General features: G+C 70.6%; 57 protein-coding genes and 2 pseudogenes (1 of these 59 only partly in view). 17 read left to right on the top strand and 42 right to left on the bottom strand.

Features of this window, described 5'->3' with window-relative positions:
• Positions 1–378 carry the 5' portion of a Bug family tripartite tricarboxylate transporter substrate binding protein gene (locus AOK23_RS00645; protein ID WP_055710789.1) on the bottom strand. 621 nt of this gene lie to the left of the window's left edge, so 378 of the gene's 999 nt are visible here — the first part of the coding sequence; the start codon lies at positions 376–378; its stop codon lies beyond the left edge, outside the window.
• A 257-nt stretch (positions 379–635) separates the two neighbouring features.
• Between AOK23_RS00645 and AOK23_RS00640 the strand changes: the two genes are divergently transcribed.
• Positions 636–2,288, top strand: coding sequence for a sensor histidine kinase (locus AOK23_RS00640; RefSeq protein ID WP_055710775.1), 1,653 nt, complete (start codon positions 636–638; stop codon positions 2,286–2,288).
• A complete protein-coding gene (locus AOK23_RS00635; RefSeq protein WP_055710774.1) occupies positions 2,285–2,977 on the top strand; it encodes a response regulator in 693 nt (230 codons plus the stop codon). Before AOK23_RS00640 ends, AOK23_RS00635 begins: the two co-directional genes overlap by 4 nt.
• A 24-nt stretch (positions 2,978–3,001) precedes the next feature.
• Here the strand turns inward: AOK23_RS00635 and AOK23_RS00630 are convergent, their stop codons facing one another.
• Positions 3,002–5,212, bottom strand: a complete 2,211-nt coding sequence (locus AOK23_RS00630; protein WP_157877905.1) for a hypothetical protein — start codon at positions 5,210–5,212, stop codon at positions 3,002–3,004.
• A gap of 204 nt (positions 5,213–5,416) precedes the next feature.
• On the opposite strand from AOK23_RS00630, the gene AOK23_RS00625 reads away from it, so the two are divergent.
• Positions 5,417–5,728, top strand: coding sequence for a hypothetical protein (locus tag AOK23_RS00625; protein ID WP_055710772.1), 312 nt, complete (start codon positions 5,417–5,419; stop codon positions 5,726–5,728).
• Here AOK23_RS00625 and AOK23_RS00620 read toward each other — a convergent pair.
• The 5 genes from AOK23_RS00620 to AOK23_RS00600 form a co-directional block, all read right to left on the bottom strand.
• The gene (locus tag AOK23_RS00620) at positions 5,706–6,590 is read right to left on the bottom strand and encodes an STM4011 family radical SAM protein (protein WP_055710788.1); all 885 of its coding nucleotides are present in this window, start codon (positions 6,588–6,590) and stop codon (positions 5,706–5,708) included. The genes AOK23_RS00625 and AOK23_RS00620 overlap by 23 nt on opposite strands.
• 8 nt (positions 6,591–6,598) lie before the next feature.
• Positions 6,599–7,939: an STM4012 family radical SAM protein gene (locus tag AOK23_RS00615; protein WP_055710771.1), complete on the bottom strand. Its 1,341-nt coding sequence runs from the start codon at positions 7,937–7,939 to the stop codon at positions 6,599–6,601.
• A complete protein-coding gene (locus AOK23_RS00610) occupies positions 7,936–8,742 on the bottom strand; it encodes an STM4013/SEN3800 family hydrolase (protein ID WP_055710787.1) in 807 nt (268 codons plus the stop codon). Before AOK23_RS00610 ends, AOK23_RS00615 begins: the two co-directional genes overlap by 4 nt.
• Before the next feature lie 82 nt (positions 8,743–8,824).
• Positions 8,825–9,991, bottom strand: coding sequence for an STM4014 family protein (locus AOK23_RS00605; protein ID WP_107102694.1), 1,167 nt, complete (start codon positions 9,989–9,991; stop codon positions 8,825–8,827).
• A gap of 47 nt (positions 9,992–10,038) precedes the next feature.
• Complete coding sequence (locus AOK23_RS00600; RefSeq protein WP_055710769.1) at positions 10,039–11,007, bottom strand: STM4015 family protein; 969 nt, start codon at positions 11,005–11,007, stop codon at positions 10,039–10,041.
• Positions 11,008–11,273: 266 nt separating this feature from the next.
• Here AOK23_RS00600 and AOK23_RS00595 point away from each other — a divergent pair, with 266 nt between their 5' ends.
• Positions 11,274–11,600, top strand: coding sequence for a hypothetical protein (locus tag AOK23_RS00595; protein WP_055710768.1), 327 nt, complete (start codon positions 11,274–11,276; stop codon positions 11,598–11,600).
• A gap of 45 nt (positions 11,601–11,645) precedes the next feature.
• Entirely contained in the window at positions 11,646–12,755 is a 1,110-nt protein-coding gene (locus tag AOK23_RS00590) for a DUF6745 domain-containing protein (protein WP_055710767.1), read from the top strand.
• A gap of 34 nt (positions 12,756–12,789) precedes the next feature.
• Here the strand turns inward: AOK23_RS00590 and AOK23_RS00585 are convergent, their stop codons facing one another.
• From AOK23_RS00585 to AOK23_RS00575, 3 genes are all read right to left on the bottom strand, one after another.
• Positions 12,790–13,410, bottom strand: a complete 621-nt coding sequence (locus tag AOK23_RS00585; protein ID WP_055710766.1) for an L-threonylcarbamoyladenylate synthase — start codon at positions 13,408–13,410, stop codon at positions 12,790–12,792.
• A gap of 29 nt (positions 13,411–13,439) precedes the next feature.
• Positions 13,440–13,970: a GNAT family N-acetyltransferase gene (locus AOK23_RS00580; RefSeq protein ID WP_055710765.1), complete on the bottom strand. Its 531-nt coding sequence runs from the start codon at positions 13,968–13,970 to the stop codon at positions 13,440–13,442.
• 158 nt (positions 13,971–14,128) lie between these two features.
• Positions 14,129–15,493, bottom strand: a complete 1,365-nt coding sequence (locus tag AOK23_RS00575) for an FAD-dependent oxidoreductase (RefSeq protein WP_055710764.1) — start codon at positions 15,491–15,493, stop codon at positions 14,129–14,131.
• Between the two features lie 179 nt (positions 15,494–15,672).
• On the opposite strand from AOK23_RS00575, the gene AOK23_RS00570 reads away from it, so the two are divergent.
• Positions 15,673–16,137 (top strand): hypothetical protein, encoded by a 465-nt coding sequence (locus AOK23_RS00570; RefSeq protein ID WP_055710763.1) that lies wholly within the window; start codon positions 15,673–15,675, stop codon positions 16,135–16,137.
• A 169-nt stretch (positions 16,138–16,306) separates the two neighbouring features.
• Here the strand turns inward: AOK23_RS00570 and AOK23_RS00565 are convergent, their stop codons facing one another.
• Both AOK23_RS00565 and AOK23_RS00560 read right to left on the bottom strand, forming a co-directional pair.
• Entirely contained in the window at positions 16,307–17,290 is a 984-nt protein-coding gene (locus tag AOK23_RS00565; RefSeq protein WP_055710762.1) for an aldo/keto reductase, read from the bottom strand.
• A 29-nt stretch (positions 17,291–17,319) separates the two neighbouring features.
• Positions 17,320–18,285, bottom strand: a complete 966-nt coding sequence (locus tag AOK23_RS00560) for a DUF1152 domain-containing protein (protein WP_055710761.1) — start codon at positions 18,283–18,285, stop codon at positions 17,320–17,322.
• 186 nt (positions 18,286–18,471) lie between these two features.
• On the opposite strand from AOK23_RS00560, the gene AOK23_RS00555 reads away from it, so the two are divergent.
• Complete coding sequence (locus AOK23_RS00555) at positions 18,472–19,254, top strand: alpha/beta fold hydrolase (RefSeq protein WP_055710760.1); 783 nt, start codon at positions 18,472–18,474, stop codon at positions 19,252–19,254.
• A 58-nt stretch (positions 19,255–19,312) separates the two neighbouring features.
• Here AOK23_RS00555 and AOK23_RS00550 read toward each other — a convergent pair whose 3' ends face one another.
• The 3 genes from AOK23_RS00550 to AOK23_RS00540 form a co-directional block, all read right to left on the bottom strand.
• The gene (locus tag AOK23_RS00550; RefSeq protein WP_055710759.1) at positions 19,313–20,101 is read right to left on the bottom strand and encodes a hypothetical protein; all 789 of its coding nucleotides are present in this window, start codon (positions 20,099–20,101) and stop codon (positions 19,313–19,315) included.
• 131 nt (positions 20,102–20,232) lie between these two features.
• Positions 20,233–21,120 carry a Gfo/Idh/MocA family protein gene (locus AOK23_RS00545; RefSeq protein ID WP_055710758.1) on the bottom strand — a complete coding sequence of 296 codons (888 nt, stop codon included), beginning with the start codon at positions 21,118–21,120 and terminating at the stop codon, positions 20,233–20,235.
• 61 nt (positions 21,121–21,181) lie between these two features.
• Positions 21,182–23,947, bottom strand: a complete 2,766-nt coding sequence (locus tag AOK23_RS00540; protein WP_206336090.1) for a SpoIIE family protein phosphatase — start codon at positions 23,945–23,947, stop codon at positions 21,182–21,184.
• A gap of 326 nt (positions 23,948–24,273) precedes the next feature.
• Here AOK23_RS00540 and AOK23_RS00535 point away from each other — a divergent pair, with 326 nt between their 5' ends.
• The gene (locus AOK23_RS00535) at positions 24,274–26,331 is read left to right on the top strand and encodes a DUF1996 domain-containing protein (protein ID WP_055710757.1); all 2,058 of its coding nucleotides are present in this window, start codon (positions 24,274–24,276) and stop codon (positions 26,329–26,331) included.
• A 499-nt stretch (positions 26,332–26,830) separates the two neighbouring features.
• Positions 26,831–27,605: pseudogene (locus tag AOK23_RS00530) on the top strand (alpha-hydroxy-acid oxidizing protein); the annotation flags it as partial.
• Between the two features lie 638 nt (positions 27,606–28,243).
• Here the strand turns inward: AOK23_RS00530 and AOK23_RS00520 are convergent.
• Positions 28,244–29,071, bottom strand: a complete 828-nt coding sequence (locus AOK23_RS00520) for an SDR family NAD(P)-dependent oxidoreductase (protein ID WP_055710755.1) — start codon at positions 29,069–29,071, stop codon at positions 28,244–28,246.
• Between the two features lie 194 nt (positions 29,072–29,265).
• Between AOK23_RS00520 and AOK23_RS00515 the strand changes: the two genes are divergently transcribed.
• The gene (locus AOK23_RS00515) at positions 29,266–30,471 is read left to right on the top strand and encodes a serine hydrolase domain-containing protein (protein WP_055710754.1); all 1,206 of its coding nucleotides are present in this window, start codon (positions 29,266–29,268) and stop codon (positions 30,469–30,471) included.
• Positions 30,472–30,496: 25 nt separating this feature from the next.
• The gene (locus AOK23_RS00510) at positions 30,497–31,240 is read left to right on the top strand and encodes a TetR/AcrR family transcriptional regulator (RefSeq protein WP_063791271.1); all 744 of its coding nucleotides are present in this window, start codon (positions 30,497–30,499) and stop codon (positions 31,238–31,240) included.
• A gap of 43 nt (positions 31,241–31,283) precedes the next feature.
• Here the strand turns inward: AOK23_RS00510 and AOK23_RS00505 are convergent.
• Positions 31,284–31,556 (bottom strand): annotated as a pseudogene (locus tag AOK23_RS00505) (IS5 family transposase); the annotation flags it as partial.
• A gap of 518 nt (positions 31,557–32,074) precedes the next feature.
• On the opposite strand from AOK23_RS00505, the gene AOK23_RS00500 reads away from it, so the two are divergent.
• The gene (locus AOK23_RS00500) at positions 32,075–33,664 is read left to right on the top strand and encodes a hypothetical protein (protein WP_420823676.1); all 1,590 of its coding nucleotides are present in this window, start codon (positions 32,075–32,077) and stop codon (positions 33,662–33,664) included.
• Between the two features lie 49 nt (positions 33,665–33,713).
• On the opposite strand, the gene AOK23_RS46430 is transcribed toward AOK23_RS00500, so the two are convergent.
• From AOK23_RS46430 to rpsJ, 24 genes are all read right to left on the bottom strand, one after another.
• Complete coding sequence (locus AOK23_RS46430; protein WP_420823677.1) at positions 33,714–33,872, bottom strand: hypothetical protein; 159 nt, start codon at positions 33,870–33,872, stop codon at positions 33,714–33,716.
• Between the two features lie 153 nt (positions 33,873–34,025).
• The gene (locus AOK23_RS00495; protein ID WP_055710752.1) at positions 34,026–34,688 is read right to left on the bottom strand and encodes an adenylate kinase; all 663 of its coding nucleotides are present in this window, start codon (positions 34,686–34,688) and stop codon (positions 34,026–34,028) included.
• Positions 34,688–36,001, bottom strand: coding sequence for a preprotein translocase subunit SecY (gene secY, locus AOK23_RS00490; RefSeq protein ID WP_055710751.1), 1,314 nt, complete (start codon positions 35,999–36,001; stop codon positions 34,688–34,690). The genes AOK23_RS00495 and secY overlap by 1 nt, the downstream gene beginning before the upstream one ends.
• 526 nt (positions 36,002–36,527) lie before the next feature.
• Positions 36,528–36,983 carry a 50S ribosomal protein L15 gene (gene rplO / locus AOK23_RS00485; RefSeq protein WP_055517269.1) on the bottom strand — a complete coding sequence of 152 codons (456 nt, stop codon included), beginning with the start codon at positions 36,981–36,983 and terminating at the stop codon, positions 36,528–36,530.
• Positions 36,984–36,985: 2 nt separating this feature from the next.
• The gene (rpmD, locus tag AOK23_RS00480; RefSeq protein ID WP_003974250.1) at positions 36,986–37,168 is read right to left on the bottom strand and encodes a 50S ribosomal protein L30; all 183 of its coding nucleotides are present in this window, start codon (positions 37,166–37,168) and stop codon (positions 36,986–36,988) included.
• Between the two features lie 2 nt (positions 37,169–37,170).
• Positions 37,171–37,776 (bottom strand): 30S ribosomal protein S5, encoded by a 606-nt coding sequence (rpsE, locus tag AOK23_RS00475; RefSeq protein WP_004984517.1) that lies wholly within the window; start codon positions 37,774–37,776, stop codon positions 37,171–37,173.
• A 39-nt stretch (positions 37,777–37,815) separates the two neighbouring features.
• Positions 37,816–38,199: a 50S ribosomal protein L18 gene (gene rplR / locus AOK23_RS00470; protein ID WP_055517271.1), complete on the bottom strand. Its 384-nt coding sequence runs from the start codon at positions 38,197–38,199 to the stop codon at positions 37,816–37,818.
• A 3-nt stretch (positions 38,200–38,202) separates the two neighbouring features.
• Positions 38,203–38,742, bottom strand: a complete 540-nt coding sequence (rplF, locus tag AOK23_RS00465) for a 50S ribosomal protein L6 (protein ID WP_055517273.1) — start codon at positions 38,740–38,742, stop codon at positions 38,203–38,205.
• A gap of 24 nt (positions 38,743–38,766) precedes the next feature.
• Positions 38,767–39,165 carry a 30S ribosomal protein S8 gene (gene rpsH / locus AOK23_RS00460; RefSeq protein WP_007384075.1) on the bottom strand — a complete coding sequence of 133 codons (399 nt, stop codon included), beginning with the start codon at positions 39,163–39,165 and terminating at the stop codon, positions 38,767–38,769.
• A gap of 213 nt (positions 39,166–39,378) precedes the next feature.
• Positions 39,379–39,564 carry a type Z 30S ribosomal protein S14 gene (locus AOK23_RS00455; protein WP_049567381.1) on the bottom strand — a complete coding sequence of 62 codons (186 nt, stop codon included), beginning with the start codon at positions 39,562–39,564 and terminating at the stop codon, positions 39,379–39,381.
• Positions 39,565–39,569: 5 nt separating this feature from the next.
• Entirely contained in the window at positions 39,570–40,127 is a 558-nt protein-coding gene (gene rplE, locus AOK23_RS00450) for a 50S ribosomal protein L5 (RefSeq protein ID WP_055710750.1), read from the bottom strand.
• A complete protein-coding gene (rplX, locus tag AOK23_RS00445; protein WP_003992365.1) occupies positions 40,127–40,450 on the bottom strand; it encodes a 50S ribosomal protein L24 in 324 nt (107 codons plus the stop codon). Before rplX ends, rplE begins: the two co-directional genes overlap by 1 nt.
• Positions 40,451–40,452: 2 nt before the next feature.
• The gene (rplN, locus tag AOK23_RS00440; protein ID WP_003998823.1) at positions 40,453–40,821 is read right to left on the bottom strand and encodes a 50S ribosomal protein L14; all 369 of its coding nucleotides are present in this window, start codon (positions 40,819–40,821) and stop codon (positions 40,453–40,455) included.
• A 173-nt stretch (positions 40,822–40,994) separates the two neighbouring features.
• Complete coding sequence (rpsQ, locus tag AOK23_RS00435; RefSeq protein ID WP_006130775.1) at positions 40,995–41,282, bottom strand: 30S ribosomal protein S17; 288 nt, start codon at positions 41,280–41,282, stop codon at positions 40,995–40,997.
• The gene (gene rpmC / locus AOK23_RS00430; RefSeq protein WP_007494763.1) at positions 41,282–41,506 is read right to left on the bottom strand and encodes a 50S ribosomal protein L29; all 225 of its coding nucleotides are present in this window, start codon (positions 41,504–41,506) and stop codon (positions 41,282–41,284) included. The genes rpsQ and rpmC overlap by 1 nt, the downstream gene beginning before the upstream one ends.
• Positions 41,506–41,925, bottom strand: a complete 420-nt coding sequence (gene rplP, locus AOK23_RS00425) for a 50S ribosomal protein L16 (RefSeq protein ID WP_055710749.1) — start codon at positions 41,923–41,925, stop codon at positions 41,506–41,508. The genes rpmC and rplP overlap by 1 nt, the downstream gene beginning before the upstream one ends.
• 5 nt (positions 41,926–41,930) lie before the next feature.
• On the bottom strand, positions 41,931–42,752 hold the full coding sequence (gene rpsC, locus AOK23_RS00420; RefSeq protein ID WP_055710748.1) for a 30S ribosomal protein S3: 822 nt from the start codon (positions 42,750–42,752) through the stop codon (positions 41,931–41,933).
• Positions 42,752–43,099, bottom strand: coding sequence for a 50S ribosomal protein L22 (rplV, locus tag AOK23_RS00415; protein ID WP_055517281.1), 348 nt, complete (start codon positions 43,097–43,099; stop codon positions 42,752–42,754). The genes rpsC and rplV overlap by 1 nt, the downstream gene beginning before the upstream one ends.
• A gap of 43 nt (positions 43,100–43,142) precedes the next feature.
• Positions 43,143–43,424, bottom strand: coding sequence for a 30S ribosomal protein S19 (gene rpsS, locus AOK23_RS00410; protein ID WP_004984529.1), 282 nt, complete (start codon positions 43,422–43,424; stop codon positions 43,143–43,145).
• 12 nt (positions 43,425–43,436) lie between these two features.
• Positions 43,437–44,273, bottom strand: coding sequence for a 50S ribosomal protein L2 (gene rplB, locus AOK23_RS00405; RefSeq protein ID WP_055517283.1), 837 nt, complete (start codon positions 44,271–44,273; stop codon positions 43,437–43,439).
• Positions 44,274–44,311: 38 nt separating this feature from the next.
• The gene (gene rplW, locus AOK23_RS00400) at positions 44,312–44,731 is read right to left on the bottom strand and encodes a 50S ribosomal protein L23 (protein ID WP_055517285.1); all 420 of its coding nucleotides are present in this window, start codon (positions 44,729–44,731) and stop codon (positions 44,312–44,314) included.
• Positions 44,731–45,387, bottom strand: a complete 657-nt coding sequence (gene rplD / locus AOK23_RS00395; protein WP_055517287.1) for a 50S ribosomal protein L4 — start codon at positions 45,385–45,387, stop codon at positions 44,731–44,733. Before rplD ends, rplW begins: the two co-directional genes overlap by 1 nt.
• 7 nt (positions 45,388–45,394) lie before the next feature.
• On the bottom strand, positions 45,395–46,039 hold the full coding sequence (gene rplC, locus AOK23_RS00390) for a 50S ribosomal protein L3 (RefSeq protein ID WP_014674369.1): 645 nt from the start codon (positions 46,037–46,039) through the stop codon (positions 45,395–45,397).
• Positions 46,040–46,055: 16 nt separating this feature from the next.
• Complete coding sequence (gene rpsJ / locus AOK23_RS00385) at positions 46,056–46,364, bottom strand: 30S ribosomal protein S10 (protein ID WP_003948644.1); 309 nt, start codon at positions 46,362–46,364, stop codon at positions 46,056–46,058.
• Positions 46,365–47,391: 1,027 nt separating this feature from the next.
• On the opposite strand from rpsJ, the gene AOK23_RS00380 reads away from it, so the two are divergent.
• The 3 genes from AOK23_RS00380 (at position 47,392) to AOK23_RS00370 (ending at position 49,974) form a co-directional block, all read left to right on the top strand.
• Positions 47,392–47,820, top strand: a complete 429-nt coding sequence (locus tag AOK23_RS00380; RefSeq protein ID WP_157877904.1) for a hypothetical protein — start codon at positions 47,392–47,394, stop codon at positions 47,818–47,820.
• 407 nt (positions 47,821–48,227) lie between these two features.
• A complete protein-coding gene (locus tag AOK23_RS00375; protein WP_055710746.1) occupies positions 48,228–48,785 on the top strand; it encodes a DUF5819 family protein in 558 nt (185 codons plus the stop codon).
• 1 nt (position 48,786) lies between these two features.
• Complete coding sequence (locus AOK23_RS00370) at positions 48,787–49,974, top strand: HTTM domain-containing protein (RefSeq protein ID WP_157877903.1); 1,188 nt, start codon at positions 48,787–48,789, stop codon at positions 49,972–49,974.
• A gap of 535 nt (positions 49,975–50,509) precedes the next feature.
• Here the strand turns inward: AOK23_RS00370 and AOK23_RS00360 are convergent.
• Positions 50,510–51,079 (bottom strand): DUF1275 family protein, encoded by a 570-nt coding sequence (locus AOK23_RS00360; protein WP_055710743.1) that lies wholly within the window; start codon positions 51,077–51,079, stop codon positions 50,510–50,512.
• Positions 51,080–51,191: 112 nt separating this feature from the next.
• Between AOK23_RS00360 and AOK23_RS00355 the strand changes: the two genes are divergently transcribed.
• Positions 51,192–52,907 carry an RNA ligase family protein gene (locus AOK23_RS00355; RefSeq protein ID WP_055710742.1) on the top strand — a complete coding sequence of 572 codons (1,716 nt, stop codon included), beginning with the start codon at positions 51,192–51,194 and terminating at the stop codon, positions 52,905–52,907.
• Positions 52,908–52,911: 4 nt separating this feature from the next.
• Positions 52,912–55,491 (top strand): RNA repair domain-containing protein (locus AOK23_RS00350; protein WP_055710741.1); only part of this gene is annotated, 2,580 nt, incomplete at its 3' end.

The following is a 55,491-nucleotide window of genomic DNA, read 5'->3' as shown; positions in this document are numbered from 1 at the left end:
AGTGGTGTCGGCGAGGGTCTTCGGCGCGTCGTTGGAACGGACGGCACCGACGACGCCGAGCCCCATCGACATCGCGAGCCTGCCGTTGCCGTGCTCGCCGACCAGCCGGCTCAGCCCGACCGTGCCGCCGGCGCCCGGCAGGTTGAACACCTCGATGTTGTGGGTGAGCCCCGCGTCCTCGGCGTTCTTCGCTGCCGTGCGGGCCGTGATGTCGTACCCGCCGCCCGGCGTGTTCGGCACCATGAAGCGCAGGCCCGGTATCTGCGTGCCCGTGTCACCGCCGCCGCCGGTCGTCAGCAGCGGCGGCCCCACGAACACGAGCACGGCGGCACCGAACAGGGCGAGGGCGTGTCGCCCCCGGGGGATGCGCAGACGCACGAGTGTCACCACCTGTCGTGGACGTCGATGAAGGAGAGTGACCCGCGACACAGCGTGCCCACCCGAAGGGGTGTGTACAGGTTGCGGAGGCAACGGACGTTGTGGTCTTTGTGGTCGCGGCCTCTGTCACCTTATGGGCACTCTCCCCCCACCTCTCTTCTCCTGACCCCACACGAGCGCCATCATTGTGCGACCCACCGCACCCGCCGACGTCCGAGCCGCCCGGGCGTCGCCTCCGCACGAGAGATGAGTCCGTCGTGGCCGCCGAGTTCCGCCGCCATACCCTCGCGGGCGAGATGCTGGTCCTCCAGCTCGCCATCGTCGTGGTGGTGCTGCTGGCGGTCGCCGGGGTCTCCCTCACCCAGTCCGCGGCCACCTTCAACCGCGTCGAGGGCCGCCGCGTCACCGCCCTCGCCGAGCAACTGGCCGCCAACCCCCTGGTCCGCGACGGACTCGCCCGCGCCCTGCCCCAGGAGGCCCTGGCCCCCCTGGTGAACTCCACTCAGACCCAGTCGGGCGTCACCTCGGTCACCGTCGCCGACGCCGGCGGCAGAATCGTCAGCTCCACCGACCCCACCGTCCTCGGCGACCGGCTCCCGCGCGGCGAGGGCGCGGCCCGGGGCCGCGGCTGGTCCGGCCCGCTCACCCTCGACGACAGCCGCGAGCTGGTCGCCCAGGTACCCGTCCTCGGCGCCACCGACGACCACCTCGGCGTGCTCCTCGGCACCGTCATGGTCGGTGAGGCCTCCCCGACCGTGTGGCAGCGCCTCAGCGGCGCCTCCTCGTACCTCCTCGCCTACCTGGGCGTCGCCAGCGGCCTCGGCCTCGCCGGATCCTGGCTGCTGGCCCGCCGCGTCAAACGCCAGACCCTCGGCCTGGAACCCCGCGAGATCGCCGGCCTCGCCGAACACCGCGAGGCCATGCTGTACGGCATCGCCGAGGGCGTCGTCGCCCTGGACCCGCAGGCCCGCGTCACCCTCGTCAACGAGGTGGGGCTGCGTCTGCTCGACCTGCCCGTGGACTGCGTCGGCAAGAGCCTCAGCGAGCTGGGCGTGAAGGGGCGACTGCGCGACGTCCTCACCGGGGCGCAGGAGATCCCCGGCCACAAGGGCGACGAGGTCGTCATCCGCCGGGGCCGTGTCCTCGTCATGAACCGGATGACCGTCACCAAGGACGGCCGCCACCTCGGCTCGGTCACCACCCTGCGCGACCGCACCGAACTCGCCCGCCTGGAACGGGAGATGGGCTCCTTCCGCAGCTCCTCCGAGCTGCTGCGCGCCCAGGCCCACGAGTTCGCCAACCAGCTGCACACCATCTCGGGACTCATCCAGATCGGTGAGCAGGACGAAGTGGTCCGCTACATCCGTGCGCTCAGCCGCCACCGGCAGTCCCTCGACATGACCCTCAGCCGCCGGGTCCGGGACACCGCGGTCGCCGCGCTCCTCATGGCGAAGGCGTCACTGGCCGCCGAACGCAAGGTCAGTCTGCGGATCTCCGAGAGCACCGCGCTCGACCGGCTCGCCCCGGAGGACGCCGCCGACGTCGCCACCGTCGTCGGCAACCTCGTCGACAACGCGGTGGACGCCGCGGCCGCCCCCGGCGAACCCGGCGACCGCGAGGCATGGGTCGAGGTGGAACTGCGCCAGGACGCCTCCAGCGTGGAGATCGTCGTCCGCGACTCGGGTCCTGGCGTCGCCCCCGAACTCGCCCGCGAGGTGTTCTCCCACGGCTTCACCACCAAGGCCGCCCAGGAGGGCGAACGCGGCATCGGTCTCGCCCTCACCCGCCTGGTCTGCGAACGCCACGGCGGCGAGATCTCGGTGACCAACACCCCCGACGGGGCCATGTTCACCGCCCGCATGACCGTCAGCCACCTCGCCGACGCGGTGGCGGAAGGAGCGACACCATGAGTCCTGGTCCGGCCGCGATCGACGTGCTCGTCGTCGACGACGACTTCATGGTGGCCAGGGTCCACCGCACCTTCGTCGAACGGGTCGAGCCGTTCCGGGTCGTCGGGGTCGCCAGCACCGGGGAGCAGGCGGCCGCCGCTGTCGACGAACTGCGCCCCGATCTCGTCCTGCTCGACCTGTACCTGCCGGACGTCTTCGGCCTCGACGTCATACCCCGACTGCGCACGGCCGGCCACGACTGCGACGTCATGGTCATCAGCGCCGCGCGGGAGGCCGACACCGTGCGGGGCGCGGTCCGCCACGGTGTCGTCGACTACCTCCTCAAGCCGTTCGAGTTCGAGGAACTGCGCTCCCGGCTCCAGCGGTACGCCGCCCAGCGGGGCCGGCTGCTCACCGCGGTCGTGCAGAGCCAGGCCGACGTCGACCGGGTCCTCGCCGGGGCGTCGGCGCCGCCGGCGGCCGGCGCCCTGCCCAAGGGCATGAGCGTCGAGACCGCCGACCTCGTCGAACGCACCCTCCGCGCCGCCGACGGCACCCTGTCCGCCACCGAGTGCGCGACCCTCGCCGGGATCTCCCGCGTCAGCGCCCGCCGCTACCTGGAGTACTTCCACGCCACCGGCACCGCGGACGTCTCCCTCCGCTACGGCGTGGCGGGCCGCCCGGAGCGGCGGTACACCTGGCGGGTGTGAAGGGACGCGGAGCGCTCTCGCGCGCTACTTCCCGTCGGCCGCCCCGTTCCCGTTCTGCCCGTTCCCGTTCTCCCCGTTCTTCACGTCCGTCGGGCTGGGCATCAGGCTCAGCTCGGCGAAGGCGTCCGCGACGCGGGAGCGGTCGGTGTCGGTGGCGCCGGCCACGGAGGGGGCGCCGGCGGCGTCCAGGGTGCGCAGCCGGTCGACCGCCTCGGGGAGGTGGTAGGCGCCGCCGCCCAGGACGACCCACTTGCCGACCTCGGGATGCATGACGAGGGCGGCGTCGCGGTTCTCCGCGTCGGTCGTCGGCCGGTCCACCCACACCTCGCAGCTGCCGGTCACCCCGACCGGCACCCCGCCCGCCGACCAGGCGACGGTCACCGTCAGCGTGTGCCGTCCCGGCCGCTCCAACGGGAACCCGTCGGAGCTCCAGAACACCCGGTACTCGGCGCTCAGCGACTCGCCCGGCGCCAGCGGGGCCAGCTTCGCCGACTCGCAGGTGATGACGAACGGCCGCACCGGCCGCTCCTCCCCGCTCTCGTCGAGGCACGACATGCTGGCGAACAGCGCCTCCATCCGCAGATCGGTGGGCACCACCAGCTCGCCCTGCGAGGTGTTCGTCAGCCGCCAGGACACGGTGACCGGCGCGCCCAGCGGGACGCGCCCGGCCTCCGCCCACACCTCGAAGTCCAGCTCGTCCGAACGGAACAGGTTGCGGTCGGACGCCTGCGGGGCCCCCGCGGGGAACCAGCTCGCGAACGGCCAGCCGCCGGGGCGCACCACCGGGTCCGGCATGTGGGCCAGATGGTTGCGCACGGTGGGGTTGAAGCCGAGATTGATCTGGTCCGGGAACACACCGGGCGCGCCGGTGGCGGGCCCACCGAGGACGTCGGCCACGCTCGGCGTCGTCGTCATGATCGAGTTGTCGGCGGCGGTCTCCGACTCCTGGTGGATCTGGTTGAACGCGTGCGTCACCTCGTGCGTCGCCGACCGGAGATAGGCGCGCGGGAAGTCGCGCTGCCGCTGGTTCTCCGCGAGGCCGAAGTTCGACGAGTCCGAGCTCGGGTAGCCGTCGTCGCTGAAGCTCGCCGACCCCTCGCGCGGGACCCCGATCTGGTCGTACATCACACCGCGCGAGCAGCCCAGGGCGGCGGGCACCACCACGAGGTGGGTGCGCCACTCGGCGTCGAGGTCGGTGCTCGACTTGCGTACGCCCGACATCAGCGCGTGCAGGTTCGCCGCCGACCAGCAGGCGGTCGGGTTCACCCCGACCGGCACCGGGATGTCGACCTGCGCCTCGACCCGGTCGATCGCCAGGTCCCACCCGGCGGTGGCGTACACCGTGTCGAAGAACTCCGTCCCGCTGCCGGACGCGGCGGGCACCGGCTGGGGGCCGACCGCGCCGCGCAGGGTGTCGATCTCCAGGACGGCGCGGCGCAGGAAGCTCGACACCCAGGTCAGGGTGACCGTCCCGCGCAGCACGTCGCCCTCGAACACCCGGCCCTCGAAGCGGGGCCCGCCGAGACCGGGCAGGGGCAGGGGGGAGCCCGGCACGCGGGTCAGGACGAACCGCAGGGACCTGCTGGGGGAGGAGGGGAACGACCCCTTGAACGAACCGGCCGGCGGCTGGGTGTAGTCGAACTCGTCGACGTCGAGGGTCACCTGGCACGGCCGGCCCGGCAGCCCGACGAGGGGCACGACCAGGCGCGTCGCCTTCAGGTACGAGTGGTACCGGTCCCGCGGGAAGACCGGGATGCGCGGCAGCAGGGGCGAGGGCGCGCCGGGGCGGCTCGCCGCGGCCGCGACGGACTCCCCGCCGCCGGTGAGGGCGGCCCGGCCGGGCCCGGCGGCGCCGTCGCCCGACCCCGGGTCGGGGACCAGGGACGGCGGCTGCCGGTACAGGTCCCCGCTGACGATCACCCCGTCCGGGCCGGCGGCCGGCGCCTTGCGGTCGACGCGCAGCGTGCCGACGAGGTGCGGCAGGGACGCCTGGGCGGGCCGGAACGTCACCCGGTAGCAGCCGTCACGGAAGTCCGGGCGGCACGGCCGCAGCGGCGGTGGCGGCAGCGGGACGGGCCGGTCGCCCAGCTCGGCGGCGCCCTCGGCCGGCGAGGCGTCCTCGACGGCGATCGGGGCCGCGACCGGCACCGCGGACGGGGTCACGTTCACGGCGTTCGGCGCGAGCCGTGGGTCGGCGGCGTACATCTGTGGTGCCTGTGGTGCTTCGTTGCGCATGGTCGCCCTCCTGGGGCCGAGACATGGGTGACAGGAGCCCCCCTGATCGACCGATTCCGTCTCCGCGCCCCGGGCGTGGGCTGCACGCGACAGTTTCGAGTACCTGCTCAACTTCGTCCGGAAGCAGAAGTGCCGCAATAGTCCGGTCGGGTAATGCTTGGCCGTAATGCGCCGGTTGACGTACGTGCATAGAATCGAACAGTTATGGCCGATCCGAGTGCGTCCGAGCCGCGGCCCCTGACGGGCCGTTGGCGCCGTGTGTCCGACTCCGACTGCGCTCGCGCCTATCCCGCCGGACTCGTCATCGGTCCGGGATCCCGCTACCGGGCGGTGGGCGGCGGCGACCAGGGCCTGCCGGTGTGGGACGTGGGCACGGCCCGGATGCCCGACGGGACGACGCTGACCATGAGCACGTCCAGCGACGAGCTGGTCAGCTACCGGCTGGACGCCACCGCCGACCGTTTCACGGTCACCACCCCGGACGGCTGCACGCTCACCTACGAGCGCGAGGACTGAGCGGCATCCCGAGGCGGGCCTGCGCCGTGGGTATCCGTTCGAGGACGCCGCCCGCGAACACGTCGTACAGCGGCAGGGTCTCCAGATGGACGTACCCGATGTGGCAGTCGCAGACGGCCAGCGGGCAGACGCGGGGCGCGAGCGCCGTACGGAAGGAGTCGTCGTAGAGGTTGCCGAGTTCGTCCCGGACGAAGTGGCACCGTCTGACGGTGCCGTCACCGTCGACGGACACCACCGTCGAGCCGGTGCGGCACGCGCGGCCCGCCGACCGGTGCGGGTGGCGGCTGAACGGGAACAGCGGATCCAACGCCGTCCACGCCGCCGCCTCCTCGTCGGTGTAGGTGTGCCCCTCGGCGGCGTTCACCCACAGGTACACCTCCTCGGGCAGCTCCCCTCGCAGCCGGCGGGCCTCCTCCAGGTGCTCCGGCAGGCCCACGACGCCCACGCTGAAGCGGACCCCCGTCGCGGCGAGCCGTCGAGTCTTGCCGAGGAACCGCTCGTACGGGGTCTGGCCCGGGTGGTACGTGCACCACAGCGCCACCGTGTCCCGGTCGGCCTCAGCCAGCCACTCCGTACGGCAGCTGAGGTTCGTCTGGATCGCCACCCGGTCGATGTGCGGCTCGTGCGACAGCTCGACCAGCGCCCGCCGGTACCAGGACCGCGTCAGCCCCTCGCCCCACGGGGTGAACAGCACCGACAGCCGGTCGTCGGTCGACGACCGCGCCCAGCCGGTGAACCGGTCCAGCGCCGCCCGGTCGGCCCGCAACTGCTCCGTCGAGTCGCGGCGCTTGGCGAACGGGCAGTAGGGGCAGTCGTAGTCGCACGACGCCAGCGGGCCGCGGTACAGGAGCGTCAGGTCCATGGCGGCCGTCACTTCAGCTCGTAGTCGGCCATAGCGGCCCGAACGGCGGGGGAGAAGAAGTCGGGCCCGATGGCGTCCGAGTGCGCCAGCCCCTCGTCGGACAGCCTCAGCACCTCCCCGCCCGCCCCGGCGAGCCAGCCGCGCGCGGCCAGCCGCTCCAGCTCCGCCGGGAAGTCGTCGTACGGATCGGCGCCGAACCGCCGCCGGTAGTCGGCCACCGGCAACCCCTGCGCCTGGAGCAGCGACTGCAGCAGATGACGGCGGCGCGCCTCGTCCCCGTCGACCTCGCGGCCGTGCACGGCCCGCCCGAAGTCCTCGGTGGCGGTGTAGTCGTCGATGATGCCCCGGATCTCCCGCATGGCCACCGCGTAGTCGAAGGAGTAGTGCAGCCTCGACGTGTACGAACGGGCGCCGCAGCCCAGGCCGATCATGCCGTCGGTCTGGCAGGCGTAGTCGTCCGGGCCCTGCGGCGGCGCGTCCGCGCGGCGGAACATCCGCATGGACACCTGCTTGTAGCCCCGGGCGAGGAGATGGTCGCGGCCCTCCCGGTAGCGGCGCAGCCGGGCCCCGTCCCAGTCGCGGTCCGCCGTCGCGGGATCGGCGTGCCGGCCCAGACCCGTCAACGGCCTTACGTACAGCGGGTACAGGTAGATCTCCTCGGGCCGCCAGGCGAGGGCCGCGTCCAGGGAGAGCCGCCAACTGGCCGCCGTCTGCCCGTCGATGCCGTAGATCAGGTCGATGTTGAGGACGGGGATGCCGGTGTCGCGGATGCGAGACAGTGCCGCCTCCACATCGGCACGCCGCTGCGGTCGTACGGCCGCCCGTGCCTCCTCCTCCACGAAGCTCTGCACACCGAGGCTCAGCCGTGTCGTGCCCCGCGCGGCCAACACGGACAGCCGGTCGGCGGTCGCCGTGGCGGGGGACGCCTCCACCGACAGCGGGATCGCCCGCAGGTCCGCGCCCATGTGCCGCTCCGCGATGTCGCAGAGCCGCTCCAGCTCGGCGGCCTCCAGAAACGTCGGGGTGCCACCGCCGAACGCGGCGTTCGCGAACCGCACCGGCTCCGTGTCGCCGAGCGCCTCCCGGACGGCGATCGCCTGCCGCTCCAGGGCGTCGAGGTAGCGCCCGGTCAGCCCGTCCGGGGCGCCGATCCGCGTGAACAGGTTGCAGAACCCGCAGCGCACCTCGCAGAACGGTATGTGCGCGTACAGCGACAGGGCCGCCTTCGACTCGCCCGCCCACAGGTCGGCGAGGCGCGGCCGCTCCGCCAGCCTGCGGTACGCCGTCTTGTGCGGATAGGCGTACACGTAGTGCTGGTACGGGCGAACGGGGGGCGCGGTCACGGTCATGCGGACGGCTCCAGGAAGAAGTGGCTGTAGGGGACGGTCCACACGGCCTCGTGGCCCAGCCGGTGCCCGGTGTAGCCGTCGTCGCCGTAGGTCGTCCCGTGGTCGGAGCAGACGACGGCGAAGCAGCGGCGCCGCGCGCTCATCGCGGCGAACAGCCGCCCGATGTGCCGGTCGATGTACTCCAGGGCCGCCGCGTGCGTGGTGAGGCTGTCGCCCGCCTCACGGGTGGCGCCCGGCAGATGGAACCAGTTCGGCTGGTGCAGCGCCGAGGCGTTGAGGAACAGGAACAGCCGCTGCTCGGCGGGCAGTGCGGCCACCAACTCCTCGGCGCGGGCCACCTGCGCCTCGAACGACGTCGGGGACGCGACGGAGAACTCCGGCTCCCAGTGGCTCTCCTGGAACAGGCCCGGCAGGACGCTGCCGAGCGCGCCCTGCTTGTTGAAGAACCCGACACCGCCGACGCACACCGTGCGGTAGCCACGCTCGGCGAGCGCCGACACCAGGTCGGGGGTGTCGAAGACGAAGGTGCGGCCCGCGGTCGTCTCGCTGCCGGCGAACCGGCTCGCGAACAGCCGGGGGTGCGGCCCCGGGGCCGCCGGGGTCGGCAGGAAGCCCGCGAACATCGCCTGGTGCGAGGCGTAGGTGAAGCTGCCGGGCGCGTGCCGCTTCTCCCAGACGCCGCCGGGCAGACGGGCCGCCAGGTTCGGCAGCCGCCCGGACGCGGCCAGCTCCACCGCCACGTCGTACCGCAGGGTGTCGAGGGTGAGCAGCAACAGGTCGTCCCGGCCCACCACTTCGTTCATGTCGGGCGCGGGCGCGGGCGCGGGCGCGGGCGCGGGCGCGGGCACGGGCTCGGCGTCGGCCGCGGGCGGCCGGAGGGCCGTGTCAGAAGGGTGCATGGTCTTTCCTTGCCTGGGGGCGGTGCGAGAGCGCCGACGGCAACCGGTCCCGTACGGCCGCGATCTGCGCCGTGTAGGTGTCCAGGCCCTCCGCGGGGCCGCCGGGCAGGCCGGTCAGCCGGGGCAGCAGATCGCCGAAGGCGTTGACCTCGCCGACGGCGAACCGGCGCCAGCCGATGGCGGGGAGCAGATCCACCCCGACGCTCAGGGTGTCCGGGAAGCACGCGGCGGCCCGCTCACAGATGTCGAGGGCCTGGCGCCAGCGGTCGCCCGCCGCGTCGACGACCGACGTCAGATCGCCCCGCGCGCCGCCGAGATGGAGATTGGTCATCGGGAAGCGGCTGGTGCGGACCACGGCGTGGGTGGCCCGGCCCGCCACGACCAGCACCCGCAGATCCGCGGACCTGCCCTGGGCGGATGCCTTCGGCAGCCACCGCTCGAGGTGCAGCCCGTCCGGTGCGAGGGCGTCGACGATGCCGGCGATCTCGCGTTCGTCGGTGTACCGGCGCACCCGCAGCGAGTTGTGCAGCCGGAGCGGGGCGCGCAGCCGGCCGTCCGCCGCCACCTCCACCGAGGTGGTGGCCCGGATCCGGCCGCTCGCCGACGACTCGACGGCCAGCACACCCGACGCGGAGGAGCCGTGCGCGGGCTTCACGAAGACACGCGGCATGCCGTGCTCCCGCATCAGTGCCCGTACGTCGTCCCAGCCACGCACCGTCGTGTGACCCCCCGAGGTGGGCGAGGGCGGCACCGGGACGCCCGCCGCGTCGAGCCGGGCGTGGCAGAGCCGCTTGTCGAACAGCACCGCCAGATCCGCCGGATCGTCCAGCCGCATCCCGCCCCGCAACGACCCGACCGCGTCCAGGAAACGCCCGTACCAGGTGGCCGAGCCCTCCACGCGCGTCGGATCGTCGACGCCGCGCAGCAGCCGGTCCACCTCGGCGTTCTCGCCCGGCGAGTCCAGCCGTACGACCTCGTCGTCGGCGAACTCATGGCCGCCGTCGCGCAGGACGTCCCGCCACTCGACCACCCGCGGCGTCCCCATGCCCGCGGCCTCCGCCGCCGCGACGAACAGCCCGACCCGGCGGTTCTCGCCGTTGCCCACGACCGCCCACCTGAACGGGCCCGCACCCGCGCCGGTCCGACCGGACACACCGACCCCCCTCACCTCGAACCCCCCGAAACCCTGTGCCGCGCCCGCTACTCGCCGACCGCGACGAAGCGCCAGACCGTGCCGTCGTCGTCCTCGTCGGAGTCCGCGTCGTCCGGGTCGACGTCCACCTGGACGCCCTCGGCCTCCAGGGAGTCCCGCAGACGGTCGCGTATCGCCGAGCTGAGGTAGTTGTGGTGCAGGTCCAGCGTCGTGAGGTGGGTGAGCGGCTGCCCGGTGAGCAGCGCGGTCGCGCCGTCGTCGGTGAGGACGCCCATCGACACGTCGAGGACCTCCAGGCGGGCCACCACCGGGGCGGAGGCCAGCGCCGTGCAGATGTCGTCCTGCATCTCGCTGTTGCGCAGCGCCAGATGCCTGAGGGAGGGCAGCCGGGTGCCCGCCAGGATCGGCGCCAGGTCGGCCACCTCGGAGTCACCGCCGTACTCGGACGTGCCCAGCCACAGGTCGAGGTGGACGAGGGCCGGCAGATCACTCGCCGCGACACCGCGCACCGCCTCGACGGGCATGCCGCCGGTCTCGACGGTCAGCTTCCGCAGCCGCTCATGACGCAGCACCGGGAACACGAGCCCCTGACCGCCGCGCACACCGAACTCCTCCAGCTCCGTGAAGGCCGCGAGCAGCGGGCCGACATCGCCCTGGTTGATCCAGGAGATCTCGCACTCCTCCATCACGATGTCGCCGAGGAACAGGGCGCGCAGCGCGGGCAGCCGGTCCTTCGCCGCCACCAGGGCCTCGATCACCGACTCGGGCCCGCTGTCGTACGCGTCGCTCCACGCGCCCACGACCAGCGCCCGCACCTTCGTGGTGTCGATCGAGGCGAGGAACCGCGCGAACGCGTCCTCCCACGCCTCGTCGCTCTCGTACGAGTCCACGGCGACGGACCAGGCGACCTCCCCCGGAGCGGGCAGCTGACCGGTGCCCTCGGGTCCCTTCACCGAGTCGGGGAACTGGACGACGGGCAGGTCGTGGAACTCCCGCAAGTGGCTTCCGATGGTCATGTGTGCCCGCCCCTTCGTTCCATGTCGGTGGGCGGGACCCGAGCCCGTGCGCGGATCCCCCCGTTGCTCCCCGGGGCGCGCACGGCGCCGTCGGGTAGGGGAGTTCTACCAAGCCCCTCTGACAACGCGGACAGCGGACCCCGTTCCTTGTGGACAGGCCCCGTGAACTGGGGCTGAAGACACCGCGTCCGGGGCGATTGTCAGTGCCTGCCTCTACGGTCCTTTCCATCCGGAGCACAGCGAGTGCCCCGACGGGAGGGAGACCCATGTACCGGCAAGGAGACGTCCTCATCGCGCCGATCGCGGAGACCGCCGTGCCCGACACGGCGCGTGACGCCGCGTCGGAACCGCGCGACGGACGGGGCCGGCTCGTCCTCGCCCTCGGCGAGGTCACCGGACACGCCCACGCCGTCGTCGGCCCCGGCCGCCTCATCCGAGAGACGGACGCCTTCGGCCCGATGCTGCTGCACGTCCCGGAGGGCGCCCGGGTCGTCCACGAGGAGCACGCGCCCATCTCCCTGCCGAAGGGCTGGTACCGGGTCGTGCGCCAGCGCGAGTACGTGCCGGGTTCGGTGCGGATCGTCGCGGACTGAACCGCGGCGGCCGAGGGGGCAGGGCACAGGACATCGGGACCGGACATGACATCCAGGAGGAACGGCGTGACGGAGCGGACGAGTTGGCGTGCGGTGGCGGCGGCCACGGGGGCCGGTGACAGGGCACGGACCGAGGCGGGCGTACGGCTCGCCTACCGGCGGGCCGGGCTGCCGGAGCCCGAGCGGATCGTGTGGGTCCGCTCGCCGCTGGAGGCGGTGCGCCTGCTGTCGGGGACACCGACCGAGGGCGGCGAGGCGGTGACCGGCACCGGGGCGAGCGTCCGTGACGCCGTCCGCAACCGCCCGGTCGCCGCCGCGCGCGGCCTGCTGCACACCCGTCTGGGCCCGGCGGGCTGGAGCGACCACTGGCGGGCGACCGGCGCGGACCTGTGGGAGACCACCCGGCCGCTCGTCGACCGCGTCCGCACCGGCGTGGTCGAGGCCCTGGCCCCGGACGACCGCAAGGAGGAGACCCGTGTCCGGCTCCTCCTCCTGGACGCGGTCCTCGGCCAGCACGACGCGGCCTGGCTCGCCGCTTTCGACGACCTGGACGCCACCGGCACCGCGCCGGCCTCCGACACGAGCGCCGGGCACGACACGCCCGACTCGTCCCCGGGCCTCGACGGACTCGCCGAGGTCGCCCGCACGGCGGGCTGGTGGTGGCCCTACGAGAACGTGGCGGTCGTCGCCGAGCGCCCCACCGAGCTGCACCGGGACGAGGCGGGCCGGCTGGACCGGGGTGACGGCCCCGCCCTCGCCTACTCCGACGGCTTCGCCCTGCACGCCTGGCGCGGGCTGCCCGTACCCGGCGAGTTCCTCGACTCCCTGACCGCGCTCACGCCCGCGCGCATCCGCGACGAGGAGAACGCCGAGCTGCGCCGCGTCATGCTGGAGCACTACGGCTACGACCGCTACCTGGAGGAGTCGGGCGCGAAGCCGGTGGACCGGGACGAGACGGGCGTGCTCTGGCGTGTGGAACTGCCCGGCGACGAGGACGTGGTGATGGTGGAGGTCGTCAACTCCACCCCGGAGCCCGACGGCACGAGCCGCACCTACTGGCTCCGGGTGCCTCCGACGACGCGGACGGCCCGCGAGGGAGTGGCCTGGACGTTCGGGCTCAGCGCCGAGGAGTACGAGCCGCTGCGCCAGACCTGAGCCACCGCCGTGCGGCGCCGGCCGTCCGCCCCGGTCACTCGAACCGTGAGATGTCGCCCGCTCCCTTGCGGATGATCTCGGCCTCCCCGCTGGAGAAGTCGATCACGGTCGTGGGCTCGGTACCGCAGTCCCCGGAGTCCACCACGGCGTCGACCTGGTGATCGAGCCGCTCCTTGATCTCCCAGCCCTGAGTCAGCGGCTCCTCCTCGTCGGGGAGCAGCAGGGTGCTGGAGACCAGCGGCTCACCCAGCTCCGCGAGCAGGGCCTGGGCCACCCGGTGGTCGGGGATGCGCACTCCGACGGTTCGTTTCTTCGGGTGGAGCAGCTTGCGCGGCACCTCCCGGGTGGCGGGGAGGATGAACGTGTAGCTGCCGGGCGTCGACGCCTTGACGGCGCGGAACACGTCGTTGTCGACGTGCACGAACTGGCCCAGCTGTGCGAAGTTCTGGCACACGAGGGTGAAGTGGTGGCGGTCGTCGAGCCGGCGGATCGTACGGATCCGTTCGATGCCGTCACGACTGCCCAGCTGGCAGCCCAGCGCGAAACACGAGTCCGTCGGATAGACGATGAGCCCACCCTGACGGACGCTCTCGGCCACCTGCCCGATGGCGCGCGGCTGGGGGTTGTCGGGGTGCACGTCGATGTACTTGGCCATCTTCCGAGCTTATGCCTCCGCGGGGCCCGTCAGCGGACCCGCCGGGCCAGTACCTGTCCCGGCCAGGTGCCGGACAGGAAGCGCTCGGTGGGCGTGAAGCCGTTGCGCTCGTAGAACGCGACGAGTTCGCCTCCGCCGCCCGCCCAGCAGTCGACCCGCAGCAGCTCCACACCGGCCCGCCGGGTCTCCTCGACGGCGTGGGCGAGCAGGGCCGCCCCGATGCCCTGTCCGGCCCGCCTCCGGTCGGAGATCAGCAGCCGCACGTACACCTCGGGCTCGTCGGCCGGTGCGATCGGCATCTGCGGGCTGGGCCCGGAGTCCAGGACCAGCGCGCCGACCGGGGTGCCGTCCCGCTCCGCGATGTGCGGGGCGTTCTCCGTCATGTACCGCTCGATCCGCTCCACCCCGTCGGGCCGCCGCGAGTACGGGATCGTGCCCCACTGCTCGGTGTTGCCCCGGGCGTTCATCCAGGCCACGGCCCCGTCGAGCATGTCCAGCACGGCCGGCGCGTCGGTGAGGGCGCCCGGCCGTATCCGCAGTCCTTCAGTCAAGTCGTCCACGCCGCAGAAGCCTAGACACTCCCACTTCACCGCCGCGCACCGTTTTTCACCAAGGTCTGCGACCGCTTCTGGGGGCGTGGGGAACTGCGCGACCAGCCACGGAGCACCCGCAGCCGACCCATGACGCACAGTCTCCCCCTGAGGCTCCCGGCGGATCCTTACGCGCCGCTCTCCCGCAGCATGTCCTCACGCTCGACGATCTTCACGCGCTCGCGGCCCTGCGGCTCGCCCAGCGCCTTCTCGGCGGCGTCCAGCTTGTACCAGCCCTCCCACGTCGTGAAGCGCACCTCGCGCTCAGCGAGGAACGCGTCCACGGCCTCCGGCGCCGGGGCGGAGGGCTCCTGCAGACGGCCGTTGGCGAAGTCGTCCAGCAGGTTGGCGACCGTCTCGTTGGCGTCGCCCTTGGTGTGCCCGATGAGGCCGACGGGGCCGCGCCGGATCCAGCCGGTGACGTACGTCGACGTCAGGTGCTCGCCGGTCTCCTGGACGACCCGGCCGCCCGCGTCCGGGACGGTGCCCGACTCGAGGTCCCAGGGCAGCTTGGGCAGCTTGTCGGAGAGGTAACCGACGGCGCGGTAGACCGCGGTGACGTCCCAGTCCTTGAACTCGCCGGTGCCCTTGACGTTGCCGGTGCCGTCGAGGGCGGTGCGCTCGGTGCGCAGGCCGACGACCTTGCCGTCCTCGCCGAGGATCTCGGTGGGGGACTCGAAGAAGTGCAGGAACAGTTTGTGCGGGCGGTCGCCGGTGTCGCGGATCGCCCAGTTCTCCAGGGTCTTGGCGACCATGTCGGCCTGCTTGTTGCCGCGCCGGGTCGCGATCGACCCCTCGTCGTAGTCGATGTCCTCGGGGTCGACGATGACCTCGATGTTGGGGGAGTGGTCCAGCTCCCGCAGCTCCATCGGGGAGAACTTGGCCTGGGCGGGACCGCGTCGGCCGAAGACGTGGACCTCCAGCGCCTTGTTGGCCTTCAGACCGTCGTAGACGTTCGGCGGGATCTCCGTCGGCAGCAGCTCGTCGGCCGTCTTGGCGAGGACGCGGGCCACGTCGAGCGCGACGTTGCCGACGCCGAGGACGGCGACCTTCTCGGCCTCCAGCGGCCAGGTGCGCGGCACGTCCGGGTGGCCGTCGTACCAGGAGACGAAGTCGGCCGCGCCGTACGAGCCGTCGAGGTCGATGCCGGGGATGTCGAGCGCCCGGTCGGCCGTGGCGCCCGTGGAGAAGATCACCGCGTCGTAGAAGGCACGCAGGTCGTCGAGGTTGATGTCCGACGGGTAGTCGACGTTGCCGAAGAGACGGATCTGCGGCTTGTCGAGCACCTGGTGCAGGGCGGTGATGATGCCCTTGATGCGGGGGTGGTCGGGGGCCACGCCGTAGCGGATCAGTCCGAACGGGGCGGGCATCCGCTCGAAGAGGTCGATGGAGACACCGGGCTCGGCGGCAACGTCGGACTTCAGCAGCGCGTCGGCGGCGTAGATACCGGCCGGGCCGGCTCCGACAATGGCTACCCGCAGAGGGCGGGGCATGTTCAGGTTCCCTTCGAGCGGAGAAAAGCGACTCGACGGCAACCCTAAACTAAGGCAAGCCTTACCTGGTACGGGGGTCGGGTCTATGACCTCATAAGCTGATCTTATGGCACGGGGGTGCCCCGGCGGACGGCGGGGCGGTGCGCGACGAAGGCGTTGGCCATGGATGTGGACGCGATGTGTTTGCCCACGCGGTGAGCGGCAACGCGGATTCCATGAGCCGAACCAACAACGACACCAACGAGAGCACCTCGTCCGCCGAGACGGCCGCCGCGAAGGCGCGCCGGACCGCCGACAAGGCGACCGCCCCGGCCACCGGGACCGCCAAGAAGGCCGCCGACAAGGCGGGTGACACCGCGTCAGCCGCCAAGAACGGGGCCGGACGTGCGGCCGACACCGCGAACAGCGCCGTGCACAGCGCGGTCAAGGGTGTCGAGGCGGGCCGCCAGGCGGTCGTTCAGGCTTCGGGTCAGGTGGCCGCCACCGCCCGGACGGCGGTGACCGTCCTCGCCCACCGCAAGCTCGTCGCCGCGGGTGTGGGCGCGGGGCTGACCGCACTGACCGCCGCCTCCTACCTGGCCGGACGCCGGTCGGAACGCCATGTGCACGGCCCGCTGACCCGGCTCACCGGCGGACGCATCTGACGTCCACCCGCACGACGCCCGCACAGGGCGGCATCACGCCGCACCACGAAGCACGACGCGGCGCGGTGAGGCACTGACGCTCGGGAGGCGGCGAGAGCGCCGCCTCCCGAGCGTCTGCCTGCGTGACTGTCCCGCGGCGTGACTGTCCCGCGGCGCCGGGCGGCCGGACCTACCAGCGGCCCTCGACCTGGTCCTTGACGCGCCGGTCGTACAGGTCCCGGATCGCGGTGAGCGTCTCGTCCGAGAGCGCCGGCAGCGCGGCGGCGGCAGCGTTGGCCCGCGCCTGCTCGGGCGTGCGGGCACCCGGGATCACGGTGGTGACCCCCGGCAGCTGGATGATCCAGCGCAGCGCCAGCTGGGCCGGCGTGAAGCCCTCGGGCGCCAGCCCGGCGAACTCCACCGCGGCCTCGACGCCCGTCTCGTAGTCGACACCGGAGAAGGTCTCGCCCTGGTCGAAGGACTCGCCGTGCCGGTTGTAGGTGCGGTGGTCGTTCTCCGCGAAGACCGTGTCCTTGGTGTACTTGCCCGACAGCAGCCCCGAGGCCAGCGGCACCCGGGCGATGATGGCGACGCCCGCCTTCTCGGCTGCGGGGAGGACCTCCAGGAGCGGCTTCATCCGGAACGGGTTGAGGATGATCTGCACGCTCGCCACATTCGGCCGGGCGATCGCCGTCAGTGCCTCCGCGCAGGTCTCCACGCTGACGCCGTACGCGGCGATGCGCTCCTCCTCGACGAGGGTGTCGAGCGCGTCGAACACCTCGTCGGAGGAGTAGACCGGCGTGGGCGGGCAGTGCAGCTGCACCAGGTCGAGACGGTCCACGCCCAGATTGCGGCGGGAGCGGTCGTTCCAGGCCCGGAAGTTGTCGAGGACGTAGTTCTCGGGGATCTGGGCCATGCGGCGGCCCATCTTCGTCGCGACGAACACATGCAGGTCCTGCCGGCTGCGCAGGAACGTGGCGATGGTCTGCTCGCTGCGCCCGTCGCCGTAGACGTCGGCGGTGTCGAAGAAGGTCACCCCCGCCTCGGCCGCCGCCTCCAGGACCGTCAGGGCTTCCTTGTCGTCGACGTCTCCCCAGTCGGCGCCCAGCTGCCATGTACCGAGCCCGACCACGGACGCGTGCTGACCCGACCTACCGAATGCGCGTTCTTCCATGCGGTCAGTGTGTCATCCGTTCCCCCTGCTCAGTGCGGGAAGGCACGCGGTCGGCGCTGCCGGGGCAGTTCGTCCCGGAACCGCTCGATGACGGAGCTGATCTGCCGGGTGAGGACGGTCTTCTCCAGCAGGTCGAGATAGAGGTTGCGGCGGGCGAGACCGACGGCGTCCACGCAGAAGTACAGGGCCATCAGCGGATTGACGAACAGTTCGCTGTCGCGGGTCCGCTCGGTGAACCGGACGTCCCCGAAGTCGCCGCGCACGGCCGCCGCCACGGAACCGTTGACGATGCTCGGATACTCCGGCGTGCACCGCTGGGCGTGGGCCACCGCGTCCAGGTACAGGGCGCCCTCACGGCTGTCGCGCGGCAGCGAGAACGCGCCCAGATAGGCGCCGTCCCGGTCGAGCGCCGCCAGGTTCTCCAGGACCAGCGCGTGGTTGACGCCGTGGTAGGCGTCCACGCCGAAGCCGAGGCACGCCACCAGCCGGTCCGGGACCTCGTCCAGACCGGCGACGGCACCGAGGCTCGCCATGTCCTCCTCCGGAGTCCCGAGCCCGTGCTCGTCCCCACGCATCAGGATGTCGGTGCCGCCGTCCACCAGCACGATCGCGTCCACACCGCCGAGACGGTCCAGGAGCGCGCGGTAGGCGTCCCTGAGCGGCGCCACACCCGTACGGGAGAAGGCGTACACCGTGGCGGGCATCCCGTGCAGGTCGAGCCACCGGGCGAGGGTGCGCTCGGGGAAGTAGTCGCCGCGGGAGGCGGTGTCGGGGCCGATGGCGGCGACGTCCTGCTCCACCCAGACGTCCAGGTCGAGGCCGAAGAGATCGGCGAACGAGAGATTGGCGAGGTGGACCTCCTTGCCCGCCGAGCGCAGGGCGAGGGCCAGCGGCAGACCGGCGTAGACGTCGAAACCGCCGCCGGCACCGGCGACGAGGACACGCCGGGCGTCGTTCAGACGGGTGAAGAACGCGGGCTCGTGGAGGGAGAACACCGGTGGAAGCTAGCAGGGCCACCGGCCCCGGGGCCCGGGATGTGCCGACGGCCGGTCACGGCGGGCGTCGGCCGGAGGGCACCGGAGAACCGCGGACCTCGGATTTCCCCGCGAACGACGGTGACGAAGGGCCACACCTGCGGTTACCGTACCGGGCAGTAACCGGAGCGTATCCAGGAGGCACCCATGCCGCAGCTCGAAGTCGCCGGAGCGAGCCTGACGTACGACGACGAGGGCCCCCGCGACGGCGACGGGGTGCCCCTGGTGTTCGTCCACGGCTGGACGGCGAACCGCCACCGCTGGGACCACCAGCTCGCCCACTTCTCCGAGAAGCGCCGGGTGATCCGGCTGGATCTGCGCGGGCACGGCGAGAGCACCGGCGCCGGGGTGCGCACCATCGCGGAACTGGCCGACGACGTCCTCGCGCTCCTCGACCATCTGGAGGTCGAGCGGTTCGTCCTCGTCGGCCACTCCATGGGCGGCATGATCTCCCAGACCGTCGCCCTCGCCCACCCCGACCGCGTGGAGCGCCTGGTGCTGGTCAACTCCATCAGCCGGATGACCTACAGCCGCGGCCGGGGCCTGCTCATGGCCGTCTCCACCCGGGTGCCGTTCAAGCTGTTCGTCGCCGCCAACATCCAGCGCGCCTTCGCCCCCGGCTACCCGCGCGAGGAGATCCGCGCGTACATCCGCGCCTCCTCGGCGACCCCGCGCGAGGTCGTCATGACCCTGTACGGCGCCATGCGCGCCTTCGACGTCCTGGACCGGCTCGGCGAGATCCGCGTCCCCACCCTCCTCGTCCACGGCTACCACGACATCCAGCTGCCCGTCTCCCAGATGCTGCGCATGGCGAAGGCCTGTCCGGACGCCGAGGTGCGCATCCTGGACGCCGGCCACGAGCTCCCCGTCGAGAAGCCGGCCGAACTGACCGCCACGCTGGACCGCTTCCTCACCGGCGCCCGCGTCTGACGCCGGGCCTCGCCGCCCGCACCCCGGGCGGCGAGGCCCGCCACCCGTACGGCCGGGCTCAGACCGCCGGACGCGACCGCGACGTCCTCCGGCCCAGCAGAACGCCGAGCGACCGCAGCCACCGCAGTACGGCACCGACCACGGCCCTCGTCCTCGACAGCCGGCCGATGTCCTCGGCGAGGGACAGCGCGGCCCCCGTCCACGCGAAGCCGAAGGACCACACGGACAGCCACTCGCACAGGTAGAGGGGCGTGACCGGCCAGTCGTCGCCGACCCCGGTGGCGGCCGCCACGCCGGCGAACCCCATGAAGACGAGGATCAGCACACCGGCCACCCGATAGGGGCGCCGGACGTACGACCGGTCCTTGATGCCGGGCGCCCAGTACATCAGCAGGCAGAACCCGGCCATCGAGGTCAACAGCCCGACGGCGAAGACCAGATGGAACACCGAGACCGTCAGCTGCCCGGAGTCCGCGCCGGAACCGGGTGCCGTCGGGAAGAGGGCGACACCGAGCGCGCAGCACCCGGCGACCGTCCCCATCACGTCGTTCATCCGGTTGAAGCGGTAGATGATCAGGAAGGTCCCGAGGGCGCAGAGGCTGCCGACGAAGACGTCCCGGGTACTCGTGTGGTACGCGCCGCTCATCGAACCGGGCCACACGTCGTCCCCGGTACGGCCGTCGAGCAGCGCGGCGATCCAGTTGCCGAGCGGCAGCGCCAGGGGCAGCAGGACACCGATGATCCCGACCCCCAGGCGCAGCCGCATGACCGTGCGCGCGTCCTGATCCCGCTGTGCTGTCGCCACCCTGTCCCGCAGGGGCACGGTGACGGTTCCGTCCGTGCTCACCGAGCACCTCCTCACCGAAACGCGCCAGGCGAAGGTGTGCCCCCGACGCCCGCCACCGGACGATGACCGGAAGTCGTCGAACATAAACCCGAACACGGTCGGTGAGTGAGGCTCCCTCAAGTGAGGTTCCCTCAGGGGGCCAACTGCCCCTCGGCGGCGGCCAGTACCTCCGTCACCCGCAGACCGAACGCCGCGTCGCACGGATGTGGCCGGCCGCCGAGCGCCGCGGCCAGCAGGGCGTCACCGGCCCGCACCAGAGCCGGCACGACACCCCCCTCGTCCGACGAGGGCAGGGCGGTCGCCCCGGCCCGGCCCCGGAACTCGGCGGTCGCCCCCGAGGCCGCGGGCGGCGCGGACAGACTGAGCGTCACCGTGCTCGACGCCCCACCGGCGTGGGCGAGGACCAGATGGACCGTGTCCTTCGCCCCGCGCACGGCGGTGACCTCCTCCACGTCCCCGAGCACGGGCAGCAGCACCGACAGGGCGTGCGGGCCCACGTCCCACAGGGCACCCTTCTCCCGCCGCCACGGCGACGCCGCGAACGGACTGTCGCTGTCGCCGTCGAACAGCGAGCCCAGCCACTCCGCGCGGCCCGTGAACCAGCCGCCGGCGTCGGCCTGTTCGGTGATCCACGCCTCGATCGCGGTCTGGAAGCGGGCGGTGAAGAAGACCACCGAGGCCACCCCGGCCCGCTCGACGGCCTCGACGACGGCCCGCCCCTCGGTGACGTCCGTGGCGAGCGGCTTGTCGAGCAGCAGATGACAGCCCGCCCGCGCGGCCCGCACCGCCAGCGGCGCCTGGACCGACGGCGGCAGGGCGACGGCGACCGCGTCCACATCGGCGAACAGCGCGTCCACGTCCTCGTACACCGGCAGCCCGCCGTGCCGGTCGGCGAGCGCCTTGGCCGCCTCCGGGCGCCGGCCCCACACCCCGGCGAAGTCCAGCTCCGTGTGCGCGCTCAGCGCGGGGGCGTACGCCATCTCCGCCCACGGCCCTGTTCCGAGCAGTCCGATACGCATGCCGTTGTCTCTCCTCGACGCGATGTGATCCGTGCCCCCGACCGCCCGGTGACCCGGTGCCTCAGGGCAGTGCCTGCTCGGTCCAGATGGTCTTGCCGGTGGGGGAGTAGCGGGTGCCCCAGCGCTGGGTGAGCTGGGCGATCAGATAGAGGCCGCGTCCGCCCTCGTCGGTCGTCGCCGCGTACCGCAGGTGCGGGGAGGTGTGACTGCTGTCCGTGACCTCGCAGATCAGATTGCGGTCGTGGATCATCCGCACGCGGATGGGGCCGCTGCCGTACCGGATGGCGTTGGTGACCAGTTCGCTGAGGATCAGCTCCGTGGTGAACACCAGGTCGTCCAGCCCCCATTCGGCGAGCTTCCGCGTGGCGTCCGCGCGGCACCGGCCGACGGCCGCCGGGTCGGCGGGCACCTCCCAGTCGACGACCCGGCCGCTGTCCAGCGCCCGCGTACGGGCGACGATCAGCGCGATGTCGTCGCTCGCCCGGCTCGGCGGCAGCGCGTCGAGCACGGCCCGGCACGTGCCCTGCGGGGAGGTGTCGGGGCCGGTCAGCGCGGTGCGCAGCAGCTCCAGACCGTCGTCGATGTCCCGGCCCCGGTCCTCGACCAGCCCGTCGGTGTACAGCACCAGCCGACTGCCCTCGGCGAGGTCCAGGTCGGCCGTCTCGAACGGCAGACCGCCGAGCCCGAGCGGGGGACCGGCCGGTACGTCCGGGAAGTCGACGCGGCCGTCGGGCCGGGCCACCGCGAGCGGCGGGTGACCGGCCCGGGCGACGGTGCAGCACCGCGACACCGGGTCGTAGATCGCGTACAGACAGGTGGCGCCGGTGATCGGGGCCGAGCCGTCCTCCGCCTCGTCCTGGTCGATGCGGCTGACCATCTCGTCGAGCAGCCCGAGGATCTCGTCGGGCGGCAGGTCCAGCGCGGAGAAGTTGTGCACGGCGGTCCGCAGCCGCCCCATCGTGGCCGCCGCGTGCAGCCCGTGCCCGACGACGTCACCGACGACGACCGCGACCCGGCTGCCCGACAGCGGCAGCACGTCGAACCAGTCGCCGCCCACCCCGGCCTGCGCGGGCAGATACCGGTAGGCGACCTCCAGCGCGCTCTGCTCGGGCAGACTGCGCGGCAGCAGGCTCCGCTGCAACGTCACGGCCATGGTGTGCTCGCGGGTGTAGCGTCGCGCGTTGTCGATGGAGACCGCCGCCCGTGCGACGAGCTCCTCGGCGAGGGCCAGCTCCTCCTGGTCGAACGGCTCCGGCTTCTGAGAGCGCCAGAAGGTGGCGACGCCCATCACCAGGGGGCCCACGCGCAGCGGCACGGTGATGAGCGAGTGGATGCCGTACTCGACGACCTGCGCCGACCGCTCCAGGTCCTGCGCCTGCCAGCCGGGCGACCTGCTGAGGTCGGTCTCCAGGATCGAGTGGCCGCTCTCGATGCTGAGGGCCTGCGGGGACGACGCGACCAGGTCGATCTTCTCGCCCACCTTGTACAGGGGCGCGTCCTTGCGGATGCCGCCGAGCGCCGTGCGCCGCAGGGTGGTGACCGCCTCCGGTTCCTCACCGCTGAGGGCCGCAGGGGCCAGGTCCACCGTCACGAAGTCCGCGAACCGGGGGACGGCCACCTCGGCCAGCTCCTCGGCGGTACGGGTCACGTCCAGGCTGGTGCCGACGCCCACCCCGGCGTCGTACAGCAGCTTCAGACGGCCCCGAGCGGACTCCGCCCGGCCCGACAGGGCGCGCAGCTCGGTGGAGTCCCGGAGCGTGGCGACACTGCCCGACGGCTCGCCCTGGAGATCGGTGGGCCGCTGGTTGACCGCGAGCAGCCGGTCGCCCACCAGATGCACCTCGTCGTTGGCGATCCGGCCCGAGGCCAGCAGATCCGCCATGGGCGCCTCCAGGCCCAGGGCCGAGACGTCCTGCCCCTCGGCGTTCTCCGGCAGGTCCAGCAGGCGGTGCGCCTCGTCGTTGGCGAGGAGCAACCGGCCCCCGCCGCCGACGATCATCACGCCCTCCCGCACGGCGTGCAGCACGGCGTCGTGGTGCTCGTACATGCGGGTCATCTCGGAGGGGCCGAGGCCATGGGTCTGCCGCAGCAGCCGCTTGCTGACCAGCGCCGTGCCCGCCGTGGCGAGGGCGAGCGCGGCGGCCGCGGCGGCCAGCACGAGGGGCAGCTGCTGCTCGGCGACCCCGCCCACCTTCTCCGTGGTGATCCCGGCCGAGACCAGGCCCACGACCTTCCCGTCCGGGTCCTTGACCGGCACGACGGCCTGGACGAGCGGCCCGAGGGTCCCCGTGATCTCCTCCGTGAAGGACTCGCCCTCCAGCGCCGGTTCGAGGGTGCCGACGAACTGCTTGCCGATACGGTCGGGCTTCGGATGGGTGTAGCGGATCCCGTCGGTGTTCATCACGACGATGAAGTCCACCCCGGACTGGATCCGCGCGGCCTCCGCCCTCGGCTGGAGCACCGCCGTCGGATCGCTGGAACTCAGTGCCTCCCGGGTGCCCGGCGCGTTGGCGAACGTCTCGGCGACGGCGAGCGAACGGTTCTTGGCTTCCTTGGTGCTGTCGTGCCGTACCTGGAGGACCAGCGCCACCACGGCCGACACGACCAGCACCAGCACGATCACGACCTGCAGCAGGAACACCTGCCCGGCGACACTGCGCCCGCTCAGCGCCGACCGCAGCCCCGCGAGAGGCCGCCAGCGGGCTCCTTGGCCATCGGCGGCGGATCCGTGCGGTACGCGCCGGGCGCCGTCGTCCCGGCCCTGCTCGCGCTGACCATGGGGGCGGCGGGTCGACTGAGCACGGGATCGACCCAGGAGACGGACCATGTGCCCATGTCTACACTGCCCCGCGCCCGGAGGCGAGAGGGGGTCACGCCCTGTGACAGGCGGTGCCGCCGCCCGTACGGCCAGGAAGCGCCCCACGCGGCCCCGAACGCCTCCGACAGGCCGATTCCCATGAGTTTCCTGTGAATCCGTGAGTCGCTTGAACACCCCGGCCTCCGGCTCCGTATAAGGCCGGGGTTTTATATGCCCGGACCGACCACGACGTTGTAGGAGTCACCGTGGGACGCACCACCAGGCGCAGACGCCCGACAGGAGCACGGCGTGCGACCTCCGCCGCGATCGCGCTGATCTTGGGCGGAGGCGGGCTCGTGGCCGCGAACGTCTACGCGTCGGCCACCGAGGACGGCGGTGGCGAGGAGTCCGGCCAGTGGGCCAACTCCGCTGCCGCGACGATCGACTGCCCGGATGTCGGCAGTGAGCTGACCGACGTGCCCGAGGGCGCGCGGGGGGACGTGGACAACGAACTCGCCGCGCTCGACCGGCAGATAGCCGAGGCGTACCAGCGGCTGCAGAACTCCGCGCAGGCCCAGCAGCAGGACGGCGGGTTCGCGGAGAACGCCATCATGAACCCGCTGAAGGAGAAGCGGGCCGCGACGATCGAGCGCATCGCGATCGCCGTCGACCGCGTCGGGGACCGCCCCGAGGGGCTCGACTCGCTCGCCTCCTGCACGTTGCGCGAGACCGGCAACGACAACGGGGGCGACCAGAACGGCGGCGACCAGAACGGCGACGGCGCCGGCCAGGACCAGGGCGACCAGCAGGGCCAGCAAGGCCAGCAGGGCAACGGCGGTCAGGCGGGCAACGGCCCGGTGGCCGCGGACTTCGCCGACATCACCTCCGTCCAGCCGGGCGGGCAGGGCGGGGTCCAGGGGCAGAACGCCTCCCGCGGCTCCTTCACCACCGCCTGCGGGGTGAACACGAACGGCGTGTTCAACTCGGACAACGTCATCGTCGCCCCCGGCGTCAGCAACGGCGCCCACCACTTCCACGACTACGTCGGCAACCAGGCCAACAACGCCTTCGCCAGCGACGAGGACCTCGCGGCCGCCGAGACCAGCTGCGAGAACCAGGACGACAAGTCCTCCTACTTCTGGCCGGTGCTGCGTCTGCAGAACGGCACCGTCGAGCAGGACGCCAACTCGCCCGGCGGCGGCATCGAGGGCAACGCCGGTGAGATCGTCACCCCCAAGCAGGTCACCATGACCTTCGTGGGCAGCCCGCAGGGCGAGGTCGCCGAGATGCCGCGGCTGCTGCGCATCATCACCGGTGACGCCAAGGCGTTCGTCAACGGCCCGGCCAACGCCAACGCCTCGTGGAGCTGCACCGGGTTCGAGGACCGGCAGCTGAAGGACAAGTACCCGCTCTGCCCGGACGGCAGCGACGTCGTGCGCACCTTCAAGTTCCAGAGCTGCTGGGACGGCCGCAACATCGACAGCGCCAACCACCGCACGCACGTGGCCTTCGCCGCCGCCGACGGCAGCTGCCCCGGCGGTTTCCGGGCCATTCCGCAGCTCGTCCAGCGCATCGTCTACGACGTCGACGCGCCGAGCCTCCAGGACGGCGGCCGTACGACCCCGCTGTTCGCGGTGGACTCCTTCCCCGAGCAGGTCCACAAGCCGATCACCGACCACGGTGACTTCATCAACGTCTTCGACGAGGGCCTGATGCGCGAGATGGTCGACTGCATCAACGAGGGCCGCGAGTGCGACGCGGCGGACCTCGGCGGCGACCAGGGCGACGGTGACGGTGGCGACCAGGGCAATGGCGGCGGCGACCAGGGTGGCGACGGCGGCGGCGATCAGGGTCAGGACCAGGAGCAGCCCGGCGGTGACCAGGGCGACGGCGGCGACCAGAACCAGGACGGTGGCCAGGACCAAGGTCAGGACCAGGACCAGGGCCAGGGCCAGGAACAGCCGGGCGACCAGGAGGGCCAGAACCAGGACCAGGGCCAGGAGCAGCCGGGCGACCAGGAGGGCCAGAACCAGGGTCAGGACCAGGACAAGGGGCAGGGTCAGAACCAGGGCGAGGACGGCGACGCGGGCGAGCCCACGGACAAGGCCGACGCGCCCAAGACCTTCGCCTCGCCCAAGGCGACCCAGCGCGAGCGCGACAAGGACGCCGGGCAGAGCGGGGGCGACGGCAAGGGTGACGAGGCCGCAGACCAGACTCCGGCCGGGAACATCCCCTCGGCGGCGGGCGCGGGCCAGGCCGGCTCCCAGGGTTCCGAGGGATCCTCGGGCTCCCAGTCGGCCGCGGGCGACCTCGCCGACACCGGCGCCGAGATGTGGCCGGCCGCACTCGGCGGTGTCCTCGCGCTCTGCGGTGTCGTCCTGCTCCGCCGTGTACGGCGCGGAGTGATCCGATGAAGCCGCGGAGCCGCTGACGCACCGCCACCCCTCCGCCATCCGGACGCAGTCCCCAGCGGACGGTCACCTCGGCGGACCGGGCGTGGCCGCGGAGTACCGGCCGGGCCGGGGACTGCGGGGCATCAACCGAAGAGGCCCTCGCCCTCGGCGGATCCGTCTCGCACGGCCCGGCCGACGGCGGCGGCTTCGCCCTGAGCTTCGAGCTGCCGCTGCCGCTGCCGCTGCCGCTGCCATGACGGCACGGGTGCTCCTGGCCGACGACGCCCTGTTGCTCACCGTCCGGCCGGGCGCCTCACCAACGGTCAAGGAGGCGAGCCGCACGGTAGACGTCAGGTCAGAGGTCTCCGCGCGGCTCCGCCCAGATGTCCGGAGGGACGGTTCCCATCGTGCGGCCGTGGTGGTCCAGGAGGCGGCCCAGCAGCTTCTCGTGCCGCATGGTGATCACCCGTTCGACGATGTCGAGGTACGGATGAGCGGCGGCCAGGTGCGTTTCAAAGCGATCACCCCCGAACTCGGCGACACACCAGGCCTCTTCCAGCTGTACACCCCTTCCGATCGGGACCTGGCGGAAAGCCTCGTCCGCAGGGCCGAGGCGGCCGGGTTCAAGGGCATCGTCGTCACCCTCGACACATGGGTGGCCGGCTGGCGTCCGCGCGATCTCGCCACAGGCAACTTCCCCCAGCTGCGCGGGCACTGCCTGACCAACTGCACCACCGACCCGGTCTTCCGGTCCCGGTTGACCCGCACACCGGAGGAGGATCCCCGAGCGGCCGTCGCACAGTGGGTCGAGGTCTTCGGCAACCCCCTCACCTGGGACGATCTGCCGTGGCTGCGCTCACTCACCGGCCTCCCACTGATCGTCAAGGGCATCTGTCACCCCGAGGACGCCCGGCGCGCCAAGGACAGCGGTGTGCGGCATCCACTGCTCCCACCACGGCGGCCGGCAATCCAACGGCGGCCTCCCCGCCCTGGAAGCACTGCCCGCTGTCGTCGAGGCCGCTGACGGGCTGCCTGTCCTGTTCGACTCCGGCATCCGCAGCGGAGCCGACATTGTCAAGGCCATCGCCCTGGGTGCCACCGCCGTCGGCACCGGTCGGCCCTACGTCTACGGCCTCGCCCTCGGCGGCACCGACGGCATCGTTCACGTGCTGCGCTCACTGCTCGCCGAAGCTGACCGCAGGGCACTCGCGAACAGCGCTCCGGTGATGGCGATCGAGGAGGACTTGTCGGCGTCGTCGCCGGCGCCGGCCAGGGCGGCGGTGGAGGCGGCGTAGACGGCTCCGAGTCCGGCGCCGAGCAGCAGACTGGCCACGATCAGCGTCAGCATGTCGAAAGCGATGGCGGCGCCGATGAATCCCGCGGCGGCCAGGGCCAGCCCGCCTCGGGCCAACCGGACGCGTCCGGGGCGGGCGGCGCGGTGGGCGAGCAGGGGGGTGGTGATCGCGACCGCCGTCAGCTGGCTGGCGGCGACGAGTCCGGCGCTGGTGCTGGACAGGTCGAAGCGGTCGGCGAAGTCGTCCACGAAGACGGGCATCACGTTACTGCCGCTGCTGCCGAGCGTGACTCCGGCGATCAGGGCAGCGGCGACGGTGAACGTCAGTGCGCTGTCGCTGTTCGTCTTCACTGAATGCCCCTTGCACGGAAGGCCGCCTGGCAGGCGGGCGTGGGAGCGGGAGGGAAGGGGAGCATCGTCGAACCTCGGAACTGGTGGGCGGTCGGGTGCCGTGTCCAGCACTGGAGCGGCGAAGGGAGCCTCCGGGCACAGGGAACCGGCCGAGGCTCGGGAGCGGGCAGATGCCGGGTGGCACCAGGGCCGGGTGCGCGGTGTGCGCCGAAGGCTTGGCCCGGCCCGACGGCCACCGGGTGATGGCGGCTCGGCACCGGCGCGTCAGTGGTACCCGGGCCTGGGCGGTCAGGCATTGACCTTCCGCAGCAGACGGGTCGGGAGCCGGGCCAGCAGGTATGCGACGACGGTCCAGGGCACTCGGGGCACTGTCGCGTGGACGGCGCCGGACTCGATGCGGTCCATGATCTTGCGGGCGCCCGTGCGGGTGTCGATGAGGAACGGCCTTTTGTCGCCCAGGGCTTCGTTGATCGGGGTGTCGATGTAGCCGGGGGCGACCGTGGTCACGGTGATGCCGCTGTTCCACAGCTCGCCTCGCAGCGACTGAAGGTACCTCGTGAGCCCTGCCTTGGAGGCGCAGTACGGCGCCCCGCCCGGCAGGCCCGCCCCGGCCACGACGGAGCTGAAGCCCACCACCTGCCCGCCGCCCGTGCTGCGGAAGTGTGCGACGGCCGCGTCGATGGTCGCCATCGCACCCAGCAGATTGACCTCGACCACCGTGCGGTGCGCCGCGAAGCGGCCCTCCCCGATGTTGCCCCCCATGTCGACCCCTGCGTTGGCGATGACCATTCCGAGGCCGCCGAACTGCCGGGCCGCGTCGTCGATCGTCCGCGCCACGGCCTCGTGCTCGGTCACGTCGAGGGCGGCCACGGTCACCGAACGCTGCGGGAAGGCGGCGGTGAGCTGTGCCCGCAGTTCTTCCAGGAGCTCGATTCTGCGCGCGGTGAGGTACACGTCGTAGCCGCGGGCGCACAGCTCGGCTGCGAGCGCCTTGCCGATGCCCGAACTGGCACCGGTCAGGAACGCGGTTCTCGCGGGCAGCGGGGGCCGGCCCGGGTCGACGAAGGGCAGCTTTCCGAGCAGGCGGCGCGTGGTGGGCAGTTGGGTGGCTGTCATGCGCTGTCCTTCGTGGAGGGTTCGGAGAGGGGGCGACGACCCCGTCGCCAGCATGGCCACTCGTCCAAAAGCTGTCAACGGTGGTGACACCCTTGATGACACCACAGTTAGCACCATTGTTGACACCAATGGATCCGCAAGCCAGAGTGAGGTCGCCGAAGCTCGACATGTCCATGCGATGAAGGGGCTCAGTAATGCGCAATGAAGTGGGTGGATGGCTGCTGGGAGCCGCCGCGGCGGGCGCCGGGGCGGCGTGGCTGTGGCGCCACCAGGACGAGGTGATGACCCGCCGCCCGGTCAATGAGTGGACGTTCACCCACATGAATCTCCTCATGCCCACCGAAGACGTCCGCCGCGGCGGGGAGGTGTTCCCCCTGCCCCGGCGACCGCGCCCCCTGGAAGTGACCTACGGCTTCGAGGGGCAGGAGCGGAGCCTTGCCGAACTGCACACTCGAACGAACACCACCTCCTTCGTCGTGCTGCATGGTGGCGAGATCGTCCACGAGTCGTATCCGGGGTACTTCGCCGGCGGCGACGTACGGTTCCAGATGTTCTCGATGACCAAGTCGGTGACGTCGATGCTGATCGGGATCGCCCTCGACGAGGGGGTGATCAAGGATGTGGCCGACCCGGTGACGGTGTACTGCAGGGACCTGGTGGGCTCCGCCTTCGACGGGGTGAGCATCGAGCATCTGCTCGACATGAGCAGCGGGGTGGGTGACCTGGTGGAGGACCACACCGTTCGGGACAGTCTGATCAACCGGTTCACCAAGGCCGCCACAGGGGGCGGCTCACTGCACGAGGTGGTGTCCGCGGCCGAGCGTTCGACCGAGGCCGGCACACAGTTCAGCTACTCGACGATCGACACCCAGCTCCTGGGATGGGTGCTGGAGTCCGCCACCGGCCACTCCCTCGCGCAGTACGCCACGGAGCGCCTCTGGAGCCGCATCGGCGCGGAGCGCGACGCGTACTACTGGCTCACCCGAAAGCATCCGCGTACCGCGATCGGCGGCGGCTCGCTCAATGCCACCGCCCGCGACATCGCCCGGCTGGGGCTGCTGATGTCCCGTGGCGGAGAACTGGACGGGCAGCGCATCGTGCCCGGGGAATGGGTGGCGCGCAGCCGGGGTCGCGGGGTGCCGCACCTGGAGGTCGGCGCGCTGGGCCCCAGCGGTTACCCGCATTACGGGTACAGCAACCAGTGGTGGACACTCGGCGGCGAGCGACGTCCGTTCACCGCGGTCGGGATCCACGGCCAGTACCTGTATGTGGACCCGGACGCCGACGTGGTGATCGTCAAGACCAGCGCGTGGCCGACGGCGGACGACCCCTCACGTGACGCGGAGTCCGTCACGGCACTGGGGGCGGTGGCCGACCAGCTGCGGGATGACCACCGTTGACAACGCCGTCGATAAGATGACGGCCATGACACGCGCGAAGACCAACGCGGCAGGAACCACTCCCGCGCGGCGGAAGCAGCGTCCGGCATCCTTCCTCACCGCGGATCTGATCCTGGACACCGCGATGGCCGTGATCGAGAGGGACGGTCCGGAGGCGCTCACCTTCCGTCGGCTGGGCACCGAACTGGGCGCCGACCACACAGCCGTCCTGCGGTACTTCCGCGGCAAGGACGAGTTGCTGCTCGGCCTGGCCGCCCGGCTGGTCAGCGATGCCCTGCACGACTTCGCACCGTCGGAAAGCTGGCGCGAGACCCTCGCGTCGCTCGCCCGACGGATCCGCGCCGCATGCCTGCAGCACCCGGGTGTGGCCGTCCTGGTCGCGGCCCGCACCTCGCGGCGCGAGCCGGAGTTCCAGGGTGCCGACGTGGTCATCGGTGCCCTGCTCGAGGCCGGCTTCCAGGGACGCGAAGCGGCCTCGTACTACCGGGTCCTGGCTGAAATGGCACTCGCCGCCAGCGCCTTCGAGGCTTCCTTCAACGTGCTGGACAAGGCCGCTCAGGAAGGCGACCGGCTGGCCTGGCGCCGCGAGTACCTGGCGGCCTCGCCACAGCGGTACCCGAACCTGGCACAGGTCGCCCCCCATCTCGCGGAAATCGACGAAGAGGACCAGTTCGAGACCGCGCTCGGCCTGCTCCTCGACGCTGTGGAGCTCCGCGCGCAGCGCGCCCGCGCAGCCCGCGCAGAAGGAAGCGAACACACGGAGAACTGACGCCTCGTCGGTCAGCTGTAGGAGGTCGTTTCCTCCCGTTGTTTCATCCCGGAATCTGGTGTTTGGTCTGTGCTGTCGGGTCGCGCCAGGAGATGGTGCTCTCGCTGGTGATACGGCGGGCCATCAGGTCGGTCATGGCAATGTGGATCACGGCTTCGGAGCGGGTGGGCAGGGTCTCGTGGTCGCGGGCCGAGCGGCGGTGCAGCATGAGCCAGCCATAGGTCCGCTCGACCGCCCACCGCTTCGGTATCGGGGTGAAACCCCTGGCCCCGGGGGCACGAGCGGTGATTTCCATGTCGATGCCGAGGCTTCCTGCTCAAGCGCACCGCACCCGAGCGGCTCATCGACGCCGTCCGCGCGGTGACCTCCGGGGACACCATGCTGGACCCGTCGGTGACCGCGCCCTGGTCGAACGCTTCGTACCCCACGGCGACGGCGACGGCGGGGGTCCCGCTTCGCTGAACATCGCCGAGTCGACCGTGAAGACCCGCGGCGCGCCCCCTTCGACGGGACGGCCCCCTTGTGGGCCCTCCTGGCCCCCGGCGCCCTTCTGGCCTGCGGCGGCGACCGTGGCCGTCGTCCACGCGGCCCCCGCGCGCCGGGTGCCCGACCCCGCGGCGACACCGCTCGACGGCCCGCTCCCGGAGCCCTCCGGCAGGCCACCGGGCTGACGCGGCCCGCGACGGGCGATCACCCCGGAGCGTTGCCCCGCCGGTGGTCACGAAAGGTCAACGATCTTCACCGAGCGACCGGAATCGGCTGTCGCGCCATCTGGTTTCAGCCGTACACTGACAATTCGTAGGCATGCGGGTGTAGTTGACGGGGGGATCCGACATGTCCGGAGACCAGTACGGTCCATACGGAACGAGAAACCAGGACGGCTGGAGCCGCAGCTATGTGGTGCCACCGATGCCGTCCGCGCCGCCGCCCGGTCCGGCCGACCCCTGGCGCGCCATCGGCGTGGGGCTGCTCAACCTCAGCGGCCTCGGCCTCGGTTACGCCCTCGTGCGCCGGCCCCTGCTGACGCTGCTGTGCTGGGTGGCCACCGGCATCCTGCTCTTCACGGTGCTGCCGGCCGACCCCGACGGCGTGTCCGGCACGACCCTCGTCGTCTACGGCCTGTTCCTCGTCCTCACGGCCGTCCACGGCGCCATGGTCGGCCTGCGCAACCGGCTGGTGTGGCCCGCGCAGTCGCCGCTCGCGATCGCGCTCGGCGTCCTGCTCCTCGGCGTACCCGTCGCCGGCTCCCTGCTGTACGAGAGCGCGCGGGAGGAGGCCACCGAGCAGATGCTCCTGGACCGCCTCGACACCGCCGACGACCTCGTGCGCAAGGCCTCCGGCGAGTCCTTCAGCACCACCCAGTCCGAGTACCGCAGGGCGCTGAGCGCCTACGACGACCTCAGCACCGACCACCCCGACTCGCGGGCGGCCGAGAAGGTCCCGGACCGGCTGAAGACGTTCTACACGACGGTCGGCGCGCCCTACGAGGAGCAGGAGTACTGCGACGCGATCGCCCCGCTCGAATACCTGCGCACGGTCCCACAGACCCTGAGCAAGAAGGACGTCGGCTCCCTGGCCACCTGGCCCGACGACCGGCTCGCGACGTCCCTGTACGAGTGCGCCTCCGGCACCCTCGCGAGCGGCACGGGCGACTGGACCGACCACTTCCGCGACCTGCTGAACGAGTTCCCCGACTCGGAGCAGGCGGCGAAGGTCGAGCCCGACGTCAAGACGGCCGTCGACAAGGCGATCAAGGCCGTCGGCGGCGACGACCCGTGCAACGCCGTGCAGCAGCTGGAGTCCCTCAGCCTCCAGGTCAAGGGCCTGCCCGGCGAGAAGGCGGGCGTCGACAAGGCCCTCGCCGACGACGCCGCCCGCGCCGACCGTTCCGCCTCCACCGGTGTCTACACCTGCGGCGTGTCCCAGTACGAGGACGGTGAGTTCGCCGACGCGGTGACCTCGATGAACGACTTCGTCAAGGCCAACAAGAAGCACAAGAACGCGCCCCGGGCGAAGAAGATCGCGATCGCCGCCGAGATCGCGCAGGAAGTGCCGGCGGCGGGCAAGAAGCTGCCCACGACCCGTACGGGCGGCAGCATCACCGTCACGGTGAAGAACGACAGCCCCGACGAGATCCAGGTCATGTACACCGGCCCGGTGACCGGCACCTTCACCCTGAAGGGCTGCGGCGGCTGCACCAGCTACGACTGGAGCCGCACCATCGACCGCAACTTCAAGCCGTGCAGCGGCGGCAAGAAGTACCCGCAGCGCACGATCACCCTCCCGGTCGGCACCACGTACTTCCTGCACAAGCCGAAGGGCGGCACCTCCTCCAGCCCCGCCTCGGACACCGCCAAGCTGCAGTCGGGCTACATCTACACCGAGTGCGCCTACGTGACCACGGGTCTCGGCATCAACTCGTGAGACGACGAGCGCGGTCGGGCGGCAGACCGGACGGCCGGCAGGGGCGGACTCAGCCCCTGCGGCCCTCCAGCCACCCGGCCACGTCGTCGAGGTCCTTCGTGGAGGCGCCCGGCACGGCCGCCTCACGGGTGGCCGCGTGGATGGCGGCGACGACCAGCCCCGCCTCGCGCATCTTGGCGATCTGCTCGGGGCTCTTGATCTGCACCATGAGGTCCTGCGCTCTCCGTCTTCTCCGCCTACGGGCGTCCACTGTGCCGCTGGGCCCGTCCGGCGCCCACGGCTCGTCGTTCTGGGGGTTGCCTACACAACAGTACGGCCGCGGCGCCCCTGACGGGCACCGCGGCCGACGTACCGCTGACGGCTACTGGCCGTCGTCCTCGCGCTTCAGCGCGTCCATCGCGCGCTGGGTGACCTCTTCCACCTTGCCGAGCGCCGAGATCGTCACCACGAGGCCCTGGGCCTTGTAGTAGTCGATGATCGGCTCGGTCTGGGTGTGGTAGACCTCCAGGCGCTTGCGGACGGTCTCCTCGGAGTCGTCGTCGCGCTGGTAGAGCTCGCCGCCGCAGACGTCGCACACGCCGTCCTGCTGGGGCTGCTTGTACGTGACGTGGAAGACGTGCGCCGAGTCGTTCCGGCAGATGCGGCGGCCGGCGATCCGCTTGACGACCTCGTCCTCCGGGACCTCGAGGTCCAGCACCGCGTCCAGGGTCATGGACTCTTCCCGGAGCGTCACGTCCAGCGCCTCGGCCTGCGAGACGTTGCGCGGGAAGCCGTCGAGCAGGAAGCCGCCCACGGCGTCCGGCTGCTCCATGCGGTCCTTGGCCATGGCGATGGTGACCTCGTCCGGCACCAGTTCGCCCTTGTCCATGTAGGACTTCGCGAGTTTGCCGAGCTCCGTCTGCTTGCTGATGTTGGCCCGGAACAGGTCGCCCGTGGAGATGTGCGGGATGGACAGGTTGTTGGCGAGGAACGCGGCCTGCGTTCCCTTGCCCGCACCCGGCGGCCCGACGAGGACGATTCGCATCAGCGGAGGAACCCTTCGTAATTGCGCTGCTGGAGCTGGCTCTCGATCTGCTTCACCGTCTCCAGACCCACACCCACGATGATGAGGATGCTGGTACCGCCGAACGGGAAGTTCTGGTTTGCCCCGAAACCAGCCAACGCCATTGTCGGGACGAGAGCGATCAGACCCAAGTACAGCGAACCCGGCCAGGTGATCCGGTTGAGCACATAGGAGAGGTACTCAGCGGTCGGTCGGCCAGCCCGGATGCCCGGGATGAAGCCACCATACTTCTTCATGTTGTCCGCGACTTCCTCGGGGTTGAACGAGATGGCCACGTAGAAGAAGGCGAAGAAGACGATCAGGAAGAAGTAGATCGTGATGTGCACGGGCGCGTCCGGTTGCGCCAGGTTCTTCGTGACCCAGGCGGCCCAGCCGGCCGTCGATCCGGAGAACTGGACGATCAGCGCCGGGATGTAGAGCAGCGACGACGCGAAGATGACGGGGATCACACCCGCCTGGTTCACCTTCAGCGGGATGTACGTCGAGGTACCGCCGTAGGACCGGCGGCCGATCATGCGCTTCGCGTACTGCACCGGGATGCGGCGCTGGGCCTGCTCGACGAAGACCACCAGGGCGACCATGACGAAGCCGACCGCGATGACGGTGGCGAACTCGATCCAGCCGTCCGCCAGGGAGCCCTGCTCCTTGATGGCCCACAGCGCGGCCGGGAAGGTGGCGGCGATCGAGATGAACATCAGGATCGACATGCCGTTGCCGATGCCGCGGTCGGTGATCAGCTCACCGAGCCACATGACGAGCGCCGTGCCGGCGGTCATCGTGATGACCATGACGATGGTGGTGTAGATCGACGGGTCCGGCACGACCTGCTGGGCCTGCGGGCAGTTCGGGAAGAGCGAACCGCTGCGGGCCGTGGCGACCAGGCCGGTGCCCTGAAGGATCGCGAGCGCCACGGTCAGGTACCGCGTGTACTGCGTGATCTTCGCCGTACCGGACTGACCCTCCTTCTTGAGGGCCTCGAGGCGCGGGATCACCACGGTCAGCAGCTGCAGGATGATGCTCGCGGTGATGTACGGCATGATGCCGAGCGCGAAGATCGTGATCTGCAGCAGCGCACCACCACTGAACATGTTGACCAGACCGAAGAGGCCAGAGTTGGACTTCTGCGCATCGATGCAGGTCTGGACAGCGGTGTAGTCGATACCGGGGATCGGGACGTGCGTGCCGATCCGGTAGATCACGATGATGCCGAGCGTGAAGAGCAGCTTCTTGCGCAGGTCGGGCGTCTTGAACGCCCGGGCGAACGCGGTGAGCACGGTTCCTCCTGCGACCCCCGCGACGCGCGCGGTAGGGACTAGTCGTTTCAACAGGGCCCGGTGGGCCGAACGATGTTTTCTACCACCCCGACACCGAACGGCTTTCCTCGCGCGGGCACAGGTGGACCTCACGGACTCTAACAGTGCCTGTGCAGCCAGGTGAAGTTCGCTTGCGCGGCGAGCAATTCGCGGTCACCCGCCGTCCACCGGATCCCGTCACGCGTTCGAACTCCGCACACCGGACGGGATCTTCCGCCGAGCGTCTCCCCCTGTCACCGACCGCGGCGACGAACCGGAGGAAACGGCGCAGATCGCGCACCGGACTCCGTACTCGCCGCGCGGAGAGCTACCGCACAGTCACCACGGTGTACGACGAATCCTCGTCCGCCGGAGTTCCCCGCGGGACAACGCCGGGAGCGCCGACCGCGGCCATTTCGCGCCGGGTGAACGCCGAAGGCCGAGCGGCTCCCCCCGTGAGGGGAACCACCCGGCCTTCGTACGTGCTGCGCGGCGCGGCCGCCCGGGCTCAGATGAGCTCGGTGACGCTGCCGCCGGCGGCGGTGATCTTCTCCTTGGCGGAGCCGGAGACGGCGTCGACCGTCACCTGCAGCGCCACGGAGATCTCGCCCTGGCCGAGGACCTTGACGAGGCTGTTCTTGCGAACGGCACCCTTGGCCACCAGACCCTCGACGGTGACCTCGCCACCCTCGGGGTAGAGCGCGGCCAGCTTGTCGAGGTTCACGACCTGGAACTCGGTCTTGAACGGGTTCTTGAAGCCCTTCAGCTTCGGGAGACGCATGTGGAGGGGCATCTGGCCACCCTCGAAGCGCTCCGGAACCTGGTAGCGGGCCTTGGTGCCCTTGGTACCACGACCGGCCGTCTTACCCTTCGAGGCCTCACCACGACCGACACGGGTCTTGGCGGTCTTGGCACCCGGGGCGGGACGGAGGTTGTGGATCTTGAGCGGGTTGTTCTCCGCCATGATCAGTCGACCTCCTCGACCGTCACGAGGTGGCGGACGGTGTGCACCATGCCGCGGAACTCGGGGCGGTCCTCCTTGACGACCTGCGTGTTGATGCCCTTGAGACCAAGGGAGCGCAGGGTGTCACGGTGGTTCTGCTTGCTGCCGATGTAGGACTTGACCTGCGTGATCTTGAGCTGCGCCATGATCACACACCCGCCCCGGCACGCGCACGGAGCAGAGCCGCGGGGGCGACGTCCTCGAGGGGCAGACCACGGCGGGCCGCGATCTCCTCGGGACGCTGCAGGCCCTTCAGGGCCTCCACGGTCGCGTGCACGATGTTGATCGCGTTGTCGGAGCCGAGCGACTTCGACAGCACGTCGTGGATACCGGCGCACTCGAGCACGGCGCGCACCGGGCCACCGGCGATAACACCGGTACCGGGGGACGCGGGCTTGAGCAGCACGACGCCGGCAGCCTTCTCACCCTGGATGGGGTGCGGGATGGTGCCCTGGATACGGGGGACCTTGAAGAAGTGCTTCTTGGCCTCCTCAACACCCTTGGCGATGGCGGCCGGCACCTCCTTGGCCTTGCCGTAACCGACACCCACGGTGCCGTCACCGTCGCCCACCACGACCAGCGCGGTGAAGCTGAAGCGACGACCACCCTTCACAACCTTGGCGACGCGGTTGATCGCGACGACGCGCTCAACGTACGCGGTCTTCTCGGCGGCAGCTGCGCCGCCGTCACGGCCCTTCCGGTCCCGCCGCTCGCCGCCACCGGCACCGCCACCGCGGCGCTGGGGTCCAGCCATTGGATTTACCTCTCTCTTTCCGCTAGCTACGCAGCGAGCTCAGAACTTGAGCCCGGCCTCGCGGGCGGCGTCGGCCAGGGCCGCGATGCGACCCGCGTACCGGTTACCACCACGGTCGAACACGACGGACTCGACACCGGCGGCCTTGGCGCGCTCGGCGACCAGGGCGCCGACCTTGCCGGCCTGCGCCGACTTGTCCTCGTCGCCGCCACGGATGGACGAGTCCAGGGTGGACGCCGACGCAAGGGTGTGACCCTTGAGGTCGTCGATCACCTGGGCCACGATGTGGCGGTTCGAGCGGGTCACGACCAGGCGGGGACGCTCAGCCGTACCGTTGACCTTCTTACGGATACGGATGTGGCGCCGCTTGATGGCAGCACGCTTGTAAGCGTCGCCCTTAGCGATCTTCGTGCCGTATGCCATGGCTTACTTACCCGCCTTTCCGACCTTGCGGCGGATGACTTCGCCCTCGTACTTGACGCCCTTGGCCTTGTACGGGTCGGGCTTGCGCAGCTTGCGGATGTTGGCCGCAACCTCGCCGACCTTCTGCTTGTCGATGCCCTCGACCTGGAAGCGGGTCGGGGTCTCCACCTTGAAGGTGATGCCCTCGGGCGCCTCGACGGTGATCGGGTGGCTGTAGCCGAGCGCGAACTCGAGGTTCGAACCCTTGGCCTGCACGCGGTAACCGACACCGCTGATCTCGAGCTTCTTCACGTAACCCTGGGTCACGCCGGTGATCATGTTCGCCACCAGCGTGCGGGACAGGCCGTGCAGGGCCTTGCTCTGACGCTCGTCGTTGGGGCGGGTGACGTTCAGAACGCCGTCCTCACCCTTGGCGATCTCGATCGGCGCCACGACGGTGTGGGTCAGCGTGCCCTTGGGGCCCTTGACCGAGACCGTCTGGCCGTCGATGGTGACGTCCACGCCGGCGGGAACCGTGATGGGGAGCTTGCCAATACGCGACATAGCTGTTTCCTCCGTTCCCTTCCGCTACCAGACGTAGGCGAGGACTTCTCCGCCTACGCCCTTCTTGCCGGCCTGCTTGTCGGTGAGGAGCCCGTGGGACGTGGAGATGATCGCCACGCCGAGACCGCCGAGCACCTTCGGCAGGTTGGTGGACTTCGCGTACACCCGGAGACCGGGCTTGGAGATCCGCTTGATGCCCGCGATGGAGCGCTCACGGTTGGGGCCGAACTTCAGCTCCAGGACGAGGTTCTTGCCGACCTCGGCGTCCTCGACCTTCCAGCCCGTGATGAAGCCCTCCTGCTGGAGGATCTCCGCGATGTGAGACTTGATCTTCGATGCCGGCATCGTCACGGAGTCGTGGTATGCCGAGTTCGCGTTCCGCAGACGCGTAAGCATGTCTGCGATCGGATCAGTCATGGTCATGAATTGGCCTTCGGCCTCTCTCGCCGGGGTTTCCAGGTGCCCATCCCTCTCCTCGATCCGAGACGAGGCGGGTGCGGTGCGGTGGACCTACGGCGTAGTAAGTCGTACGGGCGACCATCAGGCGCCCAACCCTCCCAGCCTAAGCCATGGAGGGGAGGGCGCCTGACACGCCCAGTGCTTACCGAGAGCTTCCGGAATCCCTAAAAGGTGGGATTACCAGGAGCTCTTGGTCACGCCCGGCAGCTCGCCACGGTGAGCCATCTCACGGAGGCACACGCGGCACAGGCCGAACTTGCGGTACACGGAGTGCGGACGGCCACACCGCTGGCAGCGGGTGTAGCCGCGCACGGCGAACTTCGGCTTGCGGGCAGCCTTCGCGATCAGAGCCTTCTTCGCCATCTCGCTCACGCCTCCTTGAAGGGGAAGCCGAGGTGACGAAGGAGCGCGCGGCCCTCAGCGTCGTTGGTCGCCGTGGTCACCACGGTGATGTCCATACCCCGGGTGCGGTCGATCTTGTCCTGGTCGATCTCGTGGAACATGACCTGCTCGGTGAGACCGAAGGTGTAGTTGCCACGGCCGTCGAACTGCTTGGGGGACAGACCACGGAAGTCGCGGATGCGCGGGAGCGCGAGCGACAGGGTGCGGTCCAGGAACTCCCACATGCGGTCGCCACGGAGCGTGACGTGGGCACCGATCGGCTGGCCCTCACGCAGCTTGAACTGCGCGATGGACTTGCGGGCCTTGGTGACGGCCGGCTTCTGACCGGTGATCGTGGTGAGGTCGCGGATGGCGCCCTCGATCAGCTTGGAGTCGCGGGCGGCGTCGCCCACACCCATGTTGACCACGATCTTGACGAGGCCGGGGATCTGCATGACGTTCTCGTACTGGAACTCGTCACGCAGCTTGCCCGCGATCTCCTCGCGGTACTTCGTCTTCAGACGCGGAGTGGTGGTGGTAGCCATCAGATGTCCTCACCCGTCCGCTTGGCAACGCGGATCTTGTTGCCCTCGTCGTCGAAGCGGTAACCGACGCGGGTCACGACCTTGTTGCCGTCCTTCTCCACGACCAGCTGGACGTTGGAGACGTGGATCGGCGCCTCGGTGGTGACGATGCCGCCGGCCTGCGAACCGCGAGCCGTCGGACCGGCCTTGGTGTGCTTCTTGACCCGGTTGACACCCTCGACCAGGACGCGGTCCTCGCGGGGGAAGGCCGCGATGACCTTGCCCTGCTTGCCCTTGTCCTTACCGGTGATGACCTGGACCAGGTCGCCCTTCTTGATCTTCATGCTTACAGCACCTCCGGCGCGAGCGAGATGATCTTCATGAACTTCTTCTCGCGCAGCTCACGGCCGACGGGGCCGAAGATACGGGTGCCGCGAGGGTCGCCGTCGTTCTTCAGAATGACGGCGGCGTTCTCGTCGAAGCGGATGTACGAGCCGTCCGGACGGCGGCGCTCCTTGACGGTGCGAACGATGACCGCCTTGACGACGTCACCCTTCTTCACGTTGCCACCGGGGATCGCGTCCTTGACGGTGGCGACGATGACGTCACCGATGCCCGCGTAGCGGCGACCGGAGCCACCGAGCACACGGATGCAAAGGATTTCCTTCGCACCAGTGTTGTCGGCGACGCGCAGTCGCGACTCCTGCTGGATCACGTCTATCTCCTGATTGTCTGCCGGTTCCCTCCGGGAGTTGACCGGAGAGCCTGGCGGAACCGTCCTGCGGATTTGCCCCGCAGGAATTACTTGCGCCTCTTCGGGCGAGAACCCACGCCGGGGTCCGGGACGGAGCCCCGGCGGGGGTCAGCGGGGGCGGGGCCCCCGCTTGATTACTTCGCCTTCTCGAGGATCTCGACGACGCGCCAGTGCTTCGTGGCGGACAGCGGCCGGGTCTCCATCAGGAGGACACGGTCGCCGACGCCGGCGGCGTTCTGCTCGTCGTGCGCCTTGAGCTTGCTCGTGCTGCGGATGACCTTGCCGTACAGGGCGTGCTTCTTGCGGTCCTCGACGGCGACGACGACGGTCTTGTCCATCTTGTCGCTGACGACGATGCCCTCACGGGTCTTGCGGAAGCCCCGCGCCTCAGTGTTCGTCTCAGTCACGTTGTTCTCGCTCATCAGGCGTTCTCCACCGTTTCGATGCCCAGCTCACGCTCGCGCATCAGGGTGTAGATCCGCGCGATGTCCTTGCGGACCGCCTTCAGACGGCCGTGGTTCTCGAGCTGTCCGGTCGCCGCCTGGAAGCGGAGGTTGAACAGCTCTTCCTTGGCCTCGCGGAGCTTCGCCAGAAGCTCCTCGTTGCCCAGCTCGCGCAGCTCGGACGCCTTGGTACCGGCCGACATCACGCTTCACCTGCCTCGCGCTTGACGATCCGGCACTTCATCGGCAGCTTGTGGGCGGCGCGAGTCAGGGCCTCACGGGCGATCTTCTCGTTGGGGTACGACAGCTCGAACATCACGCGTCCGGGCTTGACGTTGGCGATCCACCACTCCGGGGAGCCCTTACCGGAACCCATGCGGGTCTCGGCGGGCTTCTTGGTGAGGGGACGGTCCGGGTAGATGTTGATCCAGACCTTGCCACCACGCTTGATGTGACGCGTCATGGCGATACGAGCGGCCTCGATCTGGCGGTTCGTCACATACGCCGGGGTGAGCGCCTGGATGCCGTACTCGCCGAACGCAACCTGCGTGCCACCCTTGGCAGCGCCGTTGCGCTTGGGGTGGTGCTGCTTGCGGTGCTTGACCCTACGGGGGATCAGCATGTCGGTCAGGCCTCCGTTCCGGTGCTCTCAGCCGGAGCGGCGACGGGAGCCTCGGCCTTGGGGGCCTCGGCGCCGGCAGCCTGCTGCGGCTTGCGACCGCGCCGCTCGCCACCGCGGCCACCACGGGCCGGGCGGTCGGCACCACCGCGGGCCGGGCGGTTACCCGCACGGGCAGCGGCGTTCTCGGCGCGGACCTCGGCGATGTTCTTGACGTCGCCCTTGTAGATCCAGACCTTCACGCCGATGCGGCCGAAGGTCGTCTTGGCCTCGAAGAAGCCGTAGTCCACGTTCGCGCGGAGCGTGTGCAGGGGCACACGGCCCTCGCGGTAGAACTCCGAGCGGGACATCTCGGCGCCGCCGAGGCGGCCACCGCACTGGATCTTGATGCCCTTGGCGCCGGCCTTCATGGCGGACTGCATGCTCTTGCGCATGGCCCGACGGAAGGAGACGCGGGAGGACAGCTGCTCGGCGACGGCCTGAGCAACCAGCTGAGCGTCGGTCTCGGGGTTCTTGACCTCGAGGATGTTCAGCTGGACCTGCTTGCCCGTCAGCTTCTCCAGCTGACCGCGGATCTTGTCGGCCTCCGCACCACGGCGGCCGATGACGATGCCCGGACGCGCGGTGTGGATGTCCACGCGGACACGGTCACGGGTGCGCTCGATCTCCACCTTCGAGATACCGGCGCGCTCCATGCCGGACGTCAGCATCCGACGGATGGCGACGTCTTCCTTGACGTAGTCCTTGTACAGCTTGTCGGCGTACCACCGGGACTTGAAGTCCGTGGTGACACCGAGCCGGAACCCATGCGGGTTAACCTTCTGGCCCATTACCGGGTTCCTTCCTTGCTGCTGACGACCACGGTGATGTGGCTGGTCCGCTTGCGGATCCGGTAGGCACGGCCCTGGGCACGCGGCCGGAACCGCTTCAGGGTCGGACCCTCGTCGACGTACGCCTCGCTGATGAACAGCGAGTTGGCGTCCGTGTGGTCGTAGTTGTGCGCGGCGTTGGCAATGGCGCTGTCGAGCACCTTGCCGACGGGCACGGAGGCGGCCTGCGGAGCGAATCGCAGGACCGCCTGAGCCTCCGTGGCGTCCATGCCACGGATAAGGTCCACCACGCGGCGGGCCTTCATGGGCGTGACGCGGATGTACCGCGCCTGGGCCCTGGCTTCCATGGTTGTCCCTTCAGTTACTTACGTGTCTGAATGCGATCCGCTACTAGCGGCGCTTCGACTTCCGGTCTTCCTTGACGTGACCCCGGAAGGTGCGCGTCGGCGAGAACTCGCCGAGCTTGTGGCCGACCATCGACTCGGTGACGAACACCGGGATGTGGGTCTTGCCGTTGTGCACCGCGATCGTGTGGCCGAGCATGGCCGGGACGATCATCGAGCGACGGGACCAGGTCTTGATGACGTTCTTGGTGCCGGCTTCGTTCTGGGCGTCCACCTTCTTGATCAGGTGGTCGTCGACGAAGGGCCCCTTCTTGAGACTGCGCGGCATCTAAACCCGCTCCTAGCGCTTCTTGTTCGTCTTGCGGCGGCGGACGATGTACTTGTTCGACGCCTTCTTGGGCGAACGAGTACGACCTTCCTTCTGACCCCAGGGGCTGACCGGGTGGCGACCACCGGAGGTCTTGCCCTCACCACCACCGTGGGGGTGGTCAACCGGGTTCATCGCCACACCGCGAACGGTCGGGCGGACGCCCAGCCAGCGCTTGCGGCCGGCCTTGCCCCAGTTGATGTTGCTCTGCTCGGCGTTGCCGACCTCACCGACGGTGGCGCGGCAGCGCACGTCGACCAGGCGGATCTCACCGGAGGGCATGCGGAGGTGGGCGTAGGCGCCCTCCTTCGCGAGCAGCTGCACGGAGGCACCGGCGGAGCGGGCGAACTTGGCACCGCCACCGGGACGGAGCTCGATCGCGTGGATCGTGGTACCGACCGGGATGTTGCGGAGGGCCAGGTTGTTGCCCGGCTTGATGTCGGCCCCGGGACCGTTCTCGACGCGGTCACCCTGCTGCAGGTTGCGCGGGGCGAGGATGTAGCGCTTCTCGCCGTCGGCGTAGTGCAGCAGCGCGATGCGCGCGGTGCGGTTGGGGTCGTACTCGATGTGCGCGACCTTCGCCGGCACGCCGTCCTTGTCGTGACGACGGAAGTCGATCACTCGGTAGGCGCGCTTGTGTCCGCCACCCTGGTGGCGAACGGTCACACGACCGGCGTTGTTACGGCCGCCCTTGCTGTGCAGGGGGCGGACCAGCGACTTCTCCGGCGTGGACCGCGTGATCTCGACGAAGTCGGCGACGCTGGAACCACGACGGCCCGGCGTAGTCGGCTTGTACTTGCGGATTCCCATTTCTCAGTCCTCGTCCGATATCGGACGATCCGACCCGCTTACGCGGTCGGACCGCCGAAGATGTCGATACGGTCGCCCTCGGCGAGGGTCACGATCGCGCGCTTCGTCGCGGAGCGCTGGCCGAAGCCGGTGCGGGTCCGCTTGCGCTTGCCCTGGCGGTTGATCGTGTTGACCCCGGTGACCTTGACCGAGAAGACCGACTGGACGGCCTGCTTGATCTGGGTCTTGTTGGCGCCGGGCGCGACGATGAACGTGTACTTGTTCTCGTCGAGGAGCGCGTAGCTCTTCTCCGACACGACCGGCTTGATCAGGACGTCACGGGGGTCCGTGTACGCCTTGCTCGCCGGGGTGACGACGGTGTTCTTGCCCTCGGTGGCGTGGCGACGCGCCTTGGCGACGCGCGCGGCCTTGGCGGCCTTGGCCGCCTTCGAGGCGATGGAGGGGTGACGGACGGCCATCAGACCTCAGTCCCTTCGGTGTCGTTGGCCTTCGGGCCGGCGACGAAGGACTCGAGAGCGGCCTGGGTGAAGACCACGTCGTCCGAGACGATCACGTCGTACGTGTTCAGCTGGCCCGGCTCCAGGATGTGCACCTGGGGCAGGTTACGGGCGGAGAGCCACGCGGCCTCGTCCGAGCGCTCGACGACCAGGAGCAGGTTCTTGCGCTCCGAGATCTTGCCGAACAGGCTCTTGGCGGCCTTGGTGGAGGGGTTCTCGCCCTCGATCACGCCGGAGACGACGTGGATGCGGTTGTGGCGGGCCCGGTCGGTGAGGGCGTGGCGCAGGGCCGCGGCCTTCATCTTCTTCGGGGTCCGCTGCGAGTAGTCACGCGGCTGCGGGCCGTGGACGACGCCACCACCGGCGAACTGGGGCGCGCGGGTCGAGCCCTGACGGGCGCGGCCGGTGCCCTTCTGGCGGTACGGCTTCTTGCCGCCACCGCGAACCTCGCCGCGGGTCTTGGTCTTGTGCGTGCCCTGGCGGGCAGCGGCGTTCTGCGCGACGACGACCTGGTGGATCAGCGGGATGCTGACCTTCTCCACGCCGAAGATCTCCGCGGGGAGCTCGACGCTTCCGGTCTTCTCGCCGGCAGGCGAAAGGATGTCAACAGTGCTCATCGGTACCTCAGGCCCCCTTGGCCGCGGTGCGGACCAGGACGAGGCCGCCGTTCGGACCGGGAACCGCGCCCTTGATGAGCAGCAGACCCTTCTCCGCGTCAACGGCGTGGACGGTCAGGTTCTGGGTGGTGACCCGCTCGTTGCCCATGCGACCCGCCATGCGGAGGCCCTTGAACACACGGCCCGGGGTGGCGCAGCCACCGATGGAACCGGGAGAGCGGTGCTTGCGCTGGGTGCCGTGTCCGGCGCCGAGGCCACGGAAGTTGTGACGCTTCATGACACCGGCGAAGCCCTTGCCCTTGCTCTTGCCGGTGACGTCGACCTTCACGCCGGCCTCGAACACCTCAGCGGTGATCTCCTGGCCCAGCGTGTACTCGGAGGCGTCCGCGGTGCGGATCTCGACGAGGTGGCGACGGGGGGTGACGTCGGCCTTGGCGAAGTGGCCCTTGAGGGGCTTGTTCACCTTGCGCGGGTCGATCTCGCCGAAGGCGATCTGGACCGACTCGTAGCCGTCGACGTCGTTGGTACGAACCTGGGTCACGACGTTGGGGCCGGCCTTGACGACGGTGACCGGAACAACACGGTTGTTCTCGTCCCACACCTGCGTCATGCCGAGCTTCTCGCCCAGGATGCCCTTGATCTGCTTAGCCATTCTCAGATCACCGCCCTCAGAGCTTGATCTCGATGTCGACACCGGCCGGGAGGTCGAGTCGCATCAGAGAGTCAACGGTCTTGGGGGTGGGGTCGAGAATGTCGATCAGGCGCTTGTGCGTGCGCATCTCGAAGTGCTCGCGCGAGTCCTTGTACTTGTGCGGCGACTTGATGACGCAGTACACGTTCTTCTCAGTGGGCAGCGGCACCGGGCCCGCGACCGACGCACCAGTGCGAGTCACCGTCTCGACGATCTTCTTCGCCGAGGAGTCGATGACCTCGTGGTCGTAGGCCTTGAGCCGGATGCGGATCTTCTGTCCCGCCATGGCTACTCAGTAGTCCTGTCTCTTCTAACGCTCTGGAACCCGGTGTTCCCTTGTCCGTCCTCCGACCCACGCGGTCGGGCGTGTCGCGCTTCCGCTGACACAGATGTCCCTTGTTCGGACATCCCTTGCGCGGGAACACGGCCCTACCGGAACCGCGGACCGGGGGCGGAGGCCCACCGGATGCCTGGCCGGCGCCGCGCCACACTTCCCGGAAGATTCCCGTACGTCCGCCCCAGCGCTGCCGTGAGGCAGTTAGAGCGACGAGTACTGTGGGACTCGCTTCCGGTCCCCCCGGCGGGAGGCGTGCAGCATCAACACTCGACCGAGCAACTCCGACAGTCTGCCATATGGGGCAGGGGCCTGGCCAATCGAGTCGGAGACCATACCCCGGACGTGACGCAGGTCAAACGCGGGGCGCGGCGAGTGCCGGTCGCACGCCTGTCAGGTCGGCCGTCGGCGGCGCCGGGCGCTGGCGTCCGGGCCGGCGTGTGAGGGCAGCGCCAGATGTCTGCCACCTGTTCGCGAAGCCTGCGCCGCTCCGGGGAGAGGGAAGCGCCGTTCTTCCGCCGCAGGTAGCTGCTCAGGTACCGATCGAACGCCGTGCCGAACTCCTGCGGCCCCGCCTCTGGACCATGAAGAACTCGCCGCGCAGCGCCTTGTGACGTTCTGGGCTCGGCCGCGTCTTCGCACAGAACGGCTGGTCGCGCCGGGCGGCCGTCATTGCGGTTCGGGAGGCCGACTCCCAGGCCCCTGATACGTCAGACGGACGCCCGGCAGGTCAAAGATTGAACAGCGTTTCCGATCCCGTGTTTGGCGAACACTTACGCAATTAATCCCCTCCACTGCTTCACATCCAGCAAGGAAATCGGGCGGCAAATATGATGAGCGGCTGCGCGTCCGACGTATTTTTATTTCCCGACCGCCACCTCACGACCACATCAATTGATTTCCTGGTTCAGGATTGCTCTAATCTCCACTCAAACCCGCGGGAGTCATAAATCCCGCGAAAAAGAGGTGAAGGAGCGTCATGCGGGCCATTCGAGTGTTGCTAGTGGGAGCCTCCGTGCTCAGCGTCTCCCTGGGTACGGTCACCGCCTCCCAGGCGATGGGATGGGAGCGTCCTTGGGCGCACATCCAGAGCAGCACGCAGTCCTCGGCATACGACGACGAGGGAACGGAACATGACACGGACTACCGGGAGTACAACCTCGTCCACAGCTGCAGTGGAGGCACGTTCGGCTACTGCACGCAGAACGCGACCTTCAACCCCGTGATCATCGGCGACATCGGGCTCACGACGGGGCTCATCGGCGGCGGAGGCAACGGGAACAACGGCAACAACGGCAACAACGGCAACAACGGCAACAACGGCAACAACGGCAACAACGGGAATGCCAACGGCAACGCCAACGGGAACGCCAACGGCAACGCCAACGGGAACGCCAACGGCAACTGACTTGGGAGCGACCGCCGAAACCCTCGAGCGGCCGCTTCTGAAAACGCCCGGTTCAGCCTGACGTTTCCTCCGCCTTCGGGGAGCCAAGCGCGCTGGGCGTGTGGCCCGTGCGGTGAGCATTTCGCTCACCGCACGGGCCGCCGAGCAGAAGGAACGTGATGGAACAACCCAGCGAATCTCCCACCGTCCGCCCGCCAACAGCGGCTTCGGCGACCCCGTGCCTGCCCCCTCCGCGCCCGGCCGCCGGCGGAGGCCTTCCGCCTGCCTCTGCGTCAGGGACCGAAACAGCCCCCGTCGCGGACGTCGATACAACCGCTCCCCGAGCGGACGGCGACAGCGGCCGCCGTTGGTCGAGGACATCGGTAGGCCTCCTGACGGCGACCGCCGTACTTCTGGTCGGAGCCCTGGTGGTGCACCTGACGATGCTCTTCCTGACCTTGAGCCCGCCCAATGCCATCACGGCGGCCCACCGAGACACCATCCAGTCCTACGTCCAGCCTGAATTCGGGCAGGACTGGAAACTGTTCGCCCCCAACCCGAAGCAGCGCAACGACAGCATCGGCGCCCGGTTCCAGACCACGGAGAATGGCCGATCCGCCCCGCGGCCCTCGGCGTGGATCAACATCACGGCGCAGGACGTGGCCGCGATCCAGGGCAGTCTCGCACCGAGTCATGTACACCAGAACATGGTTCGCAGGGCCTGGGACGACGCGACATCCGGTCTGGGCGCCAACGATCGGCCGACGAATCGCCGCGCGGAAATCCAAGTCGAATATCTGAAGCGAATCGTGCTTCAGCGGATCGGACGCGAGTGGCAGGGCGAACGGATCGTCGGCGTACAGATCGCGGGTCGCTACTCGATGGTGCAGCCCCCGTCATGGAGTTCGGAGAAGGCGTCCGACACGACCACCTATCGGGTCCTTCCGTGGTGGCCCGTGACCGACCAGGACTACAAGGGGCTGTGAGTTGAACACCGTAACGCCCGAGGCGCCCCGCCGATCCGTCATGGACCGCATCCGCGAGAGCATCGCGCGATGGGCGCGCTTGGCCTGCACGACCCGTGCGCCCTATCAGGCCGCGGTCTTCCGCATCGGTCTGGCGTTGGTCATCGCGGCCTTCTTGCTCCGGGAATGGCCGCACCGCCGCGTGCTGTACGGCGACCGCAGCCCACTGTCGTACGACATGGCGCTCGAACTGGGTCGCATGAACGAGAGTTTCAGCCTGCTCAGCTGGTCCGGTGGACGGGCCTGGTTCGAGATCGTGTACACGCTGACCATCGCAGCGGCTCTCGCGGTGGTGGTGGGCTGGCGCACCAGGACCATGTGTGTCGTGCTCATGGTCGGGACCATGTCGCTGGAGAACCACAACCCTCTGACGGGCGACGGCGGCGACAACATCATCCGCATCATGGTGATCTACCTGGTCTTCACCCGGTGCGCCCAGGTCTGGTCGCTGGACGCGCGACGCGCATCCCGCAGCGCCGACGCCACGCACCCCGCCTCGCACCAAGACGTCACGGGAGTCGCCCTGTGGGTGGCCACCGGTCTGTTCCTGTCGCTGGCGTTCGGCCCCACGGGATGGCCCCTCGTCCTGTGGACACTGTGGGGTGTCCAGGGGGTGTGGTGGGCGGCCAACCGCTGGTTCCGTGAGACCGAGGGGCGTGCGCTGCTGGACGCCGGCGCCTCCATGCTGCACAACGCCGCGATGCTGACCATCGCCGTGCAGGTCTGCCTCATCTACTCCACGGCCGGCTGGAACAAGGTGCAGGGCTCTCGCTGGCAGGAGGGCAGCGCCCTGCACTACGCGCTGAACCTGGAGTACTTCGCGCCCTTCCCCTGGCTCTCCGCACTCCTCGCGGCCAACGCCGTGGTGGTTGTGCTGCTGACCTACGGAACGGTCATCGTGCAGGTGGCCTTTCCCTTCACCCTCGGCAACCGCAAGGTCAAGAACGTGCTGCTGGCTGTCATGATCCTCGAGCACCTGGGGATCTCGGTGGTACTCGGCATCCCGTTCCTGTCGCTGGGCATGGTCGCCTGTGACGCGGTGTTCCTGCCCACGGCGTTCCTGGTCTGGTGCGGTGCCCGCTGCACGGGCATGGCCCGTCGGGCGCTCGCCGGCCGGGGCGCTCTGCCCAAGGCCGCGGCAACCGCCTGACCACGTCCCCGCCGCCCCGCCCGTGGCAACATCAGCCCTCGGACGCGTGCATCAACGAAGCCTGCGATCCGAGGGCTCTCGGCGTCCCGTGGCAGCCGGGGCAGCCCCGGCGCCGCCCTGCGCGAACTGGAGCCCCACGACTACCTCCGCCGCGAACGCTCCCCCGCGTCCCCGGCGGCCGGATCATCACCCGCACGATCTCCTGGAACCGCCCCGGCCACCGCGGACGCCGTCCGAGGTGTCGGGCGGGGCGTCGCTCGCGCTGTCGTGCGGGGCATCGCTCGGACCGTGGTCAGGAGAGTCATCCGATGTGTCGGGAAACACGCAGCGGACTCCGAGGCTGATTGCGCCGAAGGACGCCAGCGCCAGCGCGGTGCGTAACCATCTCATCCCCCCGGTCCAGTCCTGAGGTACGCCGAGGGCCAGCCAGAAACCGACGGCGATTCCGGTGAGTATGAGGGCGGCGCCGACCAGGCGGCTCGCTATGAGAGTCATGCGTCCATGATCCACAGTGGCTTCATGGGGGCGTCACCATTCAGCCGGACTCCGACACATGCTGTCGCGGCATCGCCCGGTAGACCACGCCCAGGGCCAGGACCAGCGCGGCGGGCAGCAGCAGGACCACCGCCGGGTGGACCTCCTCGTGGAGGAGCCAGGCGCCCAGCAGGCCACCGGTGAACATCACGGCGACCGAGGCGAGTCTGCGGCCGTCGTCACCGGGGCGCGCCCCCATGCGGGTGTCGGGATGTGGGGGCAGGTCGCTCAGGAGTGCGGTCAGGGCGCGGGTGGACACCGTGGGGGGTACGTCCGCGACTCGCGCCCGGAGGGTGGTCACATTGCGTACACCCATGGCCCCGGCGACCACGGCGAAGTGCGGTGTGTCCGCCGGTGCGCCCGTCATGTCGACGCCGGTGCGCCAGGCGACCAGGCCGCCGAGCCCCAGCAACAGGGCCTCGACGGTCAGCTCGGACGCGAACCAGCGGCGGCCGTGGGCGTCCACGCTCGACTCGAACCGGGAACCGATGCTGACGACCTCGATCATGCCGGTCGTCAGCGTGAGTGCCACCATGACCGAGGTGAGCCCGACGCCCGCTCTGAGCCTCATAGCGGGACCTTGAGCGCCGGGTAATCCGCTCGCCCGCCACCGCCCCGCGCTCCTACGCTGATCAGGTACGCCGGCCGTTCAGGTACGCCGGCTGTCACGGGGGACGTTCACGATGCGTACGCACTATCCGCGGACCCGGCATCTGCCCTGGTCCCCCGGCGCGACCTCGGACGATCTCCGGGTCACGGATCTGTCCGGGCTGCGCGGGCGCGAGGTCGTCGTCACCGAGAAGCTCGACGGCGAGAACACGACTCTGTACGCCGACGGTCTCCACGCCCGGTCGCTCGACTCCGCCCACCACCCCTCCCGCACCTGGGTCAAGGCGCTCCAGGCGCGGGTCGGGCCGTACATCCCCGAGGGGTGGCGGGTGTGCGGGGAGAACATGTTCGCCCGGCACTCGCTCGCGTACGAGGACCTGGAGAGCTGGTTCTACGGCTTCTCGGTGTGGGACGCCGAGGGCCGCTGCCTCGACTGGGACCGCACGGTCCGCTTTCTGCGGGGGCTCGGGATCCCGGTGCCGCGGGTGCTGTGGCGGGGCGAGTTCGACGAGCGGGCGCTCCGGGCGCTGCGGCTGGACCTCGGCCGGCAGGAGGGGTACGTCGTCCGGGTCGCGGATGGTTTCGGTGCGGCGGAGTTCGGGGCGCGCGTGGCCAAGTGGGTGCGGGCCGGGCACGTCCGGACCGACACGCACTGGATGCACGCGGCGGTCGTGGAGAACGGGCTGGGCGCGCGGGCCGCCCTGTGGGACATGCGCTCGGGGGTCGGTGTCGACGCGGCGGTGCTGGCGGAGGCCGTGGGGCTGTCCGGTGCAGGGGACGCGGGAGACGCGAGGGCTCTCGCGCGGTTCGACGCGGCCGGGTTCACTGGGGACGACCGGCTCGTCGGAGCCCTCGCCGCCCTGCTGCACGCCCGGCACGGGCAGCGGGGGTGGCTCGCGGCGCGGCTCGCCGGGGTGGTGGGCCTGCCGCTCGCGCGGCGGGTCGCGGATCTCGTCGGGCTGCACCCGGCGCTGCACCGGCCGTATCCGGACGAGGACCGGCGGTCGGGCCTGGTGCGGATGGCGTACGCCGCCGACCTCGGGCTGCTGCACGCGGTCGCCCGGGCCACCGCGGACACGGACGAGGCGCGGGAGCAGGTGGAGTGGTCCGCGCTGCACGCGGAGGAGGTCGGCCGCCCGGAGTGGGACGCGCTGCGGGCCGCCTTCACCGACCTGCCCGCCGACGCGGCCGCCCGCTGCCGGGCCGAGGCACGGGAGGCGTACGCGCGGGGGCGGATCAGCGCGATCACCGGGGACGACCCTGCCGGTCGGCGGCGCGCGGTCTCCGCGGAGTCCGTGGCCGCGACCTGGCGGTGGCGGGCGGGTGACTTCCCGAAGCTGATCCAGCTGGTGGGGCCGGCGGGCAGCGGCAAGAGCACGTTCGGGCGGGAGCTGCCGGGGGTGGACGCGTACGTCTCGCTGGACGAGTTGCGTGCGGGCCGGGGTGCGCGCGCCGACCAACGGGCCAACGCGGAGGTGCTGCGCGCGGGGCTCGACCGGCTGGACGCGGCGCTGGCCGCCGGGGGGACGGTGGTGTGGGACGCCACGTCGCTCACCCGGCAGCAGCGCTCGCTCGTGCACGCGGTCGCCCACCGCCGGGACGCCCTGCTCACCCATGCCGTGGTCCTCGTCGACGAGGACGAGCTGGTGCGGCGCAACGCCCGCCGCGAGCACCCGGTGCCGGCCGAGGTGCTCACCGCGCAGGTGCGCCGGTTCAGCCCGCCGTACCCGGGCGACGCCCATCGCACCTGGTACATCGGGGCGAGTGGGACCGTAGAGGAAGAGGTCTGAGGACGTGCGTACGAGCGAGGAGATCTACCACCGGGTGCGGTGGGACGCCCGCTTCGACCTGGCCCGTTTCGTGCTGGGCGTGATGCAGCGGGGCGCCGAGCCCAAGCGCGTCCCGCTGCCCGCGTTCGTGCCGGGCGGCGAGATCCCGTGGCACCGGGTGCTGTTCTTCGAGGCCGACGGCGAGGTGGTGTGGGACCGGACCACCGGCGTGGACCGCATCGACGCGACGGACGCCGGGCGCGTGCGGGAGGCCCGGCGGCTGCGGGCGCCGTTCTTCACGCCCCGCACGCCCCATGTCTGGGACGCCGCCGACGAGGACTGGGTGCCCGCGCCGCCGGTGGCCACGACCGCCCCCGCCGACCGGGCCTCGCGCACGGCGGCCGGCACCGTACGTGTCCTGACCTGGAACACCCTCTGGGACCGGTACGACGCCGACCGCATCGACAGTGCCCGGCGGCGGCCGTCACTGCTGCGGGCGTTGCGCGACGCCGACGCGGACGTGATCGCGTTGCAGGAGGTCGAGGCGGAGCTGCTGACCATGCTGCTGCGGGAGCCCTGGCTCCGGACGGGCTGGACGCTCGGCACGGACCCCGGCGGCCGTGACGTGGACGAGTGCGGTCTGCTGCTCCTGAGCCGGCTGCCGGTGCGCGAGTCGGCGCATCACGCGCTGGGCCCGCACAAAGGGGTGACCGCCGTGGTCGTGGAGACGGCCGCCGGTCCCCTGGCCGTGGCGGCGACCCACCTCAGCAGCGACCACTCCGCGGACGGCGCCGGTCGTCGTACTGCCGAACTGGCCCGTATCGCCGAGGGGTTGGCCGGTCTGGACGCCGAGCTGGTCCTCCTGGGCGACTTCAACGACGGCGGGGACACCCCGCAGGTCACCCTCGGGATGCGGGACGCGTGGAACGAGGCGCACGGCCCCGGCGACACGACCCCGACCTTCGACCCCGGCGCCAACCCCCTCGCCGCGATCTCCTCCCTCAGCGGCCGGGCCTCCCGCCTTGACCGGGTGCTGCTGCGTTCGGCGGGCGACGGCCTGCGCGTGCGCCGGGCCGAGCTGTACGGCGACCGGCCCACGGCGGAGGGCCTCCATGTCTCCGACCACTACGCCGTACGGGTCGACCTGGACCTACCGACGAATCCGGCCGCGTCCGGGGCGGTGGGCGACCCCACCGTGACGGAGGCGGACGTCTGCGACGCCCCGGCGACGGCGCGCACGGCGCTGGCGTGGCTGCCGCCGGAGGAGCTGTGGCCACCGCTCCAGGACATCCGCCGTGAGCACGACCCGCAGATCCACCGCTGGCCCCCGCACGTCAACGTCCTCTTCGGCTTCGTACCGGAACACGCCTTCGAGCAGGCGGCGGCCGTGCTGGCGTCGGCGCCGACCGCCGCGTTCGACGCCCGGTTGGAGGGCGTGCACTGGTTCGGGCACCGGGAGGACGCGACGGTCTGGCTGGACCCGGCGGCGGCAGGCGAGGAGCCGTGGGCCGAGCTGCACCGCGCCCTGGTGAACCGCTTCCCCCGCTGCCGGGGCCGCCGCGACGGCTTCACCCCGCACCTCAGCCTGGGCCGCACCACCGACCCCAACACCCTGGCCGCCGACTGCGCCGACCGGCTCACGCCGATGCCGGCCCGCGTCGACGAGCTGGCGTTCCTGTCACGGCGCGGCGACGAGCCGATGCGGGTGCGGGGCCGACTGAAGCTGGGCACGGGCGAGGTCCGCTGGGCGCGGGAGGAGCCACCGCAGCCCGCGCCTGGGGAGGAACCGCCGGGTGCGGACGAGGCGGCCGACACCGCCGTGGCCGACCGCCTCGCACGCCGTATCTCGGCCGCCCTCCCCTACGGCGTCGTCCACGTCGTCGGCTCCCGGCGCATGGGCTGCGCGCTGCCGGGCGCCGACCTGGACCTGGTCGCGGCCCTCCCCGGTACCGTCGAACTCACCTCCCTACGGGCGGAGTTGACCGCCGCGTTCCCGGAGGCGACCGGTGTACGGGAGGTGGTCGGAGCCCGGGTGCCGGGGTTGCGGCTGCGGCTCGACGGGATGGACGTCGACCTGGTGGTCGTGGCCACGGGCTCGCTGGACCCCGCCGAGGCGGTGGCCCGCCGGGACGAACTGGGCGAGGCGGCAGCGATCGCACTCAGTGCGGTGAGCGACGCCGACGCGGTACTCGCCTCGGTGGGCCCCCACCGGCCGGCCTTCACCCGGCTGGCCACACAGGTCAAGGCATGGGCGAAGGCCCGGGGGCTCGACTCGGCACCGTTCGGGGGCGTACCGGGGCTGGCCTGGTCGGTCCTGGCGGCCCGCACGGCGAGCGAGGCCGGTGACCTGCCGCCGGCCGACCTCCCGCGGCACTTCTTCGCGACGTGGGCGGCGTGGGACTGGCGAGAGCCGGTGGGTGGTGGGACCGAGCGGACTTCCCTTCCCCTCACCATCACCACCCCCTCCCCCTGCACGGATCAGGTCACGACGGGCATGCGTGACCTGATCACACAGGAGCTGTTCCGAGCCTGGGAGTTGCTCGAAGAGGGCCACGCGTGGTCCGAAATCCTGGCGCCTACCCCGCCCCACCGCCGGCACGCCGCC

Source organism: Streptomyces torulosus (assembly GCF_001419765.1).
GTDB lineage: Bacteria > Actinomycetota > Actinomycetes > Streptomycetales > Streptomycetaceae > Streptomyces > Streptomyces torulosus.
The sequence above is the reverse complement of the archived record's forward strand: the minus strand, read 5'-3'. Positions and strand labels throughout refer to the sequence as shown.

Excerpts from the sequence above, each read along its gene's own strand:
- AOK23_RS00455 (WP_049567381.1), bottom strand. The coding sequence starts at position 39,564 with ATGGCGAAGAAGGCTCTGATCGCGAAGGCTGCCCGCAAGCCGAAGTTC.
- AOK23_RS00620 (WP_055710788.1), bottom strand. The coding sequence starts at position 6,590 with ATGGACCTGACGCTCCTGTACCGCGGCCCGCTGGCGTCGTGCGACTAC.
- rpsJ (WP_003948644.1), bottom strand. The coding sequence starts at position 46,364 with ATGGCGGGACAGAAGATCCGCATCCGGCTCAAGGCCTACGACCACGAG.
- AOK23_RS00625 (WP_055710772.1), top strand. The coding sequence starts at position 5,417 with ATGGCCGATCCGAGTGCGTCCGAGCCGCGGCCCCTGACGGGCCGTTGG.
- AOK23_RS00355 (WP_055710742.1), top strand. The coding sequence starts at position 51,192 with ATGCGTACGCACTATCCGCGGACCCGGCATCTGCCCTGGTCCCCCGGC.
- AOK23_RS00615 (WP_055710771.1), bottom strand. The coding sequence starts at position 7,939 with ATGACCGTGACCGCGCCCCCCGTTCGCCCGTACCAGCACTACGTGTAC.
- rplC (WP_014674369.1), bottom strand. The coding sequence starts at position 46,039 with ATGGCTAAGCAGATCAAGGGCATCCTGGGCGAGAAGCTCGGCATGACG.
- AOK23_RS00610 (WP_055710787.1), bottom strand. The coding sequence starts at position 8,742 with ATGAACGAAGTGGTGGGCCGGGACGACCTGTTGCTGCTCACCCTCGAC.
- AOK23_RS00565 (WP_055710762.1), bottom strand. The coding sequence starts at position 17,290 with ATGGAAGAACGCGCATTCGGTAGGTCGGGTCAGCACGCGTCCGTGGTC.
- AOK23_RS00360 (WP_055710743.1), bottom strand. The coding sequence starts at position 51,079 with ATGAGGCTCAGAGCGGGCGTCGGGCTCACCTCGGTCATGGTGGCACTC.
- AOK23_RS00495 (WP_055710752.1), bottom strand. The coding sequence starts at position 34,688 with ATGCGAATCGTCCTCGTCGGGCCGCCGGGTGCGGGCAAGGGAACGCAG.
- rpsE (WP_004984517.1), bottom strand. The coding sequence starts at position 37,776 with ATGGCTGGACCCCAGCGCCGCGGTGGCGGTGCCGGTGGCGGCGAGCGG.
- rpsQ (WP_006130775.1), bottom strand. The coding sequence starts at position 41,282 with ATGAGCGAGAACAACGTGACTGAGACGAACACTGAGGCGCGGGGCTTC.
- AOK23_RS00635 (WP_055710774.1), top strand. The coding sequence starts at position 2,285 with ATGAGTCCTGGTCCGGCCGCGATCGACGTGCTCGTCGTCGACGACGAC.
- rplW (WP_055517285.1), bottom strand. The coding sequence starts at position 44,731 with ATGGCCGTCCGTCACCCCTCCATCGCCTCGAAGGCGGCCAAGGCCGCC.
- rplV (WP_055517281.1), bottom strand. The coding sequence starts at position 43,099 with ATGGAAGCCAGGGCCCAGGCGCGGTACATCCGCGTCACGCCCATGAAG.
- AOK23_RS00575 (WP_055710764.1), bottom strand. The coding sequence starts at position 15,493 with ATGCCCCGCCCTCTGCGGGTAGCCATTGTCGGAGCCGGCCCGGCCGGT.
- rplO (WP_055517269.1), bottom strand. The coding sequence starts at position 36,983 with ATGGCGGAGAACAACCCGCTCAAGATCCACAACCTCCGTCCCGCCCCG.
- rpmD (WP_003974250.1), bottom strand. The coding sequence starts at position 37,168 with ATGGCGCAGCTCAAGATCACGCAGGTCAAGTCCTACATCGGCAGCAAG.
- rplD (WP_055517287.1), bottom strand. The coding sequence starts at position 45,387 with ATGAGCACTGTTGACATCCTTTCGCCTGCCGGCGAGAAGACCGGAAGC.
- rpsC (WP_055710748.1), bottom strand. The coding sequence starts at position 42,752 with ATGGGCCAGAAGGTTAACCCGCATGGGTTCCGGCTCGGTGTCACCACG.
- rpsH (WP_007384075.1), bottom strand. The coding sequence starts at position 39,165 with ATGACCATGACTGATCCGATCGCAGACATGCTTACGCGTCTGCGGAAC.
- AOK23_RS46430 (WP_420823677.1), bottom strand. The coding sequence starts at position 33,872 with ATGGTGCAGATCAAGAGCCCCGAGCAGATCGCCAAGATGCGCGAGGCG.
- AOK23_RS00600 (WP_055710769.1), bottom strand. The coding sequence starts at position 11,007 with ATGACCATCGGAAGCCACTTGCGGGAGTTCCACGACCTGCCCGTCGTC.
- AOK23_RS00545 (WP_055710758.1), bottom strand. The coding sequence starts at position 21,120 with ATGCGTATCGGACTGCTCGGAACAGGGCCGTGGGCGGAGATGGCGTAC.
- rplF (WP_055517273.1), bottom strand. The coding sequence starts at position 38,742 with ATGTCGCGTATTGGCAAGCTCCCCATCACGGTTCCCGCCGGCGTGGAC.
- AOK23_RS00630 (WP_157877905.1), bottom strand. The coding sequence starts at position 5,212 with ATGCGCAACGAAGCACCACAGGCACCACAGATGTACGCCGCCGACCCA.
- rpmC (WP_007494763.1), bottom strand. The coding sequence starts at position 41,506 with ATGTCGGCCGGTACCAAGGCGTCCGAGCTGCGCGAGCTGGGCAACGAG.
- rplP (WP_055710749.1), bottom strand. The coding sequence starts at position 41,925 with ATGCTGATCCCCCGTAGGGTCAAGCACCGCAAGCAGCACCACCCCAAG.
- AOK23_RS00590 (WP_055710767.1), top strand. The coding sequence starts at position 11,646 with ATGACATCCAGGAGGAACGGCGTGACGGAGCGGACGAGTTGGCGTGCG.
- AOK23_RS00585 (WP_055710766.1), bottom strand. The coding sequence starts at position 13,410 with ATGGCCAAGTACATCGACGTGCACCCCGACAACCCCCAGCCGCGCGCC.
- AOK23_RS00555 (WP_055710760.1), top strand. The coding sequence starts at position 18,472 with ATGCCGCAGCTCGAAGTCGCCGGAGCGAGCCTGACGTACGACGACGAG.
- AOK23_RS00595 (WP_055710768.1), top strand. The coding sequence starts at position 11,274 with ATGTACCGGCAAGGAGACGTCCTCATCGCGCCGATCGCGGAGACCGCC.
- rplX (WP_003992365.1), bottom strand. The coding sequence starts at position 40,450 with ATGAAGATCAAGAAGGGCGACCTGGTCCAGGTCATCACCGGTAAGGAC.
- AOK23_RS00500 (WP_420823676.1), top strand. The coding sequence starts at position 32,075 with ATGTCCGGAGACCAGTACGGTCCATACGGAACGAGAAACCAGGACGGC.
- rplB (WP_055517283.1), bottom strand. The coding sequence starts at position 44,273 with ATGGGAATCCGCAAGTACAAGCCGACTACGCCGGGCCGTCGTGGTTCC.
- AOK23_RS00380 (WP_157877904.1), top strand. The coding sequence starts at position 47,392 with ATGCGGGCCATTCGAGTGTTGCTAGTGGGAGCCTCCGTGCTCAGCGTC.
- rplE (WP_055710750.1), bottom strand. The coding sequence starts at position 40,127 with ATGGCTACCACCACCACTCCGCGTCTGAAGACGAAGTACCGCGAGGAG.
- AOK23_RS00510 (WP_063791271.1), top strand. The coding sequence starts at position 30,497 with ATGACACGCGCGAAGACCAACGCGGCAGGAACCACTCCCGCGCGGCGG.
- AOK23_RS00515 (WP_055710754.1), top strand. The coding sequence starts at position 29,266 with ATGCGCAATGAAGTGGGTGGATGGCTGCTGGGAGCCGCCGCGGCGGGC.
- rplR (WP_055517271.1), bottom strand. The coding sequence starts at position 38,199 with ATGGCATACGGCACGAAGATCGCTAAGGGCGACGCTTACAAGCGTGCT.
- rpsS (WP_004984529.1), bottom strand. The coding sequence starts at position 43,424 with ATGCCGCGCAGTCTCAAGAAGGGGCCCTTCGTCGACGACCACCTGATC.
- AOK23_RS00540 (WP_206336090.1), bottom strand. The coding sequence starts at position 23,947 with ATGGTCCGTCTCCTGGGTCGATCCCGTGCTCAGTCGACCCGCCGCCCC.
- AOK23_RS00520 (WP_055710755.1), bottom strand. The coding sequence starts at position 29,071 with ATGACAGCCACCCAACTGCCCACCACGCGCCGCCTGCTCGGAAAGCTG.